Below are 44991 nucleotides of genomic sequence, written 5' to 3' on the forward strand. Positions count from 1 at the left end.
GGCTTCGAGTCACCCAAGGAGGGCACGCCAGTCAACTCCGACTGCTATGCCATTCCGGCCAATGCCGCGCACCCCGGCACCGCGATGTTGTTCATCAACTACCTGCTGGAGCCGGAGAACGTCATCAAGAACATGAACTACATCGGCTACCCGATGCCCGTGCACGGCACCGAGTCGGCCTACGACAAGATCGTTGCCAACTTCCCCGAATGCAAGGTCACCCTGAGCGACCTGTCCGACGACCTGTACTTCGACGACGGCAGCACCGCGCAGACCCGCCGCCGCAGCGCCGCCTGGACGCAGATCAAGGTGGGTTGATGGCCGCCTCGACCGGTCCGCCCGCCGGGCGTCCAGATCGGCGCCGCCGCGGCCTGTGGCTCTACACCGCGATGTTGTTGCCGGGGACCGCCTGGATGTCGATCTTCTTCATCTGCGCCCTGGTCATCATGGTGCTGCTCAGCTTCGGGACCACCGATGCACTGGGCAACCCCAGTTTCGGCACGACCACGGAGAACATCTCCGGCATCCTGCACGGCGTCTACTTCAAGGCAATCGTGCGTTCCCTCGGCTACGCCGTGTGCAGTTCGGCCATCTGCCTGATCGTGTCCTATCCCGTCGCCTACGTGATCGCCCGGCACGGCGGTCGCTACAAGCACGCGTTGCTCGGCCTCCTGGTGGCTCCCTTCTTCGCCAACTACCTCATCCGCATGTATGGCTGGCAGACCCTGCTCTCCGACGAGGGGCCGCTGCTCACCTTCCTGCACCACCTCGGGGTCCCGAGCAGTTTCCACCTGATCAACACCCAAGGGGCGGTGATCGCGGGCCTGGCCTACGGCTACGTCATCTTCATGGTGCTGCCCCTCTATGCCTCGCTGGAGCGCATGGACCCCGCCACCATCGAAGCCGGCCGCGACCTCTACGGCTCGGCACTGAAGACCTTCCTGACGGTCACCGTCCCGGCGTCGCGGGGCGGGGCCTACGCCGGGATGGCGCTGGTGTTCCTGCCCTCGGTCGGCGACTTCGTCAGCAACGAGCTGCTCGGCGGACCCAACACGGTCATGGTGGGCAACCTCATCCAGGACAAGTTCTTCGATGGCCAGAACTGGCCCCTCGGCTCGGCCCTGTCGATGGTGCTGATGATCCTGCTGCTGCTGTTCCTGTCGGCATACGTGCGCCACAATGCACGCGAGGCCCGGGAGGCGCGAGAGTGACGACCCAGCTACAACACCGGTCGCTGCGGCAACCGCCCTCCCCGACGGCCCCGCCGCGCGCGAGGGGCCGGCGGCGCGCCAACCGCGTCGAGCGACCCTCCCGAGTCGCCGTGGCCTTCACGGCCCTCTTCTTCGCCGTCCTCTACCTGCCGATCGCCGTCGTCGTGCTGTTCTCCTTCAACAGCTCCAAGTCCCTGGCGGTCTTCCACGGCTTCTCGACGCGGTGGTACCACGCGTTCTTCCAGGACGCCGAGCTCACCGGTTCCGTGGTCACCAGCCTGGAGATCGGCGCCGTGGCCATGATCGGGTCGGTCGTCCTCGGAGTCCTGCTGGGCGTCGGGCTGGTTCGCTCGCGAGCCCGCATCGGCAAGCTGGCCAACGTGATCATGCTGGTGCCGTTGATCACCCCCGAGATCATCACCGGCGTCGCCTCGCTGCTGTTGTTCAAGGCGGTCGACCTGCGGCCGTCGCTGGCGACCGTGATGATCGCCGAGACCACCTTCTCCATCTCCTACGTGACCGTGATCCTGCGCTCGCGGATCGCTGAGGTGAACCCGGAGATCGAGGACGCCGCCATGGACCTGGGCGCGAGCCGCTGGCAGGCCTTCCGGTCGGCCACTCTCCCGCTGCTGTGGCCCACCATCGCCGCCACCGCGCTGCTGGTGTTCACGATGGTCTTCGACGACTTCGTGCTCGCCTTCTTCACCACCGGGGTGACACCGCAACCGATCTCGGTGCGGATCTACTCCGCGATCCGCTTCGGCATCCAGCCCACCATCAACGCCGTGGGCACCCTGATGCTGGGCGGTTCGATCCTGCTGATCGTGCTCGCCCTGGTGCTCCCCCGTCTCTTCGGCCGACGGGGACACGGCCGCAACCTGTTCGGAGGCTGACATGACCGCCCTCGGCACCCCCGTGACCTCCGCCCCCGCGACGACCGAGAGCGCCGTTCGGCTCGTCGGCCTGACCAAGGCCTTCGACGGGACCACCGTGGTCGACGACCTCGACCTGGACATCCGCCGCGGTGAGTTCTTTTCGCTGCTGGGCCCCTCAGGTTGCGGGAAGACCACGACGCTGCGCATGGTCGGCGGATTCACCGCACCCTCCTCCGGTTCGGTGCTGCTGCTCGGCGACGACGTGACCGCGCTGCCCCCGGACCAACGTGACGTGAACACGGTCTTCCAGAGCTACGCCCTCTTCGAGCACCTGTCGGTCTGGGACAACGTCGCCTACGGGCTCAAGCGCCGTCGGGTCCCCCGCAAGGAGATCCGCACCCGGGTCGGCGAGATGCTGGAGATGGTCCAGCTCGACGGGCGCGGCAAGGACCGGCCTCGCGCACTCTCCGGCGGCCAGCAACAGCGCGTCGCGTTGGCCCGGGCGCTGGTCAACCGGCCCTCGGTGCTGCTGCTGGACGAGCCCCTGGGCGCGCTGGACCTGAAGCTGCGCCGGGCCATGCAGGTGGAGCTGAAGCGGATCCAGCGCGAGCTCGGCATCACCTTCGTCTTCGTCACCCACGACCAGGACGAGGCCTTGACGATGTCGGACCGCTTGGCCGTGATGTGCGAGGGTGTCGTCCACCAGGCCGGCACGCCCGAGGACATCTACGAGCACCCCGCCGACCGGTTCGTCGCCGGCTTCATCGGCACCGCCAACCTGGTGACGGGACGCTACGCGAACGGCGCGCTGCGGCTGCCCGGCGGGGTGGCGCTGCGCACCGGCATACTCCCCGGGGCGGTCGAGGGCACCGAGGTGAGCATCACGGTGCGGCCGGAGAAGATCTGGCTCTCCGAGCTCACCGACGACATGGTGCAGACCGACGCCTTCGTCCGCGCCACCGTCTATGGCGGCGCGACCACCACCTACCTCCTCGAGATCGCCCCCGGCGTCGAGCTCTCCGTGCTGGAGCAGAACCTGGACCGCTCGCGCAACGACGAGCGGTGGTCGGACGGCGACCGCGTCCGGATGGGATGGCGCCCCGAGTACTGCCTGGTGGTCACGTGAGCACGCCGATGAGCGCGGACGTGGTGGTGGTCGGTGCCGGACTGGCTGGGCTGGCGGCAGCCCGCGACCTGTCCGACGGTGGAGCCGACGTGCTGGTCGTGGAGGCGCGACCACGCGTGGGCGGCCGCGTCGAACAGGTGAGGCAGCCCGACGGGCGCCTCGTGCAGCTCGGTGGCGAGGTGATCGGCAACTCCCACACCGCCTACCAGCAGCTGGTCGCCGAGCTCGGCCTGAGCCTGGTGCCGTCCTACGTCGCCGAACCCGGCGAGCTGACGTACGCCCTGCACGAGGCCGTCTACGTCGGCTCCTCGCCGCCGTGGTTCTCGGCTGCCGACCACGACAGCATGGCCCGGATCGAGGAACGCTTCGCGGGCCTGGCCGCCACCGTCGATCCCGACGACCCATGGCGCCATCCTGACGCGGCGGCCCTGGACCACACGTCGGTGCGGCAGTGGCTGGTGGCCGAGCAGGCGACCCCCCCGGTGCTCCGAGCCCTCGAGGTGGCCCAGCTGGGCCTGAGCGCCGGCTCCCTGGAACGCACCTCGCTGCTCGCCCTGCTGCGCAAGTGCGCCACCACCGAGAGCCACGGCCTCTATTCGTATGCCGAGTGGGAGAACCTGCGCGTCGCCGAGGGCTCGGCCACGGTGGCCCTCCGGATGGCCGAGGAGCTCGGTGACCGGGTGCGCTGCTCCGCACCGGCGCGGGCGATCAAGGCCTCGGCCGGTGGCTGCTCCGTGCAGCTCGACAGCGGCGAGCTGCTGCACTGCGCAGCGGTGGTCAGCGCGGTGCCGGCCGGCCCGTTCCGGGACATCGAGACCAGCGGCGTCTCCGATGCCCGCCTGGAGTCGCTGCACCGGCAACGGCACGCGCTGGCAGCCAAGTTCGTCGCCGCCTATCCCCGCCCCTTCTGGCGGGACCGCGGCCAGAGTGGGCTCAGCGAGTCCGAGGGGATCCTCGGGTCCTCCTGGCCCCAGGGCGAGGCCGTCCTGTCCACGCTGGTGCCACCGGAACGACTCGCCGCCTACGTCTCGACCGATCCCCGGTTCCGCCGCACCGAAGCCCTGGCCGAGCTCGCCCGGTGGTTCGGGCCGGAGGCGCGCGAGCCGGTGGCGACGTACGAGCGGTTGTGGGGCACCGACCCGTGGACGCAGGGCTACATCACCCAGTGGCGGCCCGGGGACGTCCTCGCCGTCGGACCGCTGCACGGCACCCACGAACCGCCGCTCTACGTCTGCGGATCCGACCAGTGGGTGGCCGGCTACATGGAGGGTGCGGTGCGCACCGGGCGCGCCGCGGCCCGCGCCGCCCTGCAGCACGGGTGAGGCCGATGGACACCACGCGCAGGACCACCAGCGGAAGAGCCGCGACCCGGCGCCCCTTGTCGCAGGACTGGAGCTGACGATGACCGAGACGAGTGCCCCGGAGCGGCACACCCTGCCCGGGCGCGACTACCACGCCCCCGAGGTCTACGAGCTGGACCGCGAGCGGATCTTCTTCCGCTCCTGGATGTATGCCGGGCGCGCCGAACGCCTCGCCAGCAAGGGCCAGTGGATGACGGTCGACCTCGCCGGCGAGAGCATCCTGCTGGTGCGCGGCGAGGACGGGCGGATCCGCGGGTTCTACAACGTGTGCCGCCACCGCGGGACCCGGCTCTGCGAGGAGGGGGAGGGCCGCGCACGGACCTTCCTGCGGTGTCCCTACCACGCGTGGAGCTACCGCTTGGACGGGCAGCTGGCGGTCACCCCGAACATCGAGGAGGACGAGCTCGATCGCAACCAGCTGTCGCTGTGGCCGGTGCACGTGGACACGTGGCAGGGCTTCCTCTTCATCAGCCTGGACCGCGAGCAACCGCCGGAGCTGCGGCAGTGGCTGGCGGCCCAGCACGACGAGCCGGTGGGGCTGGAACGGTTCCGGCTCGACGAACTGCGCATCGGGCACATCAGCGTCACCGAGGTGCAGGCGAATTGGAAGATCGTGGTGGAGAACTACAACGAGTGCCTGCACTGCCCGATCGTCCACCCCGAGCTGGTGCAGCTGATCCCGGCATACCGTCGTGGCTGGGTGGAGGAGGACGGCCGCGCGGACGGCGGGGTGTCCCTCGCCGAGGGCCGCACCAGCGTCGGCGGGGACCCCCGCAGCCGGATCCCGATGCTGCCCGGGATGGGCGAGCACGAAGCCTCCTCCTACTTCGGGGCCATGGTCTTCCCCAACATGTTCCTGGACGTCAGCGGCACCGAGGCACTGGCCACCGGGATCTTCCCGACCGGCCCGACCAGCTGCCGGCTGGTCACCGAGTACCTCTTCCATGCCGAGGCGCTGGCCGACCCCGACTTCGACCCCGGCCCGGTGGTCGAGTTCAACGACCGGGTCACCGCCCAGGACAACGACGTGTGCGAGCGGGTGCAGCGCGGGGTGCGGTCGCGCGCGTTCGACCACGGCGTGTTCCCGGCCAAGGACTCCTACGTCCACGCGTTCGACCAGCGCTACCTGCGCGAGCGGGACGGCGGCTGAACGGCCGGTGGCTCGGGCGCGACCCTGCACGCCCGAGCCACCGGCAGCAACCGTCAGTTCTCCTCGAACGCCTCCGGCGAGGGGCAGGAGCAGATCAGGTGCCGGTCGCCGTAGGCACCGTCGATGCGGCGCACCGGCGGCCAGTACTTCGCGGTCGGCTCGACCCCGGGCGGGAAGGCCGCCGTCAGCCGGTCGTAGGAGTAGGTCCACTCCCCCGCCAGCGAGTGCGCGGTGTGCGGCGCGTGCCGCAGCGCGCTGTCGGCGACGGCCACCTCGCCGTCGGCGACCGCCTGGATCTCCTTGCGGATCGCGATCATCGCGTCGATGAAGCGGTCCAGCTCGGACAGGTCCTCGGACTCGGTCGGCTCGACCATGAACGTCCCGGCCACGGGGAAGGACATCGTCGGTGCGTGGAACCCGTAGTCGATGAGCCGCTTGGCCACGTCGTCGACCGTGACGCCGGTGTCCTTGGTGATCTGGCGCAGGTCGAGGATGCACTCGTGCGCGACCAGGCCGTCGCTGCTGGCGTAGAGCACCGGGTAGTGCTCGCGAAGCCGGGCGGCGATGTAGTTGGCCGAGAGCACCGCCACCTGCGAGGCGCGGGTCAGCCCGGCACCGCCCATCAGCCGGATGTAGGCCCACGAGATCGGCAGGATGCTCGCCGACCCGAACGGCGCACCCGCCACCGGCCCGATGCCCTCGCGGTCCTCCCCCGGCATGAACGGGTGACCGGGCAGGTACACCGCGAGGTGCTCGCGCACCGCGACCGGGCCGACGCCGGGGCCACCGCCGCCGTGCGGGATGCAGAAGGTCTTGTGGAGGTTCAGGTGGGACACGTCCCCGCCGAACCGGCCCGGCTGGGCGGCGCCGATGAGCGCGTTGAGGTTCGCCCCGTCGATGTAGACCTGCCCGCCGGCGTCGTGCACGAGCGCGCAGAGGTCGCTGATGGTGTCCTCGAACACCCCGTGGGTCGAGGGGTAGGTGACCATGATCGCCCCGAGCCGGTCCCTGTTGGCCTCGACCTTGGCCTTCAGGTCGTCCATGTCGATATTGCCGTTGTCACCGTCCGTCTTGACGACGACGACCTTCATGCCGGCCATCACGGCGCTGGCGGCGTTGGTGCCGTGCGCACTGGCCGGGATGATGCACACGTTGCGCTCGTCCTGCCCGTTCGCCTGGTGGTAGGCGCGGATCGCGAGCAGCCCGGACAGCTCGCCCTGCGAGCCGGCGTTGGGCTGCAGCGAGATCTGGGCGTAGCCGGTGATCCGGCACAGCCACTCCGAGAGCTGCGCGATGAGGTCGCGGATGCCCTCGCTCTGGTCGGCCGGGGCGAACGGGTGCAGCTCGGCGAACTCCGGCCAGGTGATGGACTCCATCTCCGTGGTCGCGTTGAGCTTCATCGTGCACGAACCGAGCGGGATCATCCCGCGGTCGAGCGCGTAGTCGCGGCCCGAGAGCAGCCGCAGGTAGCGCAGCAGCTCGGTCTCGCTGTGGTGCTCGTGGAAGACCGGGTGGGTCAGGTAGTCACTGGTGCGCAGCAGCTCCTGCGGCCAGGAGGGTTCGACCGACTGGACGCCTGCAGGCCCGTCCGCGCCGAACGCCGCAGCCACGGCCTGCAGCTGGTCCAGCGTGGTGGTCTCGTCGGTGCTGAGGGAGACCCGGTCGTCGTCGACCTGCCACAGGTTGATCCGCCGCTGCGCTGCCGCGGCCACGACCTCGCCGGCCCGCCCGGGGACGTGCACGGTCAGCGTGTCGAAGAACTGGTCGTTCTCCACCTCCACGCCGGCCGCCCGCAGGGCGTCGGCGAGGGCCACGGCGCTGGCGTGGACGCCGCGCGCGATCCGGCGCAGGCCGTCCGGACCGTGCCACACGGCATACATCGAGGCCATCACGGCGAGCAGCACCTGGGCGGTGCAGATGTTGGAGGTGGCCTTCTCGCGCCGGATGTGCTGCTCGCGCGTCTGCAGCGCGAGGCGGTATGCCGGAGCACCGTCCTCGTCGACGCTCACCCCGACGAGGCGGCCGGGCAGGGTTCGCTCCAGGCCGGCGCGCACGCTCATGTAGCCGGCGTGCGGGCCACCGAAGCCCATCGGCACGCCGAAGCGCTGGCTGGTGCCCACGGCGACGTCGGCGCCCCACTCCCCCGGCGGGGTCAGCAGGGTCAGCGCGAGCAGGTCGGCGGCCGCGGTGACGAGGGCCTTGACCGAGTGCGCCGCCTCGGTCAGCGCGTGGAAGTCGCGGATCTGGCCGTCGGCGCCCGGGTACTGCACCACGACGCCGAAGACGTCGCGGTCACCGGCGGCGGCGCGCAGGCTGGCCTCGTCGGTCACCCCGTCGAGGTCGGCGACGACCACCTCGATGCCGAGCGGCACCGCGCGGGTGCGGACCACGGCGATCGACTGCGGCAGGGTGTGCTGGTCGAGCAGGAGGACGGCGTCCTTGGCGGCCTTGCTGCCGCGGCGCATGAGCGTCATCGCCTCGGCCACGGCGGTGCTCTCGTCGAGCAGCGACGCACCGGCGGTGGTCAGGCCGGTCAGGTCGCTGACCACGGTCTGGAAGTTGAGCAGCGCCTCGAGCCGGCCCTGTGAGATCTCCGGCTGGTAGGGGGTGTAGGCGGTGTACCAGGCGGGGTTCTCCAGCACCTTGCGCTGCACCACCGGCGGCACGTGCGTGCCGTAGTAGCCCAGCCCGATCATCGAGGTGAAGACCTGGTTGCGGCCGGCGAGGGCGCGAAGCTCGGAGAGGACGGCGTGCTCGGAGGGTGCGGCGGGTAGGTCCAGTCGCTCCTCGGTACGGATGTCGGCCGGGATGGCGGCGTCGAGCAGCGCCTCGAGGGAGGGCTGGCCGACCGTCTTGAGCATGGCGGTGACCTCGTCGGGCGAGGGACCGATGTGCCGGGAGACGAAGTCCGGCAGCTCGTCGGAGGTCTCCACCGTGGAAGCATCCTGGGTGCGGACGCTGGTGTCGCTGGACATCAAGGCTCCTGTCGCGGGCGTGTTCGTGACACCTCCCCCTCTGTAGCCGCCAGCACGGCGGTATGCCGTGTGGCCGGCGTCCAGAGTTGCCTCACCCACGCGGTCCTGGCGCCTGAGAGGTTCCGGGGAGTTTGCCCCTTCGGCGCCCCAGTGTGCTGGGGACTCTCCCGCGCAGGGTTGTCAGCCACCCTCGAATCTACCCCATCCGCACAACGGCCGAGCCCCGCGACGGGGCTCGGCCGTGGCAGTGCGGGAGGACGGGTCAGCCGGTGCGGCGGGCCTTGCGCCGGGCGGACAGCTCGTCGTCGGGGTGCTCGGCGGGCGGCTCCCCGGCCCGCTCGCTGGGCAGCGTCGCGAGCTGGCCCTCGACCTCGCGCCAGACGCTGCCGACGGCGATGCCGAAGACGCCCTGTCCGCCGCGGAGCAGGTCGATCACCTCGTCGTCGGAGGTGCACTCGTAGACGCTGGCGCCGTCGCTCATGAGCGTGATGTGGGCCAGGTCGCGCACGCCCCGGTCCTTCAGGGCGGCGACCGCCACCCGGATCTGCTGCAGCGAGACCCCGGTGTCGAGCAGCCGCTTGATGATCTTGAGCACGAGCATGTCGCGGAAGCTGTAGAGCCGCTGCGTGCCCGACCCCGAGGAGTTGCGGACCGAGGGCTCGACGAGGCCGGTGCGGGCCCAGTAGTCGAGCTGACGGTAGGTGACACCGGCCGCCCGGCATGCGGTCGGGCCGCGGTAGCCCACGTCCTCGCGCAGCTCGGGCAGGTCGTCGGTGAACAGCAGACCCTGCGCAGCGACCGGCACGCCCTTGTCCATGCTGGAACTGGCTGCCGTGCGCGCCTCTCCGGTGGAGCTCACACCATCCTCCTGATGTCCGTCCGACGACGTGTCCGGCGGGATCCCCGGCGGGGTCATGGCCGGCACCACACCGGCATGCGCGTCCTCGTTCCGCTGACGCTACGGCGACCATGGGGGGCCGTCAACGACCACCGAGCGGAAGCGGTGCGCGTGTCGCGAGTCACCAAACCACCCCTCAACCTCAACTGGAGGGTCAGATCTGCTCCGTCCCCGTGGGCGGCGGGTCCTCGGGCTTCTCGAAGTCGTCGGCCGACACGTGCTCGAGGAACTCCCGGAACCGCTCCACCTCATCCTCCTCCTCGCCGGCGATGGCCACGCCAGCCTCGTCGAGCAGGCTCTCGGGCGCGAGGATGGGGGTGCCGGTGCGCAGCGCCAACGCGATGGCGTCGGAGGACCGCGAGCTGACCTCGGTGGTCCCGTCGAACACCAGACTGGCGTAGAACACCCCGTCGGTGAGCGAGTCGATCCGCACCTGGGTGAGCTCGTGCCCGAGCTCCTCGATGACGTTCTTGAGCAGGTCGTGCGTCATCGGTCGTGGCGGCTCGACGCCCTGCTGGGCATACGCGATCGCCGTCGCCTCGGGCGCCCCGATCCAGATCGGGAGGTAGCGCTCCCCCGCCCGTTCGCGCAGCAGGACGATCGGGTGGTTGGTGGGCATCTCGACCCGGACGCCCATGACGTCGAGCTCTCTCACGGTTTCCACGGTACCCCTCAGCCCCCCGAGATTCCTGCCCTGACGAGAGCCGCGTGCAGGGCCAGACAGTGGTGCAGGATCTCGCTCGCCTGCTCCTCCCGTGCCGCCCGCCGGCGGGCGCCGAGCGCCTGCTCCACCAGCCCGATCTCGCGGTCCGCGGCGAGTCGGAACGGCCGCAGGTGCCGCGCCTCGATGCCGTATGCCGTGAGCTCACCGGCCGCACGCGCGACGGCGAGTGCCTGGTCGTCGAAGAAGCCGTCTTCGGTGGACTGGACCAGGCCGAACGAGAGCAGGTCGGTGAACGTCGCCTCGTCGACCTCGGCCGCGTCGCGCAGCTCCTCCCGGGTCAGTCGCAGGCCCCGGCTCGGACGCAGCTGCGCGGGTGCCGGCACGTCCGGGTCGACGACCGCGGCGGGCACGCTGGGCCGGTTCGCGGCCTCGGGATCCGGCGGCTGCAGACCACGGTCCATCGCATCGAGCGCCTCGCGGATCACCCGCAGCGGCCAGAACCGGTCGCGCTGTGCCGTGAGGATGTAGCGCAACCGCGCCACGTCGGCGCTGGAGAAGGTCCGGTAGCCCGAGCCGGTGCGCTGCGGCGTCACCAGGCCCTTGGCCTCCAGGAAGCGGATCTTGGAGATCGACAGGTCCGGGAAGTCCGGCTGCAGCAGCGCCAGCACCGCGCCGATCGGCAACCCGCGCTCCTGCGACGTCACCGCAGAACCCTCTCGCGGTTCCTGCGAGGTCACCGGTGGCTGGCGCCGTAGTACACCAACCGGAACTTCCCGATCTGCACCTCGTCACCGGTGCCCAGCACGTGGTCGTCGATCCGCTCGCGGTTGACATAGGTGCCGTTCAGCGAGCCCACGTCGTGGACGGCATACCCCTCACCCTCGCGACGGAAGACGGCGTGCCGGCGGGACACCGTGACGTCGTCGAGGAAGATGTCGCTGTCGGGGTGCCGTCCCGAGCTCACCTCGGCCGCGTCGAGCAGGAAGCGGGCGCCGGTGTTCGGCCCGCGCAGCACGACGAGCAACGCCGTGCCCGGGCGCAGGGCGTCGACCGTCGCCTGGTCGGCAGCGGACAGCCGCGGGCGTTCGACCTCCCGCTGCTCAGCGGCGAGCTCGTCCTCCACCCCGGGCAGCCGGATGGTGGTCGGGTCGAGCCCCGCCTCGTCCTCGGGCCCCCGATTCTGGTCGGTCATGCGTGCACTCCTGCAGTCGGCCGGGCGGCCAGCTCAGTCGAGCTGTGCCCGGTAGGCCTCCACATCCATCAGTCCTTCGAGGGCCGAGGTGTCGGCGAGCTTCACCTCATACATCCAGCCCTCGCCGTAGGGGTCGGTGTTGACCAGCTCGGGGGACGCCTCGAGGCCCTCGTTGACCCCCGTCACCTCCCCGGCCAGCGGCGCGTAGAGGTCGCTGACCGACTTGGTGGACTCCACCTCACCGCACGCGTCCCCGGACTCGACCGAGTCACCGACCGACGGCAGGCTGACGTAGACCACGTCACCCAGCGCGTCCTGGGCGAAGGCGGTGATCCCGATGCGCACGACTCCGTCGTCCAGCTCGCGCACCCACTCGTGCTCCGCCGTGTAGCGCAGGTCCTGCGGGTACTCCAACTCGCTCATCTTCTCCTCGGGCCTTCCTGGCAGCTGCCGTTGGTCGGGCCTGCCCTCGCGTCGTCGACACGCCGGCAGGGTCAGGATGTGCTTGGTGATGCGGAGGGTACCGGGCGAGCGTAACGAGGCTTCGAGGCGGTCTGCAATGCATCGATCTCGACCCGCTTCGACTGGCGGATCGACACCTGCGCGCCGAGCTGGCGCACGGTTTCGCTGACGCCGCCGGGGATGTCCATCGCGGCCGACAGGGTGTGCGGGTCACCGATGACGAGGATGTCGTAGGGCGGGTCGACCGTGACGCCGTCGACCTGCAGCTTGCGCCCCGACATCCCGAACCACGTGCTCGCCACGACCCGTACCGGGCCGATCTGGATCGCCTCGGCGCCCGCGTCCCGCAGCTCCTCCACGGCGTCGAGCACCACCGGTGCGGTGACCCGGTGGTTCCGGTCCTTGATGGTCAGCTGGATGCCCGGCCCCTTGGCAGCCACGGTGCCGGTGAGGATCTGCAGCGACTGCAGCCGCTGCCGCGCAGCGCGCAGGGCAGTCTGGTCGCCCTGCCCCTGCGACAGCTGCTCCTTGGTGCGCTGCAGCTGGTTCAGCTCCTGGTCGAGCTTGGAGGAGCGCTGCGTCACGTCGTCCAGCAGGCTGACCAGGTCGGCCTGCCGCAGTGACTCCAGGCCCTCGGACTGGGTCTGGTGCACCTGCGTGACGATCGCGAAGCCGAGCAGCACCGCCAGGGCCGCGGCGAGCGCGTTCGCCTTGGTCGCCCGCGGGCGGCCCATCCGGATGAGCCGCTGCCAGGCGCTGGGCCGCTTCGGCGGGGGCGGGGTGTCAGGCATGGAACAGGTGCCGTCGGATGGAGGCGACGTTGGAGAAGATCCGCAGCCCGAGCACGACGACGACACCGGTGGACAGCTGCGACCCCACGCCGAGCTGGTCGCCGAGGAAGACGATGAGCGCCGCGACGACGACGTTGGACAGGAACGAGATCACGAAGACCTTGTCGTTGAAGATGCCGTCGAGCACGGCGCGCACCGCCCCGAAGACCGCGTCGAGGGCCGCGATGACCGCGATCGGCAGGTAGGGCTGCAGCCACAGCGGCACGTCCGGGTGCAGCAGCAGCCCGATGAGCATGCCGGCCAGCAGTCCAAGGGCGGGGATCATGGCTGTTCCTCCGAAGGGGAGCCGCCGCTGGGCGCAGCCGGCGCCGACGTGTCAGGGGTCGCGAGACGGGTCCGCACCGAGGAGGCTCCGGGCACCGTCAGGTGGTCCTGGACGACGAGGTTGGCACGGATGTGGAACTGCTGTTGCAAGGCGCGCAGGTAGGCTCCTCCCTCTCCCCGCTGGAACGCGGCCGGCATGGTGTCCGGGTCGCCGATGGCCGTGATGACGTAGGGCCTCGTGAGCGGACGGTAGTCCACGAGGATCGCCTGGCCGGCGAAGCGGATCGCGGACTGGGCGGTGAGGCGCTGGCCGCCGACCGAGATCGCCTCGGCGCCGGACTCCCAAAGGCTGTTGACGAGGAACTGCAGGTCGCGGGAGGTCACCCGGCCGTCCCCGGTCTGGGCGCTGGTGCGCGGGTTGGCGTCGCCGTCCGCGGCGCCCGCCTCCTGTGCCGCGTCGTCCACCGTCAGCTGCAGCCCCGGGCCGGCCGCGGGCACGGTCCCGGCAGCGAACTCGGCGGCCTGCACCCGGCTGGCCACGGTCTGTCCGGTGCCGGCGAGGGCCCGGCTCTGCAGCCGGTCGATCTGTGTGCGCAGGTCGGCCACCTGTCGGGCCCGGTGGTCCCCGGTCGCCTGGCGGCTGCGGATCTGGGAGATGAGGTCGGCCCGCGCCTTGGTCGCCGCCGTCGCCGGGACGCGCAGGGTGAGCGCGGCGGTGACCAGCAGGAAGCCGATGACGATGGCCGCGATGATCAGCAGCGGCGTGCGGAAGCCGGTCGAGGCGGGCAGCCCGGCCGCTCGGCGACGGTCGGCCTCCTCCGCGTAGGACGGGTCGAGGGGACGCTCCATCACTTCGGTGATGAGCGCCATCGACGCGGCCACCGCGCGGGGCTGCTGCGGCCGGGGGGCCTGGTCGGTCACGGCCGACCGCCCTCCACCCCGGTCACCGCCGGGTGACCGCCGCGGGCGAGGCGAAGGTACTGCACGGCATACATGCCGCCGGCGACCCAGTAGAGGACCATGCCCCACCAGGCGAAGGCCCACCCGAGCGGCACCGTCACGGAAGCGGTCGCGGAGCTGACCTGGGCGAGCAGCAGCAGCGGGAAGGCGTAGAGCAGGGCGAAGGTTGCCGACTTGCCGACGAAGTTCACGGGGAGGCCGACGTAGCCGTGGCGGCGCACGCCGACCATCACCAGGGCACCGAACGCCTCTCGCGCGAGCAGGACGACCACCACCCACCACGGGATGACGTCGCGCCAGGCGAGGCCCAGCAGGGTGGACAAGATGTAGAGCCGGTCGGCGACCGGGTCGAGCAGCTGGCCGAGCCGGGACTCCAGCCCGAAGTGGCGGGCGATCTTGCCGTCGAGGTAGTCGCTCACCCCGGACAGGCCGAGCACCACCAGCGCCCAGGCGTCGTGGCGGGCGAGGATGAGCCACAGGAAGACCGGCACCCCCAGCAGGCGGGCCATCGAGATCATGTTGGGGACGGTCCACATCCGGTTGCTGACCTGATCCCTCACGTGATCCCTCACGACGGAAAGCCTATGCGGGAGCGGTGCCGGGACGGATACGGGCCGCCTCCGACGCGCGGAGGCGGCCCGTCTGCCAGATCGGCCACACCGTCGGGACGACAGGATTTGAACCTGCGACCCCTTGACCCCCAGTCAAGTGCGCTACCAAGCTGCGCCACGTCCCGGGAAGCCCTGAACTGAGCGGTAGAAACTGTAACGCACCCGAGGGAGAGGATGACAACGTGCCGGACACACCACGCCAGATGCTCGCCGCCTGCATCGACCGGCCCGGGCCCGCCGAGTCGATCGCGCTCCGCCGGATCCCCGTGCCGGTGCCGGGCGGGGACGAGGTGCTGGTGCGGGTCGGGCAGGTGACGGTGGACCCGGTGGACACCTACGTGCGCAGTGGCCGCTACCCGACCCCGCTGCCCTCGCCGTTCGTCATCGGCCGCGACCTGGTCGGCACGGCGGAGGCGGCCGGCACGCAGGACAGCGGGTTCGCACCCGGTGACCGGGTCTGGTGCAACAGCCTCGGGCACGAGGGCCGCCAGGGCTCGTTCGCGGAGTATGCCGTCGTCCCCCGGGACCGGCTCTACCACCTTCCCGAGGGGGTCGACCCGGCCACGGCCGTCGCGGTCGCGCACCTGGCGGCGACGGCCTACCTCGGGTGGTTCGTGCACGCGCGGCTGCGGCCGGGCGAGACCGTCTTCGTCGGGGGCGCGGCCGGCAACATCGGCACGGCGGCGGTCCAGCTCGCCACCGCGGCCGGGGCTCGGGTGGTCGCCACCGCCAAGCCGGCCGACCACGACCGGTGCCGCCGGGCGGGGGCCGACGTCGTGCTCGACTACCACGACGAGCAGCTGGCCGACGCAGTGGCGCAGGCCGCTCCCGACGGAGTGGACGTCCTGTGGGAGACCTCCGGCCACCACGACCCCGACCTCGTCGCAGCGGTCCTCGTGCCCGGCGGCCGGGTGCTCGTGACGGCCGCGGCGGACCCGACGTCGGCCGCGGCGTGGGCGAGCAGCTACACCAAGGACGTCGCCACGCTCGGCTTCGTGATGAGCCGGGCCCGGGTGGAGGACCTGGCGGCAGCCGCCGACCTGATCAACACGATGCTGGCCGACGGCCGGCTGACCGCACGCATCACCGAGCGGGGGCACCTGGCGGAGGCGGCCGGCATACATGCGCGGTTGGAGGCGGGGCAGCTCTCCGGTCGCGCCGTCCTCGAGGTGCCGTGAGCGGTCAGCGCCGCCGCTTCTCGCGCACCCGCACGGACAGCTCGATGGGCGTGCCGGCGAAGCCGAACTCCTCCCGCAGCCGCCGCTCCAGGAAGCGCCGGTAGCCGGCCTCGAGGAAGCCGCTGGCGAACACGACGAAGCGCGGCGGGCGGGTCGAGGCCTGCGTCGCGAAGAGGATGCGCGGCTGCTTGCCGCCGCGGACCGGGTGCGGGTGGGCGGCCACGACCTCACCGAGGAAGGCGTTGAGGCGGCCGGTGGGGATGCGGCTGTCCCACGACTCCAGGGCGGTCTCGAGCGCGGGCACCAGCCGGTCGACGTGCCGGCCCGTGCGCGCGGACAGGTTCACGCGAGGGGCCCACGGGACCTGCACCAGGTCCTTCTCGATCTCCCGCTCGAGGTAGTAGCGGCGCTCCTCGTCGGTGAGGTCCCACTTGTTGTAGGCGATGACGAGCGCCCGGCCGGCGTCGATGACCTGCTGGATGACGCGTACGTCCTGCTCGGTGATGGGCGTGCCGGCGTCGACGAGCACGACCGCGACCTCGGCCTTCTCCAGGGCCGTCTGGGTGCGCAGGGAGGCATAGAAGTCCGCCCCGCGGGTCTGGTGCACGCGGCGCCGGATGCCGGCCGTGTCGACGAAGCACCAGGTGCGCCCGCCGAGCTCGACCAGCTCGTCGACCGGGTCCCGGGTGGTGCCCGCGACCTCGTCGACGACGACCCGGTCACTGCCGGCGAGCCGGTTGAGCAGGCTGGACTTGCCGACGTTGGGCCGGCCGAGCAGGGCGACCCGCCGCGGTCCGCCGGTCCCACCGAGGCCACCGGTCGCCGAGTGCTCCGGGAGCACCTCGAGCACCGCGTCGAGCACGTCCCCGCTCCCCCGGCCGTGCAACGCCGAGACCGGCCACGGCTGGCCGAGGCCGAGGGACCACAGCATGGCGGCGTCGGCCTCGGAGCGGGCGTCGTCGACCTTGTTGGCGACCAGCACGACCGGCTTGCCGGCGCGGCGCAGCAGCTTGACGACGGCCTCGTCGGTGTCCGTGGCGCCCACGGTGGCGTCCACGACGAACAGCACGACGTCGGCGAGCTCGACCGCGACCTCGGCCTGCTCGGCGACCCGCAGGTGGATGCCCGCCGCGTCGACCTCCCAGCCGCCGGTGTCCAGCAGGGTGAACCGGCGCCCGGACCACTCGGCCTCGTAGGCCACCCGGTCGCGGGTCACGCCCGGGACGTCCTCGACGACGGCTTCCCGCCGGCCGAGGACGCGGTTGACCAGGGTGGACTTGCCGACGTTGGGCCGGCCGACGACCGCCACCACGGGCAGGGGTGCACCCTCGGCGCCGGTCAGCGGCTCCTCGTCACCGCGGTCGATGAGGGCCCGGTCCTCCTCGCTCAGCTCGACGTCGGCCAGGCCGGCGCGCAGGGCCCGCTCGACGGCGGCGTCCTCGACCTGGTGGCCGCCGGCATCGTCCGCTGAGTGCTCGCTCACGTCAGGCATTCTCGACCACCTTCAGCACGGCCTCGATCGACTGGTCCAGGTCCAGGTCGGAGGTGTCGACCGTGACCACCCCCGGCGCGGCCTGCAGGAACTGCGAGACCGTCGAGTCGTCCCGGTCACGCCGGGTGATCTGGTCGCGGGTGGCGGCCACGGCCGTCTGGCCGGCGTGGCCGTGCAGCTCCCGGGCCCGGCGCGCGAGCCGGGCGTTCTCGTCGGCCACCAGCAGGATCCGCACGTCGGCGTCGGGTGCGACCACGGTGGTGATGTCCCGGCCCTCGGCGACCACACCCGGCCCGTGTGCCGCGGCGTCCCGCATGATGGCCCGCTGCCGGGCACACAGCTCGGTCCGCACCGCCGGCACGGTCGCCACCCTGGACACCACCGAGGAGATCTCGGTGGTGCGGATGGGACCGTCGACGAGGGTGTCGGCGACCTGCACCGACGGGGCCTCGGGGTCGGTCCCCATCCGCAGCGGCAGCTCGCGGGCCGCCGCCGCGACGGCGTCGGGGTCGTCGAGGTCGATCTTCTGCTCCAGGCACCACCAGGTCAGGGCGCGGTACATGGCACCGGTGTCGAGGTAGGCCAGGCCGAGACGCGTGGCCACGGCCCGGGACACCGTGGACTTGCCCGAGCCCGAGGGGCCGTCGATCGCGATGGTCAGAGGGGTTCGGGAGGCGGTCACCCGGCCGATGCTATCCGCGCAGCACGGGCGCTCGTGCACCCGGCGGTGCGCCCCGCCGCTGGTGGCATCACCGGGCTCAGCCCGGAGGGTGGACCCGCCAGCCCTTGTCGGTGAGGACCTGCTGCAGCCGCTCCACCGCGGAGGGCAGCACGGCGAGCTCGGCCAGCCCGACCGGCTGGCCGATCCCGTGCTCGAGGTGCAGGTCCTCCAGGTTGATCCCCGCCACGCCCATGTCCTGGAACAGCCGGCCGAGCGCGCCGGGCTCATCGGGGACCAGGACGACGACCGAGCCGTACGCGGTCGGTGCCGCGCCGTGCTTGCCCGGGATGCGGGCGTGACCGGCGTTGCCCCGGGCCACCGCCCGGGCGAGCACACCACGGGGCGCACCGTCACGGGACGCCTCCTGTCGCGGCGCTGCCGTCTCGGCGAGCAGCGTGCGCAGCGCCGACCGCACCTCCTCGAGATCTGCGGCGAGGGCGTCGAGGACCGGCAGGACGGCGTCGGCGTTGCCGGTGAGGATCTGGGTCCACAGCAGCGGGTCGCTCGCGGCGATCCGGGTCACGTCGCGGAGTCCCTGCCCGGAGAGGGACACCGCCGGGTCGGGCAGGTCCCGGAGCCGCCCGGCCACCAGGCTGGCGGCGACCTGGGGCGCGTGGGATACCACCGCCACCGCCCGGTCGTGCTCCTCCGGCGACATCGTCACGGGCGCCGCGCCGGCGAGGGCGGCGGTGGCGCGGACCAGCTCGGTCGCCTCCGGCACCGCCTGCGGACCGGGGCAGACCACCCAGCTGCGTCCCTCGAAGAGGTCCGCCTGGGCGGCGACCGCCCCTGAGCGTTCGCGGCCGGCCATGGGGTGGGAGCCGACATACCGCACCAGCTGGCCGCTGCGCCGTGGGCCGACGGCCGACCGGACCGCGGCGAGCACGGACGTCTTGACCGACGCCACGTCGGTGACCACCGCGTCCGGCCAGCGGGTGAGCGCCCCGACGACCACCGTCGCGGCGACGTCGGGCGGCGCCGCCACCACCACGAGGTCGGGCGGTGGGTCGTCGTCCACGCCGACCCGGCCGGCGCCGAGGTCCCGTGCGAGGGCGACCGCGGTCGGCGAGGGGTCCTCGAGCACCACGTCGACCCCGCGGCGCCCCAGCGCCAGCCCCAGACTGGCGCCGATCAGGCCGGTGCCGATGACCCGGACCACCCCGGGCGCCCCCCGCTGCTCGCTCACTGGGCCAGGTCGCGCCGCAGCGCCGCCGCGCCCCGCAGGTAGACGTGGGTGATCTCCCCGCGCGCCAGCGGCGTCATGACGTGGGCCATGAGCCGCACGACCCGCGGCATCGCCCCGGTCACGTCCATCTCCTGGGTACACATCAGCGGCACGTCGCCCATCCCGAGCTCGCGGGCCGCCACCGCGGGGAACTCACTGTGCAGGTCGGGGGTGACGGTGAACCAGACGGAGATGAGGTCCTCGAGGCCGAGGTGGTTGGACTCCAGCACGGTGGTCACCAGCTCACGGGTGGACGCGAGCAGGTGCTCGCGCTCGTCCATGTCGAGCTGGATGGCGCCACGGATGGCCCGCACAGCGGGACGACGACCGTCCTCCCCCGTCACAGCCCCGCCGCCTCGTAGAGCGCCGAGACCTCCCGGCGGTTCAGCGGGCGCATCCGGCCGGGCTTGAGGTCGCCGAGCCGCACCGGCCCCACGTCGGTGCGCACGAGTCGGAGCACCGGGTGGCCGACGGCCTCGAGCAGCCGGCGCACGACGTGCTTGCGCCCCTCGTGGAGGACGACCTCGACGAGGGCCTGGCCGGGTTGGGAGTCCACGACACGGAAGGAGTCCACCTGCACCGGGCCGTCCTCCAGCTCGATGCCGGCGCGCAGCCGCCGCCCCAGGTCCTTGGGGATGGGTCCGGGCACCTGCGCCAGGTAGGTCTTGGTCACGCCGTATGCCGGGTGCTGCAGTCGGTGCGCGAGGGTGCCGTCGTTGGTCAGCAGCAGCAGCCCCTCGGTGTCGGCGTCGAGCCGGCCGACGTGGAACAGCCGCTCGCGGCGGTTCTCGACGTAGTCGCCGATGGACGCGCGGCCCAGATCGTCGCTCATCGTCGAGACGACCCCGGCCGGCTTGTTGAACGCCAGGTAGGTCCGGGTGTCGTCCACCTGGACCCGGGTGCCGTCCACGTGGACGCTCTGCCGGGTGGGGTCCACCCGCACCCCGAGCTCGGTGACCACGTGCCCGTCGACCGACACCCGCCCCTCGGTCATCAGCCGTTCGCAGGCGCGGCGGCTGCCGACCCCGGCGGCCGCGAGCAGCTTCTGCAGGCGCACCCCGTCGGGGTCGTGCACGTCGACCGGGGCGTCACCGCCACGGGTCCCGCTGCGGCGGGTCATCGAGCTCCCTCCTCGTTGATGGGGGTACCACCGGCGTGCGGTGGGTCGTCCAGGGCGTCCAGCTCGGGCAGGTACGGCGCGAGGGCCGGCAGCTCGGACAGGTCCGAGAGGCCCAGCCGCTGCAGGAAGTAGGTGGTCGTGCCGTAGAGGGTGGCGCCGCTCTCCTCGTCCTGGCCGGCCTCCTCGATCAGGCCGCGGGTCAGCAAGGTGCGCACCACCCCGTCGACGTTCACGCCCCGCACGGCGCTGACGCGCGAGCGCGACACCGGCTGGCGGTAGGCGATGACCGCGAGGGTCTCCAACGAGGCCTGGGTGAGCTTGGCCTGCTGACCGTCGAGGAGGAACTTCTCGACCACCGGCGCGTAGTCCGCCCTGCTGTAGACCCGCCAGCCGCCGGCCACCTGCCGCACCGTGAAGCCGCGCTCATCCCGCTCGCACTCCTGGGCGAGGGCGTCCAGGTGGCTCCGCACCTCGTCCACGGGCAGCTCCAGCACCGAGGCCAGAGCCACCTCCTCGACCGGCTCGTCGACCACCATCAGGACGGCCTCGATGGCGCTGCGGGCCCCGCCGGGCACGCTCGTGACGTCGAAGCGCTCCTCGGCCTCCTCGTCCGTGGCCTCGGCCTCCTCGGCCGGCGGCTCCGGGATCGACGGGGCCTCCTCGACCGCCTGTTCGGTCTCCTGCTCTGTCACGCGTCCTCGCTTCGCTGCTCGCTCTGTGCCGTCTCGTCGCCCTCGTCGAACTCGTCGCCCACCTGCACGTCGCCCTCGTCCTCACCGGTCCACTGCACGGTGAGCTCGCCGAGCGCCTCCTCCTGCTCGAAGGTGATCGCCGCCTCGCGGTAGAGCTCGAGCAGCGCGAGGAAGCGGGCGACGATCACGAGCGTCCCGTCGGCTCCCGCGACCAGGTCGCGGAAGGAGCAGCGGCGCTCGCGGCGGAGTCGGCCCACGACGATGGCCGCCTGCTCCCGGACGCTGACCTGCGGTGCGTGCAGGTGGTCGACGCCGACCGTGGGCACCGGCTTCGGCGTGAGAGCCCGTGCAGCGATCATCGCCAGCTGGTCCGGGGTCACGCCCATGACCAGCTCCGGCAGCAGCCCGGCGAAGCGCTCCTCCAACCCGGCCTGGCGCGGCGTCATGCGCCCGGCGGTGGCCATGCGATCGGCGAACACCTCGGCGACCCGCTTGAAGGCGCGGTACTGCAGCAGGCGGGCGAACAGCAGGTCGCGGGCCTCGATGAGGGCGAGGTCCTCCTCGTCCTGCGGGCTCAGCTGCGGCAGCAGGCGGGACGCCTTGAGGTCGAGGAGGGTGGCGGCCACGAGCAGGAACTCCGAGGCCTGCGACAGGTCCCAGTCGCTGTCGGCCGCCTGCGCGGCGCGGATGTGGGCGATGAACTCGTCGGTCACCTTGGCCAAGGCGATCTCGGTGATGTCCAGCTTGTGCTTGGAGATCAGCCCCAGCAGCAGGTCGAACGGCCCGGAGAAGACGTCGAGGTGCACCTCGAACGGCGCGGAGGCGGCCCGGCGGGTCAGAACGCCACCGGGCACCTCGGGGGCGGCGTCCTCGACGGCGTGCAGCTGTTCGGTCGCCATGGCCCGTCAGGACCCGTCCACGTGGCTCAGGCCGCCCCGCCGCGGGCGATCAGCTCACGGGCCAGCTGCCGGTAGGCCTCGGCGGCACCGTGCGTGGAGGCGTAGGAGGTGATCGGCTCGGCGGCCAGCGTCGCGTCCGGGAACTTCACGGTCCGGCTGATGACCGTGTGGAACACCTGGTCGCCGAAGTGGTCGACCACGCTGCGGACGACCTCCTTGCTGTGCAGCGTCCGGCCGTCGTACATCGTGGCGAGGATGCCGTCCATGTGCAGCCCCGGGTTGAGCCGGTCGGTGATCTTGTCGATCGTGTCGATCAGCAGGGCCACCCCGCGCATCGCGAAGAACTCGCACTCGAGCGGGATGATCACGCCGTGCGCAGCGGTGAGGGCGTTGACCGTCAGCAGGCCGAGGGAGGGCTGGCAGTCGATCAGGATGACGTCGTAGTCCTCCAGGACCGGACGCAGCACCCGGGAGAGGATCTGCTCGCGCGCCACCTCGCCGACCAGCTGCACCTCGGCCGCGGACAGGTCGATGTTCGCCGGCACCAGGTCGAGGTTCTCGGTTCGGGTGCGCTGCACGATGTCGCGGATGTCGTGGCCGCGCTCCACCAACAGGTTGTAGATGGTGGTCTCGAGCTCGTGGGTGCGGATGCCCAAGCCGACCGAGAGGGCCCCCTGCGGGTCGAAGTCGACGAGCAGCACCTTGCGGCCGTACTCGGCGAGCGCCGCCCCGAGGTTGATCGTGCTGGTGGTCTTGCCGACGCCGCCCTTCTGGTTGCACATGGCGATGACCCGGGCCGGGCCGTGGCCGCGCAGCGGGGGCGGCTCGGGGAAGTCGGGCAGGGGACGGCCGGTCGGCCCGAGCTGGCCGGCTCCGGCGGTCTCGGTCCCGGGCAGGTGGGCGTAGCCGTGGGCGCGCGGCTCGTCGTCGACGAGTCCGGAACGCGGAGTCTCGGACCGGGGGGTCTCGGAGCGCGGAGTATCGGAGCGGGGGGTCTCGGGGGCCTGGTCCGGGGTGTCCTCGACCGGACTCGTCACCTCGGAACGGACGGGCTGTGTCACTCCCAGTGCCTCCCTCACGTCGGTCAGGCCTCACGCCGATCGCGTCCGACCCTAACCGCGGCGTCGACGGGCCATCAAGGCGGCCCACCGAGTGGACAGCCCAGCGCGGTGAGGGCAGCGCGTCGGCACTTACCGCGCGCGGGGGTGGGCCTGTGCGAACACCTCGCGCAGCTGCTGCACCGTGACGAGCGTGTAGATCTGGGTGGTGGTCACCGACGCGTGGCCGAGCAGCTCCTGCACGACCCGCACGTCGGCGCCGCCGTCGAGCAGGTGCGTCGCGAACGAGTGGCGCAACGTGTGCGGGCTGACGTGGGCACTCAGGCCGGCCCGCTCGGCCGCCTGCTGGATGATGGTCCACGCGCTCTGCCGGGACAGCCGGCCTCCCCGCTGGTTGAGGAACAGCGCCGAGGTGCCCTTCCCCTTGGCTGCCAGGGTGGGGCGCGCCCGCACCAGGTAGGCCGCCACGGCTTCGCGCGCGTAGCGACCGAGCGGCACCACCCGCTGCTTGTCGCCCTTGCCGTGCAGCCGGACCGCTCGCTCGCCGTCGACATCGACGTCGTCGACGTCCAACCCGACGGCCTCGCTGACGCGCGCGCCCACGGCATACAGCAGCTCGAGCAGCGCGCGGTCGCGCAGCGAGGCGGGCGTGTCCCCGACCGAGGCGGCCTGCAGCAGCCGCTCGACCTGGTCGACGCTGATCGCCTTGGGCAGCCGTCGGGCGCCGCGCGCGGGGGCGACGCCCCCGGCCGGGTCAGTGGTGGTCACCCCCTCGCGCACGAGGAAGCGGTGCAGGCCGCGCGCCGCAACGAGGGTGCGGGTCGCCGAGGAGGTGGCGAGGGGCGGATGGCCGTCGCCCCCTTCGCGCAGGGAGGCCAGGAAGTCGGTGACGTCGCGCTCGCCAACCCGGTCGGGGTCGCGGACTCCTCGTGCGGCCAGGAACTCCCGGTAGCGGCGCAGGTCGCGCCGGTAGGCGGCGAGGGTGTGCGCCGAGGCGCCCCGCTCCACCCGCAGGTGGTCGAGCCAGCCACTGATCGCCACGTCCATCGGGGTGGTCGCGCGCCGCGCCCGCGTGGTCGTCTCCGTCGTCGCCATGACCCGCCCATCATGGTCGACATGAGCCTGTATGCCGTCACACCCGCCCGTCGTGTCCGCCAGCTGGGTGCCGACCTGCTCGTACTCGCCTGGGTGGTGCTCTGGTGCCTGCTCGGCTGGTGGGTCCACGCGGCGGTGGTGACGTTGCGTGGACCCGCCGACCAACTGCTGCACGCCGGCACCGAGTTCCACGACGGCATGAGCCGCACCGGCCACGCGCTCGGCCGGCTACCGGTGGTCGGCGACCAGCTCGGGCCCGCGCTGGACAAGGCGGCCGCGAGCGGCGGGTCGCTGGCCCAGGCCGGGCACGGGCTGTCCGACGGGGTGGGCCGGCTGGCGCTGGTGCTCGCGTTGCTGACCGCCGTGGTGCCGATCCTGCTGGTCCTGCTGCCCTGGCTGTCGCTGCGACTGCGGTTCGCGCTGCGCTCCCGGACGGCACAGCGGGAGCTCGCCGCGGGAGCGGGACCGGAGCTGTTCGCGCTGCGGGCGCTGGCCCGCCAACCGGTGGACCGGCTCCGCGCGGTCAGCGCGGACCCCGCGGGGGACTGGAGGCGCGGCGAGCCGGGGGTGGTGCGGGCCCTGGCCGACCTGGAGCTCGCCGACCTGGGGGTGCTCAGGACAGGGCGTCGGCCAGGCTGACCTGATCCATCCCGTGGGCCTCAGCGACCGGCGGGTAGACCACGGCCCCGTCGTGCACGTTCAGCCCGCGGGCCAGGGCCTCGTCGGCGCGCAGCGCCTCCCGCCAGCCGCGGGAGGCGAGCTCCACGGCATACGGCAGGGTCACGTTGGTGAGCGCGTAGGTGGAGGTGTGCGGCACCGCTCCGGGCATGTTCGCGACGCAGTAGAAGACGCAGTCGTGGACCCGGTAGGTCGGGTCGGCGTGGGTGGTGGGCCGGGAGTCCTCGAAGCAGCCGCCCTGGTCGATGGCGATGTCGACGAGCACACTGCCGGGGCGCATCCGGGACACCTGCTCGTTGCTGACCAGGCGCGGCGCGCGGGCGCCCGGAACGAGGACGGCACCGATCACCAGGTCGGCGTCGGCGATGGCCCGGTCCACCTCGTAGGCGTTGGAGGCGACCGTCTGCAGGTGCCCCTGGTAGATCGCGTCGGCGTGCCGCAGCTTGGCGATGTCCTTGTCGAGCAGCAGCACCTCGGCCTGCATCCCGAGGGCGATGGCGGCGGCGTTCATCCCCGAGACCCCGGCGCCGAGGACGACGACCTTGGCGGCATAGACGCCGGAGACCCCGCCGAGCAGGATCCCCCGGCCGCCGCCCGCCCGCATCAGCGCCGCGGCGCCCACCTGCGGGGCCAGCCGGCCGGCGACCTCGCTCATCGGCGCGAGCAGGGGCAGGCTGCGGTCGGCCAGCTCGACCGTCTCGTAGGCGATCGCGGTCACCCCGCGGTCGACGAGCTCACGGGTGAGCCGCTCGTCGGCGGCGAGGTGCAGGTAGGTGAACAGCACCTGACCGGCCCGCATCCGGTCGTACTCCTCCGGGACCGGCTCCTTGACCTTGAGCACCAGCTCGGCGTCCGCCCACACCTCGTTGGCGTTGCCCCGCACCCGGGCGCCGGCGGCCGCGTAGTCCTCGTCGGCGATCGCCGATCCGGAGCCGGCGCCGGACTCCACGACCACCTGGTGGCCGGCCGTCACGAGCTCGTGGACTCCGGCCGGGGTGATCGCCACCCGGAACTCCCCCGGCTTGACCTCCCGCGGAACACCGATCCTCACGTCACCGGAGTGTAGGGCCGCGGGAGGTGCCCGCACCGGCCGAAATGCCCTCACCCGGGCGCGGAGGGTACTGTCGGTGTCAAGAGGACGGGGCACGAGCAGGAAGAGGACGAGCACTGAGCCGGTCACACAAAGCCGCATGCGCGTTGCTGCTCCTGGGCTTCTGCTACGTCACCGTGGACGTCCTGTTCCTCCACGGCCCACTGCGTCACTTCGACCACGTCCTCTACGGCAAGCTGTTGCTGCACGACGACCACAACTTCCGCTGGTGGGCCTCGAAGATCATCGGCGAGGTCGGCAACGAGTACCTCCTGCTGCCGGCTCTGGGGATCGTCACCCTCGTCGCGAGCTGGCGGACGCGGTCGGTCCGGCCGATGGTGATCAGCTTCTGCGTCGGCGCCTCGCTCGGCATCCTCGTGCCGGCCGTCAAGATCGTCACCGGGCGCACCAAACCGCTGCAGCCCGGGCACGACAGTGTCTTCGCCGGGGGCACCACCTACCCCTCCGGGCACGTGGTCAACTCGATCCTCCTCATGGGGCTGGCGCTCGAGCTGCTGGTGCTGGCCTGGCCCGCGCTGCAACGGTGGCTGGGCGTGCGGGTGCGCCGCTGGCTCGTCGTCCTCAGCGGAGCCATGTCCGGGGCCGGCACGCTCGGCCTGAGCTACCACTGGTTCACCGACGTGCTCGCCGGGTGGCTGCTCGGCGCCGCGATGTTCGTCGTCCTGATCGGCCTCGACGTGTTCGCGCCCCTGCACGCCAAACTGGGGGACCGGGAGCAGCCCCGCCCGGGGGCGGCCTCCGCTCAGTCCTCGCGCGTGCCCTCCGACGCCTGAGCGGCCGCCGCGCGCACGACCGGGCGCAGGTCCGCCGGGTCCGCCGGCGTCCACTGGCCGGCATCCGCGGCCACCTGCTCGCCGCTGCGGATGTCCTTGACCTGGTCGGCCTCCTCGCCGCCGGGGAACCACACGAACGGGATGCCGCGGCGCTCGGCGAAGCGGATCTGCTTGCCGAGCTTGGCGGCGGTCGGTGACACCAGGCTGGCCAGGCCACGCGCCCGCAGCGCCGCGGCGATCCGCATGCTCTCGGTGCGGTGCTCCTCGTCCATCACTGCCACGAGCACGGCCGTCGGCGTCGGTCGGGAGGTGGTGACGGCCCCGTCCGCGATGAGCTTGCCGAGCAGGCGGGAGACGCCGATCGAGATGCCGACGCCCGGGTAGGTGCGCTTGCCGTCGCTGGCGAGCGCGTCGTAGCGGCCCCCCGAGCAGATGGAACCGAAGTCCTCGGCGCCGAGCAGCTGCGTCTCGTAGACGGTGCCGGTGTAGTAGTCCAGCCCGCGGGCGACCCGCAGGTCGGCCACGAGCAGCCCCGGCGCGAGCTGCGCGGCGCCGTCGACGACCGCGGTGAGCTCGGCCAGCCCCTGCTCCAACGTCGGGTGGGACACGCCCAGGTCGCGCACCCGGTCGGCGAAGGAGGTGTCCGGCGTGCGGATCTCGGCCAGCGCCAGGCAGGTGTTGGCCTGCTCCTTGGTGGCGCCGGCATCGACGAGCATCTCGCGGATGGCGTCGGGGCCGACCTTGTCCAGCTTGTCGACGATGCGCAGCACCGTCTTGACGTCGTCCAGGCCGAGCCCGCGGTAGAGCCCCTCGGGGATCTTGCGGTTGTTGACCTGGATCCGGAAGGGGCCGACCGGCAGCCGGCTGAAGGCGTCGGCCACCACCAGTGGCACCTCGACCTCGTAGTGGAACGGCAGCTCCCCCACGTCGACGATGTCGATGTCGGCCTGGGTGAACTCGCGGTAGCGGCCGGCCTGTGGGCGCTCGCCCCGCCAGACCCGCTGGATCTGGTAGCGCCGGAACGGGAACTGCAGCTTGCCGGAGTTCTCGAGCACGTAGCGGGCGAATGGCACGGTCAGGTCGAAGTGGAGGCCCAGCCGGGCCTCGTGGGACGTGGCCGCGGCCTCGCCCTGGAGGTCCTCCGCGAGTCGGTGGATCGCGTAGATCTCCTTGTCGGCGTCCTCGCCCTGGTCCGAGAGCCGCTCGATGGGCTCCACCGCGCGGGTCTCGATGGAGTCGAACCCGTGCAGCTCGAAGGTCTCGCGGATGGTGTCGAGGACGTGCTGCTCGATGATCCGCTCGGCGGGGAGGAACTCGGGGAAGCCGCTGATCGGCGTCACCTTGCCGCTGCTCATGCGTGGGGCCGTCCTTGGTCGTCCAGTCCTTGCAGGTAGGGGTTGGTCGTGCGCTCGCGCCGCATGGTCGTGGCCGGTCCGTGACCGGGCAGCACCAAGGTGCTGTCGGGCATCGGCAGGACGACCTCGCGAAGCGAGCGGCGCATGGCCGCGTCGTCGCCGCCCGGCAGGTCGGTGCGCCCGATGGAGCCGGCGAACAGCACGTCGCCGCTCAGCGTCGTCCGGTCCAGCCCCTCGGTCTCCGGGCTCTGGGTGAGCGTGTCCGGCACCTGGCCGAGCTCGAACAGCACCGACCCCTCGGTGTGCCCGGGCGCGTGCTTGACGTGGAAGTCCAGTCCGGCCAGCGCCACCTGATCACCATCGTGGAGGTCGACGACGTCGTCCGGCTCCCGCCACGTGGCGGTCCGGCCGAACTGCTGCTCCAGCATGTTCACCAGTCCGGGGTCCAGGGTGCCCAGCGGGTCCTTCAGGCGGTAGCGGTCGTCCGCGTGCAGGTAGGCCGCGAGCGTTCCGCCGCACACGGGCGTGACGGCATACACATGGTCGATGTGACCGTGGGTGAGCAGCACGGCCACCGGCTTCAGCCCGTGCTCGGCGAGCACCTCCGCCAGCTGCTCCTCCACCCCGATCCCCGGGTCGACCACCACGCACTCCTGCCCCGGCGCCGGAGCAAGCACGTAGCAGTTGGTGCCGAAGGCGGCAGCCGGGAATCCGAGCGCGAACACGCAGCGAGCCTAACGGAGCCCTCTCGCGGCTCCTGCGACGTCGCCGCTGGCCCCTTTCGCGGCTCCTGCGACGTCGCCGCTGGCTGTCCCTCCGTGACCGGCTCGTGACCTCGGGACCCTGTCAGCGCGCGGCGTTCTGCCTAGACTGCCTCGTGGCCATGCCTGCACCAACCCGTCCCCAGGAGCCGCACCGATGAGCCACGCCCGCGCCGCGCGTGCCCGAGCCGCGCGTGTGGGGCTGGCTGCCGCCGTCGTGGGGGCGACGATGGCGCTCGGGGCCTGTGGCGGTAGCGCGCAGGCCAACGCCAACGGCTGCACTCCCCCGCCGCAGACGCCGACCGCGGCGAAGAGCTTCGCGTCGGCGCCACCGCCGTCCGACGCCCAGCACACGACCTGGACCGCCACGCTGCAGACCAACTGCGGGAAGATCACGGTCCAGCTCTACGGCGACAAGGCCCCACAGACCGTGTCCTCCTTCCTCCACCTCGCTCGGGCCGACTACTGGAAGGACAGCCCCTGCCACCGGCTCACGACCGAGGGGATCTACGTCCTGCAGTGTGGTGACCCGACCGGCACCGGGACGGGCACCCCCGGCTACGGCTTCGGGATCGAGAACGCCCCCGCTGACGGTGACTACCCGCCGGGGACGCTCGCGATGGCGCGGTCGATGGACCCGAACAGCAACGGTGGGCAGTTCTTCATCGTCTACCGCGACACGAAGCTGCCCACTGCCGGCGGCGGCTACAGCATCTTCGGCAAGGTCACCGGGGGGATGGACATCGTGCGCACCATCGCCAAGGCTGGAGTCGCCAAGGACGCGCCGCGGCCCGGCGACGGGGCCCCCGCCCAGCCCATCAGCATCCTGTCCGTGAGCGTCCAGCAAGCCCAGCAGAAAGGCTGATCCGTGTCCGAGCACCCCGACGAGCGGCCCGAGCAGACACCGCCGCGGCCCAGCCCGGCCGCGATGCCGGCTCGTCAGCGGGAAGGTGTGGTGCCGGCCCCCGCAGCCCGACCGACCACGCCGATCGCACCGGTGCGGCCCGCGACCGACGGCCGGCAGTTCGGCCGGGTCGCCGAGGACGGCACGGTCTTCGTGCGCACCGGCGACGGGGAACGCTCCGTCGGCTCCTACCCCGGTGCGACCGACGAGGAGGCCCTGGCCTTCTTCGCCCGCAAGTATGACGACCTCGACGCGACCGTGGAGCTCCTCCTGCAGCGCGTGACCCAGACCGACCTGCCCGCCCAGGAGGCCCAAGCCGCGTTGAAGAGCCTGCGCCAGCACACCGCGGAGCCGGCGGTGGTCGGCGACCTCGATGCCCTCGCGGACAAGGTCCGCCGCATCGAGGAGGCCGTCGGCGAGCGGCGCAAGGTGGAGGAGGAGCAGCGCGCGGCGGCCCGAGCGGAGAGCCTCGCCCGGCGCGAGGAGATCGTCGCCGAGGCGGAGCGGATCGCCGCCCAGCCGGCTGAGAGGGTGCAGTGGAAGGCCAGCGGAGCCCGGATGCGCGCGCTGCTGGATGAGTGGAAGGCCCACCAGCGCTCCGGGGCCCGGTTGGACAAGCCCACCGAGAACGCCCTCTGGCAACGGTTCAGCGCCGCCCGCAACGGGTTCGACAAGGCCCGTCGCTCCTGGTTCTCCGAGCTGGAGGGTCAGCAGGCCGAGGCGAAGGCGACCAAGGAGCGGCTCGTCAAGGAGGCGGAGGCCCTGGCGGCGAGCAAGGACTGGGGGCCGACGGCGACGGCCTACAAGAAGCTCATGGACCGGTGGCGCGCCGCCGGGCGCGCCTCCCGCGGGGACGACGACGCACTCTGGGCGCGGTTCAAGGCCGCCCAGGACAGCTTCTTCACCGCCAAGGACGAGGTCAACGCCCAACAGCAGCAGGAGTTCGAGGCCAACCTGGCGGTCAAGGAGGAGCTGCTCACGGAGGCCGAGGCGATCCTGCCGGTGACCGACCTGGACGCCGCCAAGGCGAAGCTGCGCGGCATACAGGACCGGTGGGATGCGGCGGGGAAGGTGCCGCGCAAGGACATCGAGCGAGTCGAGAAGGCGATGCGGCGGATCGAGCAGGTGGTCCGCGAGGCCGACGAGAAGCGTTGGCACAGCACTAATCCCGAGGCCGCGGCGCGGGCGCAGTCGTTGGTCGACCAGCTGGAGAGCGCCGTCGCCGGCCTGCGCGACGACCTGGCGAGGGCCGAGGCCGGTGGCGACGAGCGCAAGATCGCCGATGCGCGCGCCGCCCTCGAGGCACGTGAGCAGTGGCTCGCGCAGGCCCGGGCCGGCGTGGAGGAGTTCGGCAGCTGACGCCGGTCGGCTGCGGCTCCCGCTGCGGCTACTGCGGCTCCGACCGGGGACCGGACAACACCCCGCGGGCTGTGTGCAGCTCGGCGACGATGCCCTTGAGGGGTTCCTCGTCGGGCAGCGGCAGGCGGCGCGGTTCGCGCTGCTCGCGGGCCGCGGCCCGCAGGTCCTCCATGGCGTCGAGGACCTCATGCACCCCCTCGGCCGACGGCGTGGGGCCACCGCGTTCGGTGTGGACGACGAGGGCGGTGACCGCGTCGGTCAGCCGCTCGAGCGCGACGATGGCGGGCCACCACGCGGCGGCCCACGTGCTCACGGGCGGCGGCTCGGCGAGCGCCTGCTGGAAGACGGTCCGCAGGTCGGACAGCCGGCGATAGGTGTGCCGCCGCAGGGGCGAACGGGCCGAGTGGTCCGGGCCGAGGGCGACACGCAGGTAGGCGAGCACGTCGTCGGAGGCGTCCGCGAACCGTTCGGCGATGCGGGTCCGCGAGCGCCAGCTGTCCGGCCAGGGCAGGTAGCCGACGACGAGCACGATCGCGCTGCCGAGCAGGGTGTCGATCAGCCGGTAGACCACCAGCTGCTCGTTGCCCCGATGGATCAGGTCGATCAGCAGCACGATCACCGGGGTCAGGAGGGTCGCGAAGAGCCCGTAGTTGCGCACGATGGCAACCGGCATGAGGAAGGCGAAGACCGCCATCGCGACGAGGATCCAGGGGCCGAACGGCACGAAGACGATGACCAGGGTCCCGATCAGGACACCGACCACCGTCCCGAGCCCGCGCTGGACGGCCCGCGCGAACACCGAGCCGAAGTCCGGTTTGAGGGCGACCGCGACGGTCAGGGCCACCCAGTAGGGCCGTTGCAGGGGCAGGGTGCGCATGACGACCTCGGCCACCCCCATGCACAGGGTCAGCCGCAGGGTGGTCAGGAGGGTGACCGGGCCGCTGCTGAGCGCGTCCCAGGCGGAGCTGAGCCGCTCCCGGACGGTGGCCCGCTCGACGAGCTGCTGAGGCGGGTCCCCCGGCTGCCTCCCGGCGAGCAGGGTTTCGACCGAGCCCAGGCCGCTGAGCAGGGCGGCCAGGTCTCCGGACTGGCCGTCCGGAGAGGGGACCTCCGGGGGGTCGCCGCGGTGCTGGACCGCTTCGGCGGTCGCGTCCAGGGCCCTCAGCACGGCGGCCGGCACGGGGCGGCCGCGGCGGACGAGGCCGAGTGCGGCCTCCACGACGGGGGTGGCCTCGTTGAGCAGCGCCAGCAGCCGGCGGAACTGGTCGTCGTGCCCACCGGAGCGCGACCGGGCCACGATCACCGCGTCGTAGGCCTCGTTGAGGGCGGCGGTGAGCGCCTGCCGTTGGAGCTCCACCGAGCTGGTCCCCACGGCCGCGAGCATCCGGCTGAGGGTGGCGTAGACCTTGGCCACGCTGGCCCGCTCCGGTGCGCTCACCCGGCCCAGGCCGGTGGACAGCGAGAGCAGCAGCTCCCACCCCGCCCCGCCGAGGTAGAGCAGCGGCGGCAGCCAGACCGGGCCGGCGCCGAAGCTGATGCCGGAGGCGACGACGGTGTAGATGACGAACTGCAGCGAGGCCACCGAGGCGACGTTGCCGAGCACGGACACCAGCCCGGAGACCAGCGCGGCGCCCACGACGAGGACGATGGCCAGGATGTCGTGGCCGAAGACCAGGCTGCCGAGCAGGAACCCGACGGCCCCGGAGGCGGCGACCGTGGCGACGCGGATGGCGCGCTGCCGGTAGGGGCCGCCCCGGTCGGTCAGGGAGGCCGCCAGCGCCCCCATCGAGCCGATCAGGCCGGGCGCGAGGTGACCGGTCGCCATACCGGTGGAGACCGGGCCGACCACGGCCAAGGACGTGCGGACGGCCCGTCCCCACGGGATGGGCGCGGGGCGGGGCCGGAGCAGCTGGCGCACCCAGACCGGTGCGCTCAGGTCACTCACCCGGGGATGGCGGTCGTGGGCCGGCGGCGAGCTCTTTCCGAGGTCGTCCGCTGCCGGCATCCCCCGATTATGGGGCTTGTCCCATCTGGAAGAGTCGCCCCATGCCGACCACCATCGACACCGCCGCCCAGGGACTGTGCTCCTACATCGATGCCTCGCCCTCGCCGTTCCACGCCTGCGCCGAGGCGGCTCGGCTGCTGGAGGGGCACGGCTTCACCGCGGTGGCCGAGACGGCGGCGTGGCCGTCCGAACCGGGCCGGTACTACCTCATCCGGGGCGGATCACTCGTCGCCTGGAGCACCGAGCACGCCGACGGGCCGGCGACGCCGTTCCGGGTGGTCGGGGCGCACACCGACAGTCCCAACCTGCGGATCAAGCCGCAACCGGACCTGTCGCGGGCGGGCTGGCAGCTGCTGGGCGTCGAGGTCTACGGCGGGCCGCTGCTGTCCTCGTGGCTGGATCGCGACCTCGGCGTGTCCGGCCGCGTCGCGGTCCGCGGAACCGGCGGCACGGTCCCGGAGACGCGGCTGGTCAAGGTCGATGACCCGGTCCTCCGGGTGGCCCAGCTCGCCATCCACCTGGACCGTGACGTCAACACCGAGGGGGTCAAGCTCAACGCCCAGCAGCACCTCTCCCCCATCTGGGGCGTCGGCACCGGCCCCGGCGACTTCACCGGCTGGCTGGCCGAGCAGGTCGGGTCCGCGCCCGGCGACGTCCTCGGCTGGGACCTGATGACCCACGACCTCACGCCAGCCCGCCTGCTCGGGCGGCACCGCGACCTGGTCGCCGCCCCGCGGCTGGACAACCTGGCCACCAGCTACGCCGGCGTGCGTGCCCTCGCCACCGCGGTCGAGGAGGCGCCGGCGCGCCCGTCCACCCAGGTGCTCGTGCTCTTCGACCACGAGGAGGTGGGCAGCATGTCCGAGCGGGGGGCCTTCTCCACGCTGCTGCCCGTCGCCCTCGAGCGGATCGTGGGCACCCTCGGCGGTGGCCGGGAGGAGTACCTGCGGGCCCTCGCCGGCACCGTCATCGCCTCCGGCGACATGGCCCACGCCACGCACCCCAACTACGCCGACCGGCACGAGCCGCAGCACCAGATCGCGATGAACGGCGGCCCCGTGCTCAAGGTCAACACCAAGCTGCGCTACGCCACCGACGCGGTCGGGGCGGCCGCGTTCGTCGCAGCGTGTGAGCAGGCCGGTGTGCCGGTGCAGAAGTTCGTCGTGCGCTCGGACCTGCCGTGCGGCTCGACGGTCGGTCCGATGACCGCGGCCCTGACCGGCGCGACCACCGTGGACTTCGGTGCCCCCATGCTGTCGATGCACTCCGCGCGCGAGCTCGCAGGCGCTGCGGACCAGTCCATGTATGCCGGCGCGCTCGCGGCCTTCCTCTCCCCCGCATGAGCGCCCCGGTCGTCAGCCGGCGCGCTGTGGCTGGGGATGCCGGTGGGAGTTCTTGCCGCCGGTGATGCGGTAGACGTCGAAGACACCGTCGATCTTGCGGACGGCCTTGATGACGTGGTCGAGGTGACCCGGATCGCCCATCTCGAAGGTGAACCGCGAGAGGGCCACCCGGTCGCGGGACGTGTGGACGCTGGCGGACAGGATGTTGACGTGCTGGTCGGACAGCACCCGGGTGACGTCGGAGAGCAGCCGGCTGCGGTCGAGCGCCTCGACCTGCAGCTGCACGAGGAACACCGACCCCGACGAGGGCGCCCAGGCGACCTCGATCAGGCGCTCGGGCTGCTCGGAGAGCTGTTCGACGTTGCTGCAGTCGGCTCGGTGCACCGAGACGCCGCTGCCCGTGGTGACGAAACCGATGATCGGGTCCCCGGGCACCGGGGTACAGCACCGCGCGAGCTTGACCCACACGTCATCGGTGCCCACGACCGTGACCCCGGGATCCTTCGCCCGGCGCCGCAGCGCCCGCGGCGTGGTCGCCTCGGCCAGGTCCTCGCTGGTGCCCTCCTCGCCACCGAGCGAGCTGACCAGTCGGCCGACGATGTGCTGGGCCGAGACATGTCCCTCACCGACCGCGGCATAGAGCGCGTCGATGCCGTTGTAGCGCAACTCCCCCGCGAGCGCGGTGAGCGACTCCACCGACATGAGGCGCTGCAGCGGGAGGCCCTGCTTGCGCATGGCCTTGGCGATCTGCTCCTTGCCGGTCTCGATCGCCTCCTCGCGCCGCTCCTTGGAGAACCACTGCCGGATCTTGTTGCGCGCCCGCGGGCTCTTGACGAAGGTGAGCCAGTCGCGGCTCGGACCGGCCCCGTCGGCCTTGGAGGTGAGGATCTCGACGACGTCGCCGTTCTGCAGCTCGCTCTCCAGCGGCACGAGCCGGCCGTTGACCCGGCCCCCGATGCAGTGATGACCCACCTCGGTGTGCACCGCGTAGGCGAAGTCGACCGGCGTCGACCCGGCGGGCAGGCCCATCACCGCACCCTGCGGGGTGAAGACGTAGACCTCGCGGGCGTTGATCTCGAAGCGCAGCGACTCGAGGAACTCCCCCGGGTCGGCCGTCTCGCGCTGCCACTCCAGCAGCTGGCGCAGCCAGCCCATGTCGTTGATCGGTCCGGTGCCGCCGTCGGCCGGCTCCCCCTTGCCCTTGCCCTCGGCCGGCACGGATGCCCCCGGGGCGTCCTCCTTGTACTTCCAGTGCGCGGCGACGCCGTACTCGGCACGGCGGTGCATCTGGTGGGTGCGGATCTGGATCTCGACCGGCTTGCCCTCGGGGCCGATGACCGTCGTGTGCAACGACTGGTACATGTTGAACTTCGGCATCGCGATGTAGTCCTTGAACCGCCCCGGCAGGGGGTTCCACCGCGCGTGCAGGGCACCGAGCACCGCGTAGCAGTCGCGCACCGAGTCGACCAGGACGCGCACGCCGACCAGGTCGTAGATGTCCTCGAAGTCGCGCCCGCGCACGCGCATCTTCTGGTAGACGGAGTAGTAGTGCTTGGGCCGGCCGGTCACGACCGCCTTGATCTTGGCGGACCGCAGGTCGGCGCTGACCTGCTCGCGCACCCCGGCGAGGTACTCCTCGCGGGCGGGCGCCCGCTCGGCAACCAACCGGACGATCTCGTCATACACCTTGGGATGCAGGGTGGCGAACGACAGGTCCTCGAGCTCCCACTTGATGGTGTTCATGCCCAGCCGGTGCGCCAGCGGGGCGTAGATCTCGAGGGTCTCCTCGGCCTTGCGCTGGGCCGACTCCTTGGAGACGAACCGCCATGTGCGGGCGTTGTGCAGCCGGTCGGCGAGCTTGATCACCAGCACCCGGATGTCGCGGGCCATCGCCACGACCATCTTGCGCACGGTCTCGGCCTGGGCCGCGTCGCCGTAGGTCACCTTGTCCAGCTTGGTGACCCCGTCGACCAGCATGGCGATCTCCTCGCCGAAGTCCTCGGTCAGCTGCTCGAGGCTGTATGCCGTGTCCTCCACCGTGTCGTGCAGCAGCGCCGCGGCCAGGGTGGGCGGGGTCATGCCCAGTTCGGCCAAGATCGTGGTCACGGCGAGCGGGTGGGTGATGTAGGGGTCGCCGCTCTTGCGGCGCTGCCCACGGTGCGCCTTCTCGGCGACCGCGTAGGCCCGCTCGATCAGTGCCAGGTCGGCCTTCGGGTGGGTGGCGCGGACAGTGCGCAGGAGCGGTTCGAGCACCGGCGTCGTGGCCGTCCGGGACCCACCGCCGAGGCGGGCGAGGCGGGCGCGCACCCGGCTCGAGGCGTGCGAGGCCGCCGAGCCGGTGGCGACGTCCTCACTCATGCAGCAAGTCTAGTTGTCCTCGCTCACACGACGAGCATCGTGTGCAGGCGGCGTCCGTGGAGTCGGTCCCGGCCGTGCAGGAAGCCGAGCTCGATGACCGCCTCGAAGCCGGCCACGACGGCGCCGGTGCGCTCGAGCAGGGCACAGGTCGCCGCGGCGGTGCCGCCTGTCGCGAGCACGTCGTCCAGGACCAGGACCCGCTCTCCGGCGGCGAAGGCGTCGGTGTGGACCTCGATCGCGGCGCTGCCGTACTCCAGGTCGTACTCCGTGCGGTGGGTCGGCCCGGGCAGCTTGCCGGCCTTGCGGACCGGCACGAAGCCCACGCCGAGCTCGTAGGCGACCGCGGCACCGAGGATGAAACCGCGCGCCTCGATCCCCGCCACCACCTCGGCGTTCCCGCGCCACCGGTCGGCGACGTCACGGACCACGGCACCCATCGCCGTGGGGTCGCTGAGCAGCGGCGTGAAGTCCTTGAACACCACGCCCGGCTCCGGGAAGTCGGGGATGTCACGCAGGTGCCTGCGCACCACGTCGGTGACATCGGTCGTGCCGGCTCGGTCGCGGGAGCGGCCGACGGGCTCCACCGCCATCAGCGACGAGACCGCGACTTGCGCCGCGGCTGGTTGCGCGGACCGCCCTGGGCGTAGGGGTGCAGCGGCCGGCCGCCGACGTGCCCGGTGCCGCTGTCGGCCGATTGACCGTTGCCGGGACTGGCCCCGCCGGCGGGTCGGTTGCCGCCCTGCCCGGCCGGGGCGGTGTCGTCGACCGCACCCTCCGCGGCGCCGTCGTCGGCGACCGCGGCGGCCTCCGCCGGGGTGCGTCCCGCCTCGTCGAGCTGGTCGGCGGCCACCGGGTGCTCCACGCCGTACTTGGCTTGGTACTTCGCGGCCCGCTTCGCCAGCGCCTTCATCCGCGGCTCCCGCTCACGCAGGTCGGCGAGCAGCGGGGTGGCGATGAAGATGGAGGAGTAGGTGCCGGCCGCGATACCGACGAACAGCGCCAGGCTGAGGTCCAGCAGCGTGCCGGCACCGAGCAGGGTGAAGCCCACCACGAGGATCGACGCCACCGGCAACAGCGCGACGACCGAGGTGTTGATGGAGCGCACCAGGGTCTGGTTGACGGCGATGTTCGCCGCCTGGCTGTAGGTGAGCCGGCCGTTCGCCAGTGCCGCCGAGGTGTTCTCTCGGACCTTGTCGAAGACGACGACGGTGTCATAGAGCGAGTAGCCCAAGATGGTCAGGAAGCCGATCATCGAGGCCGGGGTGATCTCGAAGCCGAACAGGGCGTAGATCCCCACGGTGATGACCAGGTCGTGCAACAGCGCGACCAGGGCGGCGACGGCCATCTTCCAGGTGCGGAAGTAGATCGCCAGCACCAACGTCACCAGACCGAGGAACCAGCCCAGGGCCCACAGCGCCTTGTTGGTGACCGTCTGGCCCCAGCTGGCACCGACGAGCGAGGTGCTCACCGTGTCCTGCTTGACGTGGAACTCCTTGGCCAGGTCGGCGGCGACCTGCTGGCGCTCCTGCTTGGTGAGCTGCTCGGTCTCCAGCCGGACGGTGCTCTGGCCCAGCTTGGTGACCACCACGTTGGCCCCGGCCACGTCACCGCTGACGGCCTGCTTGGCCCGCACGTCGTAGTTCTGCGTGTTGGTCACGTTCGGGACCCGGTACTCCGAGCCGCCGCGGAACTCCAGGCCGAAGTTCAGGCCCCGGCCGAAGATGCCGACCGCGGCCAGGATGAGGATCACGACCGAGACGGCATACCAGACCTTCTGGCGGCGGACGAACTGGATCTGCCGGCGACCGGTGTAGAGGTCGTTGCCGAACTGCGCGAAGCTCATCATGCCGAGTGACCCCCTTCCACAGGCCGGCGCCGCGTGGGCACCGACACCCGGCCGCGGCCGGCATACGTCGCCCCCTTGGCACCGAGCCGCTTGGGGTCGAAGCCGGACCACTTGTGCCCGCCGCCGAAGAACTCGGTGTTCGCCAGCAGCGTGAGCAGCGGATGGGTGAACAGCATGACCACGGCGACGTCGATCAACGTGGTGAGGCCGAGGGTGAACGCGAAGCCCTTCACATTGCTCTCGGACAGGATGTAGAGCACCGCGGCGGCGAGGAAGTTCACCCCGTCGGAGATCAGGATGGTGCGCCGCGCACGGGCCCACCCGGTCTCGACGGCGGAGCGGAGTCTTCGGCCCTCACGGACCTCGTCCCTCACGCGTTCGAAGTAGACGATGAACGAGTCGGCGGTGATGCCGATGGCCACGATCGCGCCCGTCACCCCCGCCATCGTCAGGCGGTAGCCGTAGCCCCACCCGAGCAAGGTCAGCCCGACCCACGTGAGCAGGCCGGCCAGGATCAGCGAGCAGACGGTGACCATGCCCAGCGCGCGGTACTGCAGCAGCGAGTAGATGACGACGAGCAGGAGGCCGATCGCGCCGGCCATGAGGCCCTTGGTCAGCTGGTCGCTACCGAGCTGCGGGCTGATCCGGTCCTGCGTCTGGATCTTGAACGACAGCGGCAGCGCACCGAACTTCAGCTGGTTGGCCAGGGTCTTGGCGCTCTCGGGGGTGAAGTTGCCGGTGATGCTCGCCTTGCCGTTGGTGATCACCGCCATGGACTGCGGGGCGGAGATGACCTCACCGTCGAGGACCATCGCGAACCGGTTCTGCGGGGAACCCTGCGGGTACTGGCCCAGGCGCTCGGTGACCTTCTCGAACTGCTGGGCGCCCTTGCTGTCGAAGGTCAGCCGCACCTCGGAGCGTCCGGTCGGGGTCCCGTTCTGGTTGATCTCGGGACCGGAGGTCGCGTCGGCGATCTTGTCACCGGTGATCTCCACCGGGCCGAGGATGAACTTCTCACTGCCGTCGTCCTGGCAGGCCACCATCGGCTGCCCGTTGGGCACCTGCTGTTCCTTGATGGCGTTGCGCTGCTTGCGGTTCGCGCAGTTGAGCTGGGTGAACTTCTGCGCCAGCGCCGGCGTGACCCACGCCTTGTCGCTCGGGTTGGTGGGCTTCTGCGTCGGGGTGTTCGCCGGGGTCGACGGCGACGGCTTCGGCGAGCTGGACGGGTTCGCCGGCTTGGCCGTCTTCTTCGCCGACCTGCTCGGCGACGGGGACGAGGAAGGCTTCTTCGTGGACCCGTTGTCGGCGCGCAGGGCGTTCGGCACCAGCCCCTTGGCCGAGGAGGTGCTTGGGCTCGACGACGGCGTGGCCGGCTTCGAGGCCTTGCCCGAGGGGCTCGAGGGCGACGGAGCGGGGGTGCTGCCGGTCGGGGACGGCGTCGGCGTCGGGGCGGGCTGGCCGCTCGGCTGCGCCTCGATGACCGGACGGAACATCATCTGAGAGGACTTCGACAACGCGTCCAGCTGCTGCTGGCTCGGCTCTCCGGGCAGGGAGACCACGATGTTGCTGCCGCCCAGGGTGGAGACCTCGGCCTCGCTGACGCCGGTGCTGTCGACCCGCTGGCGGATGATGCTGACGGCCTGCTGGACCTGCTGGTCGTTGACCTTCTGCTTGCCCTGGACGACGGGCTGGAGGACCATCTCGGTCCCGCCCTCGAGGTCCAGGCCGAGCTTCGGGGTCCACTGGGCGTGGCCCAGGGTGGCCACGCCGGCCAGCAGGCCGTAGAGCCCGGCCACCAGCACCGCGAGGACCACGAGGGTCCGCACCGGCTTCCGGTTCCGGGGGTGTGCTGCCACGGGCGGTTACTCCCCGGAGGTCCGGGGTGAGGTGGAGGTGTCGCTCTCCGGCTCGTCCGTGGTCGTGGGCTCCTCCGTCGCAGGCTGCTCGGCCGGCGTGGTGGACGCGGTGGTGGCCGGTCCGGCGCCGGGTGCCTGGGGCGCAGCGAGGACCGCCCGGCGGTCGTAGCGCAGGTGCACGCCCGGGCTCACCTCGAGGGTCGCGTAGGCATCGTCGAGGAAGGTGATCCGGCCGTAGAGCCCGGACGTGGTGCGGGCCTCATCACCCACCTCGAGGGAGGCCTGCTGCTGCTGCATGGTGCGCTGGCGCCGCCGCTGGGACCAGAACATGAACACGATCAGCAGGATCGGGATCGCGAAGATGAGCAGGGAGAACCCGCCCGACCCGCCGGAGTTGGAGGAGTTCGCGGCCAGCAAGGAGGCCAGTGACGACATGGAGGAGGTCCTTATGGAGTGTTCAGGGTTACAGGGCGCCGGCTGAGTCTAGGTGACCCGCGCTGGCAGACCAAAGAAGGCACGGCCGAAGCGACGACAGCCGGTATGCCGGTTCAGTCGCCGAAGCGTCCCTCACCTTCCCCCAACGGAAGCGTGGGCACATCGGTTCCCGCCCCGCGGCCGGCCCGGCCGGCGACGGGCGCCTCGGGCGGCGGGGTCAGGTCGAGGTGCTCCCAGGCCAGCGGGGCGGCGGCCCGGCCCCGGGGGGTCCGGATCATGAAGCCCTCCCGCACGAGGAACGGCTCGGCCACGGTCTCGACGGTGTCGGTCTCCTCACCCACGGCGACCGCGAGCGTGCCGAGCCCCACCGGCCCGCCACCGAAGCGCCGGCACAACGAGTCCAGCACCGCACGGTCGAGCCGGTCCAGCCCGCGCTCGTCCACGTCGAACAGCGCCAGAGCGGCCCGGGCCGCCTCGGCATCGACGACGCTGCCGCCGTGGACCTGAGCCCAGTCGCGCACCCGCCGCAGCAACCGGTTGGCGATGCGGGGGGTGCCGCGGGAGCGGCGCGCGATCTCGCTCACCCCCGCCGGCTCGGTCGTCACCCCGAGCAGCTCGGCGGAGCGCACCAGGATGCGCTCCAGGTCACGCGCGGCGTAGTAGTCAAGGTGCCCGGTGAAGCCGAACCGGTCGCGCAGCGGAGCAGGGAGCAGCCCCGACCGGGTGGTGGCGCCGACGACGGTGAACGGCGGCAGCTCCAGCGGGATCGCCGTCGCGCCCGGGCCCTTGCCCACCACCACGTCGACCCGGAAGTCCTCCATGGCCAGGTAGAGCATCTCCTCGGCCGCCCGGGACATCCGGTGGATCTCGTCGAGGAAGAGCACCTCGCCCTCGGCCAGCGAGGACAGGACAGCCGCGAGGTCGCCGGCGTGCTGGATGGCGGGGCCGCTGGTGATCCGGATCGGCTGCTCCAGCTCGGCGGCGACGATCATCGCCAACGTGGTCTTGCCGAGGCCGGGCGGCCCGGACAGCAGCACGTGGTCCGGCGGGGTGCCCCGGCGGCGGGCCGCCTCAAGCACCAGGCCGAGCTGGTCACGCACCCGGGTCTGCCCGTGGATGTCGCGCAGCCGGCGCGGCCGCAGGGCCGCCTCGACCTGGCGCTCGTCCTCCTCCGCGACGGGGTCGACGGTCCGGGCGGAGGCGTCCACCGAGCCGTCGGCGTGGGCCTCGCCGGCGCCCCCACGACGGGCCATCAGCGCCCCAGCTCCCGCAGGGCGGCGCGCAGCAGGCCGGAGATGTCGCCGGTGTCCACACCCTCGCCCGCGCCGACGACCTCGATGGCGTCTTCGGCCTGCTTGGCGGACCAGCCGAGCCCGGTCAGTGCCTCCTTGACCTGGCCCTTCCAGGCGTCGGCTGCGGGCACGGGCCGGCTCGCGCCGGCCGGGCCGCCGACGGCCGGTGCCCCGATCTTGTCGCGCAGCTCCAGGACGATCCGCTCGGCGCCCTTCTTGCCGATGCCCGGCACCTTGGTCAGGGCCACCAGGTCGCCCTCGGAGACGGCGCGACGCAGGTCCTCGGGCGGGTGCACCGCGAGCATCGCCAGCGCCAGCCGGGGACCGACGCCCGAGACGGTCTGGACCTGCTCGAAGACGGCGCGTTCGTCCGCGTCGGCGAAGCCGTAGAGGGTGAGCGACTCCTCGCGCACGACCAGCGAGGTGGCCAGGCGCACCTCTCCCCCGGCGCGCAGGCCGGCCGCGGTCGTCGGCGTGGTGTGCACGAGCAGGCCCACCCCGCCGACCTCGACCACGGCGGAGTCGAGGCCGACGTCGAGGACGGGGCCGCGCACGGAGCTGATCACCGGGCCACCTTCGCACGACGGGCCCGCTGGACCGCCACCGCGTCCTGCAGCCGGTTCTGGGCCCCGCCGCGCCATACTTGGCAGATCGCGAGGGCCAGCGCGTCGGCGGCGTCGGCCGGCGTGGGGCGGGAGGTGAGCCGCAGGATGCGGGTGACCATCGTCGTCACCTGAGCCTTGTCGGCACGCCCGCTGCCCGTGACCGCGGCCTTGACCTCGGTCGGGGTGTGCGTCGACACCGGCAGCCCGAGCCGGGCGGCGGCGAGCATCGGCACGGCCGAGGCCTGGGCCGTGCCCATGATCCCCTTGATGTTCGCCTTGGCGAAGACCCGCTCGACGGCGACGGCGTCCGGCTCGTAGCGCGCCAGCCACACGTCGATCTCGCGGGCGAGGGCGGCGAGGCGCAGGTGCGGCTCGTCGGTGGTCGGCGTGCGGACGACCCCCACCGCGACCATGCGCAGCGGCTTGCCGAGGTCACCCTCGACGATGCCGAGACCGCAGCGGGTCAGGCCCGGGTCGACGCCGAGCACGCGCACCGGCGCCACCCCTTCCTCGAGTCGGGCCCACCACCCGGCGGACGCACAGACGTTCGAGGACGAACCTACTCCTCGCCGTCGAGCTCGGCGAGGACCTCGTCCGGGATGTCGCCGTTGGCGTAGACGTTCTGCACGTCGTCGCAGTCCTCGAGCGCCTCGACCACCCGGAACATCTTGCGTGCGCCGTCGGTGTCCAGAGGGACCTCGACGCTGGGGATCCAGGAGGCCTCGGCCGAGTCGTAGTCGATGCCCGCGTCCTGCAGGGCGGTGCGGACGCCGACGAAGTCACCGGCCTCGCTGACGATCTCGAAGGAGTCGCCGAGGTCGTTGATCTCCTCGGCGCCGGCCTCCAGCACGATCTCGAGCAGCTGCTCCTCGGTCAGCCCGTCCTTGGGCGCGATGACCACGCCCTTGCGGTTGAACAGGTAGGACACGCTGCCGGAGTCGGCCATCGAGCCGCCGTTGCGGGTGAGCGCGGTGCGCACCTCCATGACGGCGCGGTTCTTGTTGTCGGTCAGGCACTCGATGAGGACCGCCACGCCGCCGGGCGCGTAGCCCTCGTAGACCAGCGCCTGGTACTCCGCTCCCCCGGCCTCGGCGCCGCTGCCGCGCTTGACCGCGCGGTCGATGTTGTCGTTGGGGACGCTGGCCTTCTTGGCCTTCTGGACGGCGTCGTAGAGGGTGGGGTTGCCGGCGGGGTCACCGCCGCCCGTGCGGGCCGCGACCTCGATGTTCTTGATGAGCTTGGCGAAGAGCTTGCCCCGCTTGGCGTCGATCGCCGCCTTCTTGTGCTTGGTCGTCGCCCACTTGGAGTGACCGCTCATCCCTCTCCCTCAGCTGCGTCGTGTGTGTCAGTGCCGATGCCGACCGACGATCCTACCGGTCGTATGCCGGGTGCCTGCCGGCCGCTGGTCAGTCGCCCGAGCGTGCGCGCGCCTCGCGGACGAGGTCGACGAACAGCTCGTGCACCCGGTGGTCGCCGCTCACCTCCGGGTGGAAGGACGTGGCCAGCAGGTTGCCCTGGCGGACGGCGACCACGCGACCCTTGGCCGGACCGTCCTCGACGGTGGCGAGGACCTCGACCGCCGGGCCGATCTCCTCCACCCACGGCGCGCGGATGAACACCGCACGCAGGGGGTGTGCCTCGCCGTCGCGCAGGTGCTCGAAGTGCAGGTCCCCCTCGAAGGAGTCCACCTGGCGCCCGAAGGCGTTGCGGCGCACGGTGACGTCCAGCCCGCCCAGGGTCTGCTGGTCCGGACGGGCGTCGACGATCCGGTCGGCGAGCATGATCATCCCGGCGCAGGAGCCGTAGACCGGCATGCCGGCCGCGATCCGGTCGCGCAACGGCTGCTGCAGGTCGAAGGCGCGGACCAGCTTGTCCATGGTGGTGGACTCGCCGCCGGGGATGACGAGGGCCTCGACGTCCGCCAACTCGCTCGGCCGGCGCACCGGCGTCGCGTCGGCACCGAGCTGACCGAGGACGTGCACGTGCTCGCGCACGTCCCCCTGCAGGGCGAGGACCCCGATGCGCGGGGTCGGCGTCACCAGCCGCGCTCGGCGAGCCGGTGCGGCTGCGGGATGTCGTCGACGTTGATGCCGACCATGGCCTCGCCCAGGCCGCGGGAGACCTTGGCGATCACGTCGGGGTCGTCGTAGAAGGTCGTCGCCTTGACGATGGCCTCCGCGCGCTGCGCCGGGTTGCCCGACTTGAAGATGCCGGAGCCGACGAAGACGCC

45 protein-coding genes, 1 tRNA gene, 1 pseudogene and 1 riboswitch are annotated in these 44991 nt (G+C 72.0%); of the genes and pseudogenes, 12 read left to right on the forward strand and 35 right to left on the reverse strand.

The window, feature by feature from the left end:
* The 6 genes from VFL99_RS04700 to VFL99_RS04725 all read left to right on the forward strand — a co-directional run.
* The coding region (locus VFL99_RS04700) for an extracellular solute-binding protein (RefSeq protein ID WP_325105176.1) at nt 1-318 on the forward strand (318 nt) is incomplete at its 5' end.
* A complete protein-coding gene (locus tag VFL99_RS04705; RefSeq protein WP_325105177.1) occupies nt 318-1211 on the forward strand; it encodes an ABC transporter permease in 894 nt (297 codons plus the stop codon). The genes VFL99_RS04700 and VFL99_RS04705, both read left to right, overlap by 1 nt.
* 110 nt (nt 1212-1321) lie before the next feature.
* On the forward strand, nt 1322-2104 hold the full coding sequence (locus VFL99_RS04710; RefSeq protein ID WP_325105178.1) for an ABC transporter permease: 783 nt from the start codon (nt 1322-1324) through the stop codon (nt 2102-2104).
* 1 nt (nt 2105) lies between these two features.
* Nucleotides 2106-3212, forward strand: a complete 1107-nt coding sequence (locus tag VFL99_RS04715) for an ABC transporter ATP-binding protein (protein ID WP_325105179.1) — start codon at nt 2106-2108, stop codon at nt 3210-3212.
* Entirely contained in the window at nt 3209-4534 is a 1326-nt protein-coding gene (locus tag VFL99_RS04720; protein ID WP_325105180.1) for a flavin monoamine oxidase family protein, read from the forward strand. Before VFL99_RS04715 ends, VFL99_RS04720 begins: the two co-directional genes overlap by 4 nt.
* A 79-nt stretch (nt 4535-4613) precedes the next feature.
* The gene (locus VFL99_RS04725; RefSeq protein WP_325105181.1) at nt 4614-5723 is read left to right on the forward strand and encodes an aromatic ring-hydroxylating oxygenase subunit alpha; all 1110 of its coding nucleotides are present in this window, start codon (nt 4614-4616) and stop codon (nt 5721-5723) included.
* A gap of 53 nt (nt 5724-5776) precedes the next feature.
* Here VFL99_RS04725 and gcvP read toward each other — a convergent pair whose 3' ends face one another.
* From gcvP to VFL99_RS04780, 11 genes are all read right to left on the reverse strand, one after another.
* Nucleotides 5777-8698: an aminomethyl-transferring glycine dehydrogenase gene (gene gcvP, locus VFL99_RS04730; protein WP_325105182.1), complete on the reverse strand. Its 2922-nt coding sequence runs from the start codon at nt 8696-8698 to the stop codon at nt 5777-5779.
* 90 nt (nt 8699-8788) lie between these two features.
* Nucleotides 8789-8878: riboswitch (glycine riboswitch) on the reverse strand.
* 82 nt (nt 8879-8960) lie between these two features.
* Nucleotides 8961-9557: a MerR family transcriptional regulator gene (locus VFL99_RS04735; protein ID WP_462283433.1), complete on the reverse strand. Its 597-nt coding sequence runs from the start codon at nt 9555-9557 to the stop codon at nt 8961-8963.
* Between the two features lie 193 nt (nt 9558-9750).
* Nucleotides 9751-10251, reverse strand: a complete 501-nt coding sequence (locus tag VFL99_RS04740; RefSeq protein WP_325105183.1) for a bifunctional nuclease family protein — start codon at nt 10249-10251, stop codon at nt 9751-9753.
* Between the two features lie 17 nt (nt 10252-10268).
* Nucleotides 10269-10964 (reverse strand): transcriptional regulator FtsR, encoded by a 696-nt coding sequence (ftsR, locus tag VFL99_RS04745; protein ID WP_325105184.1) that lies wholly within the window; start codon nt 10962-10964, stop codon nt 10269-10271.
* Between the two features lie 29 nt (nt 10965-10993).
* Nucleotides 10994-11452, reverse strand: a complete 459-nt coding sequence (locus tag VFL99_RS04750) for an FHA domain-containing protein (protein WP_325105185.1) — start codon at nt 11450-11452, stop codon at nt 10994-10996.
* A gap of 33 nt (nt 11453-11485) precedes the next feature.
* Nucleotides 11486-11875, reverse strand: coding sequence for a glycine cleavage system protein GcvH (gene gcvH, locus VFL99_RS04755; protein WP_325105186.1), 390 nt, complete (start codon nt 11873-11875; stop codon nt 11486-11488).
* 71 nt (nt 11876-11946) lie between these two features.
* A complete protein-coding gene (locus VFL99_RS04760) occupies nt 11947-12705 on the reverse strand; it encodes a DUF881 domain-containing protein (RefSeq protein WP_325105187.1) in 759 nt (252 codons plus the stop codon).
* The gene (locus tag VFL99_RS04765; RefSeq protein WP_325105188.1) at nt 12698-13030 is read right to left on the reverse strand and encodes a small basic family protein; all 333 of its coding nucleotides are present in this window, start codon (nt 13028-13030) and stop codon (nt 12698-12700) included. The genes VFL99_RS04760 and VFL99_RS04765 overlap by 8 nt, the downstream gene beginning before the upstream one ends.
* A complete protein-coding gene (locus VFL99_RS04770) occupies nt 13027-13950 on the reverse strand; it encodes a DUF881 domain-containing protein (RefSeq protein WP_325105189.1) in 924 nt (307 codons plus the stop codon). The genes VFL99_RS04765 and VFL99_RS04770 overlap by 4 nt, the downstream gene beginning before the upstream one ends.
* A complete protein-coding gene (locus tag VFL99_RS04775) occupies nt 13947-14561 on the reverse strand; it encodes a CDP-alcohol phosphatidyltransferase family protein (RefSeq protein WP_325105190.1) in 615 nt (204 codons plus the stop codon). The genes VFL99_RS04770 and VFL99_RS04775 overlap by 4 nt, the downstream gene beginning before the upstream one ends.
* 90 nt (nt 14562-14651) lie before the next feature.
* Nucleotides 14652-14725: transfer RNA gene (locus VFL99_RS04780), tRNA-Pro, on the reverse strand.
* 57 nt (nt 14726-14782) lie between these two features.
* On the opposite strand from VFL99_RS04780, the gene VFL99_RS04785 reads away from it, so the two are divergent.
* Nucleotides 14783-15778, forward strand: a complete 996-nt coding sequence (locus VFL99_RS04785) for an NADPH:quinone reductase (protein ID WP_325105191.1) — start codon at nt 14783-14785, stop codon at nt 15776-15778.
* A gap of 4 nt (nt 15779-15782) precedes the next feature.
* On the opposite strand, the gene der is transcribed toward VFL99_RS04785, so the two are convergent.
* The 9 genes from der to xerD form a co-directional block, all read right to left on the reverse strand.
* Entirely contained in the window at nt 15783-17270 is a 1488-nt protein-coding gene (der, locus tag VFL99_RS04790) for a ribosome biogenesis GTPase Der (protein ID WP_414713716.1), read from the reverse strand.
* Nucleotides 17263-17952: a (d)CMP kinase gene (gene cmk, locus VFL99_RS04795; protein WP_325105193.1), complete on the reverse strand. Its 690-nt coding sequence runs from the start codon at nt 17950-17952 to the stop codon at nt 17263-17265. Before cmk ends, der begins: the two co-directional genes overlap by 8 nt.
* A 76-nt stretch (nt 17953-18028) precedes the next feature.
* Nucleotides 18029-19177: a prephenate dehydrogenase gene (locus tag VFL99_RS04800; protein ID WP_325105194.1), complete on the reverse strand. Its 1149-nt coding sequence runs from the start codon at nt 19175-19177 to the stop codon at nt 18029-18031.
* A complete protein-coding gene (gene aroH, locus VFL99_RS04805) occupies nt 19174-19530 on the reverse strand; it encodes a chorismate mutase (RefSeq protein ID WP_325105195.1) in 357 nt (118 codons plus the stop codon). Before aroH ends, VFL99_RS04800 begins: the two co-directional genes overlap by 4 nt.
* Before the next feature lie 26 nt (nt 19531-19556).
* Nucleotides 19557-20336 (reverse strand): pseudouridine synthase, encoded by a 780-nt coding sequence (locus tag VFL99_RS04810; RefSeq protein WP_325105196.1) that lies wholly within the window; start codon nt 20334-20336, stop codon nt 19557-19559.
* Nucleotides 20333-21028: an SMC-Scp complex subunit ScpB gene (scpB, locus tag VFL99_RS04815; RefSeq protein ID WP_414713717.1), complete on the reverse strand. Its 696-nt coding sequence runs from the start codon at nt 21026-21028 to the stop codon at nt 20333-20335. Before scpB ends, VFL99_RS04810 begins: the two co-directional genes overlap by 4 nt.
* Entirely contained in the window at nt 21025-21927 is a 903-nt protein-coding gene (locus tag VFL99_RS04820) for a segregation and condensation protein A (protein WP_325105197.1), read from the reverse strand. Before VFL99_RS04820 ends, scpB begins: the two co-directional genes overlap by 4 nt.
* Before the next feature lie 26 nt (nt 21928-21953).
* Nucleotides 21954-22823: a ParA family protein gene (locus VFL99_RS04825; RefSeq protein ID WP_325105220.1), complete on the reverse strand. Its 870-nt coding sequence runs from the start codon at nt 22821-22823 to the stop codon at nt 21954-21956.
* A gap of 294 nt (nt 22824-23117) precedes the next feature.
* Complete coding sequence (gene xerD, locus VFL99_RS04830; RefSeq protein WP_325105198.1) at nt 23118-24080, reverse strand: site-specific tyrosine recombinase XerD; 963 nt, start codon at nt 24078-24080, stop codon at nt 23118-23120.
* Between the two features lie 21 nt (nt 24081-24101).
* Here xerD and VFL99_RS04835 point away from each other — a divergent pair, with 21 nt between their 5' ends.
* Nucleotides 24102-24719 carry a hypothetical protein gene (locus VFL99_RS04835; protein ID WP_325105199.1) on the forward strand — a complete coding sequence of 206 codons (618 nt, stop codon included), beginning with the start codon at nt 24102-24104 and terminating at the stop codon, nt 24717-24719.
* Here the strand turns inward: VFL99_RS04835 and ald are convergent.
* Nucleotides 24694-25809 carry an alanine dehydrogenase gene (ald, locus tag VFL99_RS04840; protein ID WP_325105200.1) on the reverse strand — a complete coding sequence of 372 codons (1116 nt, stop codon included), beginning with the start codon at nt 25807-25809 and terminating at the stop codon, nt 24694-24696. The two genes, VFL99_RS04835 and ald, sit on opposite strands and share 26 nt — an antisense overlap.
* A 146-nt stretch (nt 25810-25955) precedes the next feature.
* On the opposite strand from ald, the gene VFL99_RS04845 reads away from it, so the two are divergent.
* Entirely contained in the window at nt 25956-26642 is a 687-nt protein-coding gene (locus VFL99_RS04845) for a phosphatase PAP2 family protein (RefSeq protein ID WP_325105201.1), read from the forward strand.
* Here VFL99_RS04845 and hisS read toward each other — a convergent pair.
* Together hisS and VFL99_RS04855 are read right to left on the reverse strand one after the other, a co-directional pair.
* Entirely contained in the window at nt 26612-27997 is a 1386-nt protein-coding gene (gene hisS / locus VFL99_RS04850; protein ID WP_325105202.1) for a histidine--tRNA ligase, read from the reverse strand. The genes VFL99_RS04845 and hisS overlap by 31 nt on opposite strands.
* The gene (locus tag VFL99_RS04855; RefSeq protein ID WP_325105203.1) at nt 27994-28722 is read right to left on the reverse strand and encodes an MBL fold metallo-hydrolase; all 729 of its coding nucleotides are present in this window, start codon (nt 28720-28722) and stop codon (nt 27994-27996) included. Before VFL99_RS04855 ends, hisS begins: the two co-directional genes overlap by 4 nt.
* A gap of 193 nt (nt 28723-28915) precedes the next feature.
* On the opposite strand from VFL99_RS04855, the gene VFL99_RS04860 reads away from it, so the two are divergent.
* Nucleotides 28916-29623 carry a peptidylprolyl isomerase gene (locus VFL99_RS04860; RefSeq protein WP_325105204.1) on the forward strand — a complete coding sequence of 236 codons (708 nt, stop codon included), beginning with the start codon at nt 28916-28918 and terminating at the stop codon, nt 29621-29623.
* 3 nt (nt 29624-29626) lie between these two features.
* Nucleotides 29627-31021, forward strand: coding sequence for a DUF349 domain-containing protein (locus VFL99_RS04865; RefSeq protein ID WP_325105205.1), 1395 nt, complete (start codon nt 29627-29629; stop codon nt 31019-31021).
* Between the two features lie 28 nt (nt 31022-31049).
* Here the strand turns inward: VFL99_RS04865 and VFL99_RS04870 are convergent, their stop codons facing one another.
* Nucleotides 31050-32966, reverse strand: coding sequence for an FUSC family protein (locus VFL99_RS04870; RefSeq protein ID WP_325105206.1), 1917 nt, complete (start codon nt 32964-32966; stop codon nt 31050-31052).
* Between the two features lie 101 nt (nt 32967-33067).
* Here VFL99_RS04870 and VFL99_RS04875 point away from each other — a divergent pair, with 101 nt between their 5' ends.
* The gene (locus VFL99_RS04875) at nt 33068-34369 is read left to right on the forward strand and encodes a M18 family aminopeptidase (protein WP_325105207.1); all 1302 of its coding nucleotides are present in this window, start codon (nt 33068-33070) and stop codon (nt 34367-34369) included.
* 12 nt (nt 34370-34381) lie between these two features.
* Here VFL99_RS04875 and VFL99_RS04880 read toward each other — a convergent pair whose 3' ends face one another.
* The 11 genes and pseudogenes from VFL99_RS04880 to VFL99_RS04930 all read right to left on the reverse strand — a co-directional run.
* A complete protein-coding gene (locus tag VFL99_RS04880) occupies nt 34382-36727 on the reverse strand; it encodes a RelA/SpoT family protein (RefSeq protein ID WP_325105208.1) in 2346 nt (781 codons plus the stop codon).
* 23 nt (nt 36728-36750) lie between these two features.
* On the reverse strand, nt 36751-37317 hold the full coding sequence (locus tag VFL99_RS04885; protein WP_325105209.1) for an adenine phosphoribosyltransferase: 567 nt from the start codon (nt 37315-37317) through the stop codon (nt 36751-36753).
* The gene (secF, locus tag VFL99_RS04890) at nt 37317-38570 is read right to left on the reverse strand and encodes a protein translocase subunit SecF (RefSeq protein WP_325105210.1); all 1254 of its coding nucleotides are present in this window, start codon (nt 38568-38570) and stop codon (nt 37317-37319) included. Before secF ends, VFL99_RS04885 begins: the two co-directional genes overlap by 1 nt.
* Nucleotides 38570-40429, reverse strand: a complete 1860-nt coding sequence (secD, locus tag VFL99_RS04895; RefSeq protein ID WP_325105211.1) for a protein translocase subunit SecD — start codon at nt 40427-40429, stop codon at nt 38570-38572. The genes secF and secD overlap by 1 nt, the downstream gene beginning before the upstream one ends.
* A 6-nt stretch (nt 40430-40435) precedes the next feature.
* A complete protein-coding gene (locus VFL99_RS04900; protein WP_325105212.1) occupies nt 40436-40864 on the reverse strand; it encodes a preprotein translocase subunit YajC in 429 nt (142 codons plus the stop codon).
* A 113-nt stretch (nt 40865-40977) separates the two neighbouring features.
* Entirely contained in the window at nt 40978-42117 is a 1140-nt protein-coding gene (ruvB, locus tag VFL99_RS04905; protein WP_325105213.1) for a Holliday junction branch migration DNA helicase RuvB, read from the reverse strand.
* Nucleotides 42117-42722 (reverse strand): Holliday junction branch migration protein RuvA, encoded by a 606-nt coding sequence (gene ruvA, locus VFL99_RS04910; RefSeq protein ID WP_325105214.1) that lies wholly within the window; start codon nt 42720-42722, stop codon nt 42117-42119. Before ruvA ends, ruvB begins: the two co-directional genes overlap by 1 nt.
* Nucleotides 42719-43255, reverse strand: a complete 537-nt coding sequence (ruvC, locus tag VFL99_RS04915; protein ID WP_325105215.1) for a crossover junction endodeoxyribonuclease RuvC — start codon at nt 43253-43255, stop codon at nt 42719-42721. Before ruvC ends, ruvA begins: the two co-directional genes overlap by 4 nt.
* Before the next feature lie 65 nt (nt 43256-43320).
* A complete protein-coding gene (locus tag VFL99_RS04920) occupies nt 43321-44079 on the reverse strand; it encodes a YebC/PmpR family DNA-binding transcriptional regulator (RefSeq protein WP_325105216.1) in 759 nt (252 codons plus the stop codon).
* 88 nt (nt 44080-44167) lie between these two features.
* Nucleotides 44168-44800 carry a pyridoxal 5'-phosphate synthase glutaminase subunit PdxT gene (gene pdxT, locus VFL99_RS04925; RefSeq protein WP_325105217.1) on the reverse strand — a complete coding sequence of 211 codons (633 nt, stop codon included), beginning with the start codon at nt 44798-44800 and terminating at the stop codon, nt 44168-44170.
* Nucleotides 44797-44991 (reverse strand): annotated as a pseudogene (locus VFL99_RS04930) (pyridoxal 5'-phosphate synthase lyase subunit PdxS); the annotation flags it as partial. The gene pdxT and the pseudogene VFL99_RS04930, both read right to left, overlap by 4 nt.

Source organism: Segeticoccus sp. (assembly GCF_035708005.1).

Coding starts and splice junctions, on each gene's coding strand:
- VFL99_RS04900 (WP_325105212.1), bottom strand. CDS start 40,864: ATGTCGTCACTGGCCTCCTTGCTGGCCGCGAACTCCTCCAACTCCGGC.
- VFL99_RS04760 (WP_325105187.1), bottom strand. CDS start 12,705: ATGCCTGACACCCCGCCCCCGCCGAAGCGGCCCAGCGCCTGGCAGCGG.
- VFL99_RS04705 (WP_325105177.1), top strand. CDS start 318: ATGGCCGCCTCGACCGGTCCGCCCGCCGGGCGTCCAGATCGGCGCCGC.
- VFL99_RS04820 (WP_325105197.1), bottom strand. CDS start 21,927: ATGGCGACCGAACAGCTGCACGCCGTCGAGGACGCCGCCCCCGAGGTG.
- VFL99_RS04875 (WP_325105207.1), top strand. CDS start 33,068: ATGCCGACCACCATCGACACCGCCGCCCAGGGACTGTGCTCCTACATC.
- der (WP_414713716.1), bottom strand. CDS start 17,270: ATGCCTGACGTGAGCGAGCACTCAGCGGACGATGCCGGCGGCCACCAG.
- VFL99_RS04860 (WP_325105204.1), top strand. CDS start 28,916: ATGAGCCACGCCCGCGCCGCGCGTGCCCGAGCCGCGCGTGTGGGGCTG.
- VFL99_RS04750 (WP_325105185.1), bottom strand. CDS start 11,452: ATGACCGACCAGAATCGGGGGCCCGAGGACGAGGCGGGGCTCGACCCG.
- hisS (WP_325105202.1), bottom strand. CDS start 27,997: ATGAGCAGCGGCAAGGTGACGCCGATCAGCGGCTTCCCCGAGTTCCTC.
- VFL99_RS04715 (WP_325105179.1), top strand. CDS start 2,106: ATGACCGCCCTCGGCACCCCCGTGACCTCCGCCCCCGCGACGACCGAG.
- xerD (WP_325105198.1), bottom strand. CDS start 24,080: ATGGCGACGACGGAGACGACCACGCGGGCGCGGCGCGCGACCACCCCG.
- VFL99_RS04885 (WP_325105209.1), bottom strand. CDS start 37,317: ATGGCGGTGGAGCCCGTCGGCCGCTCCCGCGACCGAGCCGGCACGACC.
- gcvP (WP_325105182.1), bottom strand. CDS start 8,698: ATGTCCAGCGACACCAGCGTCCGCACCCAGGATGCTTCCACGGTGGAG.
- gcvH (WP_325105186.1), bottom strand. CDS start 11,875: ATGAGCGAGTTGGAGTACCCGCAGGACCTGCGCTACACGGCGGAGCAC.
- VFL99_RS04920 (WP_325105216.1), bottom strand. CDS start 44,079: ATGAGCGGTCACTCCAAGTGGGCGACGACCAAGCACAAGAAGGCGGCG.
- secF (WP_325105210.1), bottom strand. CDS start 38,570: ATGAGCTTCGCGCAGTTCGGCAACGACCTCTACACCGGTCGCCGGCAG.
- VFL99_RS04765 (WP_325105188.1), bottom strand. CDS start 13,030: ATGATCCCCGCCCTTGGACTGCTGGCCGGCATGCTCATCGGGCTGCTG.
- VFL99_RS04880 (WP_325105208.1), bottom strand. CDS start 36,727: ATGAGTGAGGACGTCGCCACCGGCTCGGCGGCCTCGCACGCCTCGAGC.
- VFL99_RS04835 (WP_325105199.1), top strand. CDS start 24,102: ATGAGCCTGTATGCCGTCACACCCGCCCGTCGTGTCCGCCAGCTGGGT.
- ruvB (WP_325105213.1), bottom strand. CDS start 42,117: ATGGCCCGTCGTGGGGGCGCCGGCGAGGCCCACGCCGACGGCTCGGTG.
- VFL99_RS04810 (WP_325105196.1), bottom strand. CDS start 20,336: ATGACCCGCCGCAGCGGGACCCGTGGCGGTGACGCCCCGGTCGACGTG.
- VFL99_RS04725 (WP_325105181.1), top strand. CDS start 4,614: ATGACCGAGACGAGTGCCCCGGAGCGGCACACCCTGCCCGGGCGCGAC.